Origin of the sequence: Moorena sp. SIO3B2 (assembly GCF_010692525.1) — a bacterium.
Taxonomy (GTDB): domain Bacteria; phylum Cyanobacteriota; class Cyanobacteriia; order Cyanobacteriales; family Coleofasciculaceae; genus Moorena; species Moorena producens.
In genome coordinates, this window is sequence record NZ_JAAHHE010000043.1 from 1 (window position 1) to 42,857 (window position 42,857).

The 42,857-nt window shown below is 42.9% G+C and carries 40 protein-coding genes; 21 read left to right on the forward strand and 19 right to left on the reverse strand.

Annotated elements, in window-relative coordinates; all coding sequences use genetic code 11:
- Window positions 1–167 precede the first annotated feature (167 nt).
- Window positions 168–320: a hypothetical protein gene (locus F6K38_RS13015; protein ID WP_154659954.1), complete on the forward strand. Its 153-nt coding sequence runs from the start codon at window positions 168–170 to the stop codon at window positions 318–320.
- Here F6K38_RS13015 and F6K38_RS13020 read toward each other — a convergent pair.
- The 3 genes from F6K38_RS13020 to F6K38_RS13030 all read right to left on the reverse strand — a co-directional run bounded on the left by F6K38_RS13020 (window position 271) and on the right by F6K38_RS13030 (window position 2,474).
- Window positions 271–1,617 carry a serine/threonine-protein kinase gene (locus F6K38_RS13020; protein ID WP_008190038.1) on the reverse strand — a complete coding sequence of 449 codons (1,347 nt, stop codon included), beginning with the start codon at window positions 1,615–1,617 and terminating at the stop codon, window positions 271–273. The two genes, F6K38_RS13015 and F6K38_RS13020, sit on opposite strands and share 50 nt — an antisense overlap.
- 188 nt (window positions 1,618–1,805) lie before the next feature.
- Window positions 1,806–1,958 carry a hypothetical protein gene (locus F6K38_RS13025; RefSeq protein ID WP_154659955.1) on the reverse strand — a complete coding sequence of 51 codons (153 nt, stop codon included), beginning with the start codon at window positions 1,956–1,958 and terminating at the stop codon, window positions 1,806–1,808.
- Window positions 1,959–2,120: 162 nt separating this feature from the next.
- On the reverse strand, window positions 2,121–2,474 hold the full coding sequence (locus F6K38_RS13030; protein ID WP_008190041.1) for a hypothetical protein: 354 nt from the start codon (window positions 2,472–2,474) through the stop codon (window positions 2,121–2,123).
- A 63-nt stretch (window positions 2,475–2,537) separates the two neighbouring features.
- Between F6K38_RS13030 and F6K38_RS13035 the strand changes: the two genes are divergently transcribed.
- On the forward strand, window positions 2,538–3,110 hold the full coding sequence (locus tag F6K38_RS13035) for a DUF2996 domain-containing protein (protein WP_008190043.1): 573 nt from the start codon (window positions 2,538–2,540) through the stop codon (window positions 3,108–3,110).
- Window positions 3,111–3,923: 813 nt separating this feature from the next.
- Here the strand turns inward: F6K38_RS13035 and F6K38_RS13040 are convergent.
- Window positions 3,924–4,259 (reverse strand): DUF433 domain-containing protein, encoded by a 336-nt coding sequence (locus F6K38_RS13040; RefSeq protein ID WP_008190045.1) that lies wholly within the window; start codon window positions 4,257–4,259, stop codon window positions 3,924–3,926.
- A 282-nt stretch (window positions 4,260–4,541) separates the two neighbouring features.
- Complete coding sequence (locus tag F6K38_RS13045; protein WP_008190047.1) at window positions 4,542–4,724, reverse strand: hypothetical protein; 183 nt, start codon at window positions 4,722–4,724, stop codon at window positions 4,542–4,544.
- Window positions 4,725–5,264: 540 nt separating this feature from the next.
- Here F6K38_RS13045 and F6K38_RS13050 point away from each other — a divergent pair.
- Together F6K38_RS13050 and F6K38_RS13055 are read left to right on the forward strand one after the other, a co-directional pair.
- Window positions 5,265–6,416, forward strand: coding sequence for a pentapeptide repeat-containing protein (locus F6K38_RS13050; protein ID WP_008190049.1), 1,152 nt, complete (start codon window positions 5,265–5,267; stop codon window positions 6,414–6,416).
- Window positions 6,417–6,996: 580 nt separating this feature from the next.
- Window positions 6,997–9,297 (forward strand): pyridoxal phosphate-dependent decarboxylase family protein, encoded by a 2,301-nt coding sequence (locus F6K38_RS13055; protein WP_008190051.1) that lies wholly within the window; start codon window positions 6,997–6,999, stop codon window positions 9,295–9,297.
- A 211-nt stretch (window positions 9,298–9,508) separates the two neighbouring features.
- On the opposite strand, the gene F6K38_RS13060 is transcribed toward F6K38_RS13055, so the two are convergent.
- Window positions 9,509–10,720, reverse strand: a complete 1,212-nt coding sequence (locus F6K38_RS13060; RefSeq protein ID WP_008190052.1) for an EF-hand domain-containing protein — start codon at window positions 10,718–10,720, stop codon at window positions 9,509–9,511.
- Window positions 10,721–11,341: 621 nt separating this feature from the next.
- Here F6K38_RS13060 and F6K38_RS13065 point away from each other — a divergent pair.
- The 4 genes from F6K38_RS13065 to F6K38_RS13080 all read left to right on the forward strand — a co-directional run bounded on the left by F6K38_RS13065 (window position 11,342) and on the right by F6K38_RS13080 (window position 15,756).
- Window positions 11,342–11,500, forward strand: coding sequence for a hypothetical protein (locus tag F6K38_RS13065; RefSeq protein ID WP_154659956.1), 159 nt, complete (start codon window positions 11,342–11,344; stop codon window positions 11,498–11,500).
- A gap of 30 nt (window positions 11,501–11,530) precedes the next feature.
- Window positions 11,531–12,607: a magnesium-protoporphyrin IX monomethyl ester (oxidative) cyclase gene (acsF, locus tag F6K38_RS13070; protein ID WP_008190054.1), complete on the forward strand. Its 1,077-nt coding sequence runs from the start codon at window positions 11,531–11,533 to the stop codon at window positions 12,605–12,607.
- Between the two features lie 257 nt (window positions 12,608–12,864).
- Entirely contained in the window at window positions 12,865–13,674 is an 810-nt protein-coding gene (locus F6K38_RS13075) for a hypothetical protein (protein ID WP_008190056.1), read from the forward strand.
- Between the two features lie 630 nt (window positions 13,675–14,304).
- Window positions 14,305–15,756: a BCD family MFS transporter gene (locus F6K38_RS13080; protein WP_008190057.1), complete on the forward strand. Its 1,452-nt coding sequence runs from the start codon at window positions 14,305–14,307 to the stop codon at window positions 15,754–15,756.
- 432 nt (window positions 15,757–16,188) lie between these two features.
- On the opposite strand, the gene F6K38_RS13085 is transcribed toward F6K38_RS13080, so the two are convergent.
- The 4 genes from F6K38_RS13085 to F6K38_RS13100 all read right to left on the reverse strand — a co-directional run bounded on the left by F6K38_RS13085 (window position 16,189) and on the right by F6K38_RS13100 (window position 21,933).
- Entirely contained in the window at window positions 16,189–16,593 is a 405-nt protein-coding gene (locus F6K38_RS13085; protein WP_008190060.1) for a hypothetical protein, read from the reverse strand.
- Window positions 16,590–17,987, reverse strand: coding sequence for a tetratricopeptide repeat protein (locus F6K38_RS13090; protein ID WP_229414760.1), 1,398 nt, complete (start codon window positions 17,985–17,987; stop codon window positions 16,590–16,592). Before F6K38_RS13090 ends, F6K38_RS13085 begins: the two co-directional genes overlap by 4 nt.
- Window positions 17,988–18,709: 722 nt before the next feature.
- On the reverse strand, window positions 18,710–20,044 hold the full coding sequence (locus tag F6K38_RS13095) for a tetratricopeptide repeat protein (protein ID WP_008190065.1): 1,335 nt from the start codon (window positions 20,042–20,044) through the stop codon (window positions 18,710–18,712).
- A 542-nt stretch (window positions 20,045–20,586) separates the two neighbouring features.
- Window positions 20,587–21,933, reverse strand: a complete 1,347-nt coding sequence (locus tag F6K38_RS13100; protein WP_008190068.1) for a citrate/2-methylcitrate synthase — start codon at window positions 21,931–21,933, stop codon at window positions 20,587–20,589.
- Window positions 21,934–22,229: 296 nt separating this feature from the next.
- Between F6K38_RS13100 and gntT the strand changes: the two genes are divergently transcribed.
- The 5 genes from gntT (at window position 22,230) to F6K38_RS13125 (ending at window position 26,268) form a co-directional block, all read left to right on the forward strand.
- Window positions 22,230–23,555 (forward strand): guanitoxin biosynthesis MATE family efflux transporter GntT, encoded by a 1,326-nt coding sequence (gntT, locus tag F6K38_RS13105; protein WP_287266136.1) that lies wholly within the window; start codon window positions 22,230–22,232, stop codon window positions 23,553–23,555.
- 35 nt (window positions 23,556–23,590) lie between these two features.
- The gene (locus F6K38_RS13110; RefSeq protein WP_165691801.1) at window positions 23,591–23,749 is read left to right on the forward strand and encodes a hypothetical protein; all 159 of its coding nucleotides are present in this window, start codon (window positions 23,591–23,593) and stop codon (window positions 23,747–23,749) included.
- An 85-nt stretch (window positions 23,750–23,834) separates the two neighbouring features.
- Window positions 23,835–24,416: a TetR/AcrR family transcriptional regulator gene (locus F6K38_RS13115; protein ID WP_287250169.1), complete on the forward strand. Its 582-nt coding sequence runs from the start codon at window positions 23,835–23,837 to the stop codon at window positions 24,414–24,416.
- 280 nt (window positions 24,417–24,696) lie between these two features.
- On the forward strand, window positions 24,697–25,479 hold the full coding sequence (locus tag F6K38_RS13120) for an SDR family NAD(P)-dependent oxidoreductase (RefSeq protein ID WP_287250173.1): 783 nt from the start codon (window positions 24,697–24,699) through the stop codon (window positions 25,477–25,479).
- A gap of 534 nt (window positions 25,480–26,013) precedes the next feature.
- Window positions 26,014–26,268, forward strand: a complete 255-nt coding sequence (locus F6K38_RS13125; protein WP_287356701.1) for a hypothetical protein — start codon at window positions 26,014–26,016, stop codon at window positions 26,266–26,268.
- Between the two features lie 197 nt (window positions 26,269–26,465).
- On the opposite strand, the gene F6K38_RS13130 is transcribed toward F6K38_RS13125, so the two are convergent.
- Window positions 26,466–26,633 carry a hypothetical protein gene (locus F6K38_RS13130; protein ID WP_287356703.1) on the reverse strand — a complete coding sequence of 56 codons (168 nt, stop codon included), beginning with the start codon at window positions 26,631–26,633 and terminating at the stop codon, window positions 26,466–26,468.
- Between the two features lie 83 nt (window positions 26,634–26,716).
- On the opposite strand from F6K38_RS13130, the gene F6K38_RS13135 reads away from it, so the two are divergent.
- Entirely contained in the window at window positions 26,717–27,061 is a 345-nt protein-coding gene (locus tag F6K38_RS13135; RefSeq protein WP_287263247.1) for a hypothetical protein, read from the forward strand.
- 235 nt (window positions 27,062–27,296) lie between these two features.
- Here F6K38_RS13135 and F6K38_RS13140 read toward each other — a convergent pair whose 3' ends face one another.
- Both F6K38_RS13140 and F6K38_RS13145 read right to left on the reverse strand, forming a co-directional pair.
- The gene (locus F6K38_RS13140; RefSeq protein ID WP_008190079.1) at window positions 27,297–29,117 is read right to left on the reverse strand and encodes an ABC transporter ATP-binding protein; all 1,821 of its coding nucleotides are present in this window, start codon (window positions 29,115–29,117) and stop codon (window positions 27,297–27,299) included.
- Between the two features lie 125 nt (window positions 29,118–29,242).
- Window positions 29,243–30,463 (reverse strand): aldo/keto reductase, encoded by a 1,221-nt coding sequence (locus F6K38_RS13145; protein WP_287266129.1) that lies wholly within the window; start codon window positions 30,461–30,463, stop codon window positions 29,243–29,245.
- Between the two features lie 326 nt (window positions 30,464–30,789).
- Here F6K38_RS13145 and F6K38_RS13150 point away from each other — a divergent pair, with 326 nt between their 5' ends.
- Window positions 30,790–31,392, forward strand: coding sequence for a hypothetical protein (locus F6K38_RS13150; RefSeq protein ID WP_008190084.1), 603 nt, complete (start codon window positions 30,790–30,792; stop codon window positions 31,390–31,392).
- Between the two features lie 127 nt (window positions 31,393–31,519).
- Here the strand turns inward: F6K38_RS13150 and F6K38_RS13155 are convergent, their stop codons facing one another.
- Both F6K38_RS13155 and F6K38_RS13160 read right to left on the reverse strand, forming a co-directional pair.
- A complete protein-coding gene (locus tag F6K38_RS13155; RefSeq protein ID WP_008190086.1) occupies window positions 31,520–32,020 on the reverse strand; it encodes a hypothetical protein in 501 nt (166 codons plus the stop codon).
- A gap of 447 nt (window positions 32,021–32,467) precedes the next feature.
- A complete protein-coding gene (locus F6K38_RS13160) occupies window positions 32,468–32,860 on the reverse strand; it encodes a DUF1499 domain-containing protein (protein WP_353737187.1) in 393 nt (130 codons plus the stop codon).
- 920 nt (window positions 32,861–33,780) lie between these two features.
- Here F6K38_RS13160 and F6K38_RS13165 point away from each other — a divergent pair.
- Window positions 33,781–34,548, forward strand: a complete 768-nt coding sequence (locus F6K38_RS13165; RefSeq protein ID WP_008190090.1) for a TdeIII family type II restriction endonuclease — start codon at window positions 33,781–33,783, stop codon at window positions 34,546–34,548.
- A 78-nt stretch (window positions 34,549–34,626) separates the two neighbouring features.
- Here the strand turns inward: F6K38_RS13165 and dcm are convergent, their stop codons facing one another.
- Entirely contained in the window at window positions 34,627–35,910 is a 1,284-nt protein-coding gene (gene dcm, locus F6K38_RS13170) for a DNA (cytosine-5-)-methyltransferase (RefSeq protein ID WP_008190092.1), read from the reverse strand.
- A gap of 181 nt (window positions 35,911–36,091) precedes the next feature.
- On the reverse strand, window positions 36,092–36,982 hold the full coding sequence (truB, locus tag F6K38_RS13175) for a tRNA pseudouridine(55) synthase TruB (RefSeq protein ID WP_044495314.1): 891 nt from the start codon (window positions 36,980–36,982) through the stop codon (window positions 36,092–36,094).
- Between the two features lie 146 nt (window positions 36,983–37,128).
- Here truB and F6K38_RS13180 point away from each other — a divergent pair, with 146 nt between their 5' ends.
- Window positions 37,129–37,329 (forward strand): hypothetical protein, encoded by a 201-nt coding sequence (locus F6K38_RS13180; protein ID WP_131826871.1) that lies wholly within the window; start codon window positions 37,129–37,131, stop codon window positions 37,327–37,329.
- Here the strand turns inward: F6K38_RS13180 and F6K38_RS13185 are convergent.
- Window positions 37,301–38,128, reverse strand: coding sequence for a nuclear transport factor 2 family protein (locus F6K38_RS13185; protein WP_287250185.1), 828 nt, complete (start codon window positions 38,126–38,128; stop codon window positions 37,301–37,303). The two genes, F6K38_RS13180 and F6K38_RS13185, sit on opposite strands and share 29 nt — an antisense overlap.
- Before the next feature lie 347 nt (window positions 38,129–38,475).
- Between F6K38_RS13185 and murG the strand changes: the two genes are divergently transcribed.
- The 4 genes from murG to F6K38_RS13205 all read left to right on the forward strand — a co-directional run bounded on the left by murG (window position 38,476) and on the right by F6K38_RS13205 (window position 40,725).
- Window positions 38,476–39,525, forward strand: coding sequence for an undecaprenyldiphospho-muramoylpentapeptide beta-N-acetylglucosaminyltransferase (gene murG / locus F6K38_RS13190; RefSeq protein WP_287250194.1), 1,050 nt, complete (start codon window positions 38,476–38,478; stop codon window positions 39,523–39,525).
- A 256-nt stretch (window positions 39,526–39,781) separates the two neighbouring features.
- Complete coding sequence (locus F6K38_RS13195; RefSeq protein WP_008190102.1) at window positions 39,782–40,192, forward strand: Tom37 metaxin N-terminal-like domain-containing protein; 411 nt, start codon at window positions 39,782–39,784, stop codon at window positions 40,190–40,192.
- 15 nt (window positions 40,193–40,207) lie between these two features.
- Window positions 40,208–40,507, forward strand: a complete 300-nt coding sequence (locus F6K38_RS13200; protein WP_008190105.1) for a glutathione S-transferase C-terminal domain-containing protein — start codon at window positions 40,208–40,210, stop codon at window positions 40,505–40,507.
- Between the two features lie 38 nt (window positions 40,508–40,545).
- On the forward strand, window positions 40,546–40,725 hold the full coding sequence (locus F6K38_RS13205) for a hypothetical protein (protein ID WP_287250187.1): 180 nt from the start codon (window positions 40,546–40,548) through the stop codon (window positions 40,723–40,725).
- Between the two features lie 238 nt (window positions 40,726–40,963).
- Here F6K38_RS13205 and F6K38_RS13210 read toward each other — a convergent pair.
- Window positions 40,964–42,857, reverse strand: a 1,894-nt coding sequence (locus tag F6K38_RS13210) for a HEAT repeat domain-containing protein (RefSeq protein WP_287356705.1), incomplete at its 5' end; no start/stop codon positions are given.

Consider the following 42,857-nt stretch of genomic DNA (forward strand, 5'->3'; position numbering starts at 1 on the left):
CTTTGTACAAAGATGGCCTTCCTTTGATGAAACGACTAATTCAAGCTCGTTGCTCTATTACTGCTCCTCCTACTCTTCCGATACCTCTCTAAACCTGACCAAACGTCTTTCCAAAAGAGCCACACCCATATTATTTAGCGGTTTTTAGCCTAATCAGGTACACAGTCTTGTTTCCCGATTCCCTACTCCCTACTCCCGATTCCCGATTCCCGATTCCCGATTCCCGATTCCCTAACACCCAGACCGAATTACAAACTGCTATAAACACTGCTAAATACTACATATCTCAAGGCGAGAGAAGAGAGATACGCCACCCATGAAAAAGGCAAAGTATGCCCAACCGGAAAAGAATCCGACATAGCTGACTGGTAGATGCCCCTGGGGAGCATTGAGGGTGAAGGGGAGGTCAACGTAATCTAGCCACTTTTCGTTGGTGTGCCATCCAAGTTGATCGCCAAAGCGACAGTAAGTTTCATAGTCATAATCGGCACCAGGAGTTACCTGCACACTCTCGGTGACTATGCTCTGCCAGATTCGCTTCTGTACACTAAAGCCAAAGCGCCCATGGCTGTACTTTACCCAGAGGCTGTTGAGAGTACAGAGGTCTGTACAAGGAAAGGTGTTGATATCTGGGATGTCAAGCCAGCCTTCTTCTTCTCGTCCTGCTGCTTTGAGCATAACGGCGAGAGTTTCTTGATCTGCCTCTTGCCACTTTCTACGGATTAGTAAATCCCGTAATGGGCGGTAATCTACTCCTACATCAGAACTAAGGTCATCAGCTTCACTCAAAGAGATGAAATAATCGTTTTCAGTCACGGGCTGTAACCATTCGTGGACTGACTGAGGACGGTCTTTTGGCTCTAAGGCCATGCCTTGGAGAATTACTTGATTTAAGCGATCGCTAATACTAGGAACCAGTTGGTTTGGTGGCACCAGCTCTTCACCGTCATACTTGCGGTAAATTGACTCGGTAGGACTTAGCCCGGTTACGGCATGGTACATCGAAGCCGCTAGAGAGTAGACATCCACCGTGGCGTGACGACTGCCTTGGTAGTATAGCTCGTAGGGTCGAAATGGTTTATTGTCAATATGGCTCGACACATTACTATCTCGGAGTATATCCCCAGGAATCCCAAAGTCAATCAATACCGGTTTGCCACTGTTACTGACCACGATATTATGAGGGCTGATATCTAAATGCACCAGCCCTACTCCATGGATTAGATTCAACGCTGACCCAATTTGAGTGATGTACTCTACTGCATCAGTTTCAGGTAATGGTCCTGTGCGTTGTACCAACTTCCACAAACTTTCCCCGGAAATAAAATCCATCACTAGGAAGTAGGTATCTCCTTCTTGAAACAAGTCTCTGACCTGGACCAGGGATTCAAGGTCAGCAGACAGTTGAGCCAGCAGTTGTCCTTGCTTGATAAATTGTTCTCCATAGTTGGGGTAGTCTGGAGCCAATCTCAGGCTTTCGTGTGGTGTTTTAATTACAACATCTTGATTGAGTAACTGATGGACTGCTTTGTAGGTAATTCCAAACGCTCCACGTCCAAGAATTTTCTCGATCTTGTATTTACCACCATGTAACAGCTGTTGCTCTGACCAGACCATATAGATTAGTTGTTAGTTTTTTCTTGTTAGTTGTTTATGATTTGTTTTTCGGTTTAGTAGATTTACCCTGGCTCCAACGGGGATTATCAACAATTTTCAAACACCCTAAATTCAAATACTATTGATAATACAATTAATGCTATAGCATTATTGAGTGAGTATTCAGCTATCAGCGTGTCGCGTATCAGCTAATGCGCTACTTGAGTTGCTACTTGAGGTGCTTTTGAATAAAACAAGTAAGCATTGGAATAATGCTGAGTAAAGTCACCTCCCAGCGTCGTTCGCACAGCGTGGCCATTCGCGTAGCGTGGCCGAAAGGCCAAGGCCAAAGCCTGTGCCACAAAACTGACGGCTGACGGCTGACGGCTGACGGCTGATGGCTGAATGCTTACATTATTGACATGCTATTAAATCTGATAATTAATTTTTTTAGGATTAATTTTCAGTACTCATATACTTTAGTATAATTCCCTCAGCTTTGCCATCCTCTGGAGCATCAGGTGTTAGCGGTTAATTCTCTCCCAAGAGAAAAAAGCTAGCGATAGGGAATCGGGAATCGGGAATCGGGAATCGGGAACAGGCAAGAGGCAAGAGGGAAAAAATCCTGTGTACCTCATTAGGTTAGAAAGCGCTATACTAAAGCTACTGACAAATGCGTTCGCGTAGCGTGGCCTACCGCCAATCGCGTTTAGCTCAAGTCCGGAGAATTCTGCCCATTTCCCGCTTTTCCCGCTTTTCCCGCTTTTCCCGACTCCCGACTCCCTCGGTGCGCTTTCCGTAGGCGAATTAAATTCGCCACGGGTCGCACCGCTCCCGACTCCCGATTCCCGATTCCCGACTCCCGATTCCCGAGGCATCTGTCTAGCCCTTCGCCAGTAAGATAGGATTATCCACAGTAAAGATAACGACTTACGTAAGCTATGGCGGAAGAAACCCAACCCTTGCCTAACCCTGAGGAAGCGAATACTCCTTCTGATACATCAGCAGAAAAACCGCAGGCTAAGGCCCCTGCGGCCAAAAAGCCTGCTGAAAAATCAGAAGAGAAACCAGCGGCTAAGGCTCCTGCGGCTAAGGCCCCTGCGGCTACAGAGGCAAAAGCTAAAAAAGCCAAACCACCAGCAATTGAAAAGAAACCCTTTACTGAATTTGTGGAACAACATTATGTGCCAGCCCTTAAGACTGCTTTTGCCAAACAAGGTATTGATGATGTAGATGTGACGTTTGCTAAACAGAAAATCCCCATTCCGAGTTTGAGTCAAATGGATGACTGTTGGCAAGTAATGGGTAGTTGGCAAAATGGGCAACGTAAATTTAACGTTTATTTCCTAGACGAAGATATTAAAAAACAAAAGGCTTTTTCGGCCTCAGCTAATGGTGTTAACCCTAGTACAATCGAGTCTTTTATGATTGATGAACGGAGAGTGACTCTTGATCTAATGGTTCATTACACTATACAACGGCTAAATGCTCAGAAGTGGCTAATGTGGAATTAGTTATTCTTGGATAAAGCTTAGGTAGATTGTAAGCTATCAGCTATCAGCGTGTCGCGTATCAGCTTAAGCGCTAAGCGCACGCTACTTGAGGTGCTTATGCGCGTAGCGTGGCCTTTGGCCAAGGGCTTTTTCCCAGACTTTCAAGTCTCTAAAATAGAGAACTATTAAATTCGGCATTGCTTAACAATGGAATGATTTGAAGAGTTTTGTGGAATGGGCATCTTGCCCGTTACAATTCCCGGGCAGGCAGGATGCCCACCCCACTCATATTCATTCCTTGATTCAGCAACGCCATTTTTTTAGGTTTTTAGAATTGTTTTATAGCACTACCCATTAAGGTTACGACAAGGTTACGACATTGATACAAGCTGAAAAGCTATATACTGAACTTTTGCCTTTTGCCTTTTGCCTTTTGCCTTTCGCGTAGCGCTATATTCCGTAGTTTTACTAGGGCTAAATCTTATAGGGCTGCGCCAAAATAATAGAAAAAAGGGAATGGGTGCTGCATGGCTTTATCATAGCACTAAAAACTACTCCCATAGCTTTATATCATGTCAGGATAATTACCCTTAATAAAAATATCCACCATCTGCCCACACTTCCCTAAGTCTTACTCCTAGTGAAAAATAGGGATTCCCGCAAAAAAATGCGATCGCATCAACCAAAAAAATGCGATTGGCCGTAGGCCACGCTACGCGAGTCACGCGTTCGCAAAGCGTGGCCTACGGCCTCAGCTTCCGCGCTTTTGCGAACGCTTACAGATACTCAATACGCCCAACCATGTCCTCTGGAGTATATACTTCATAAATCCGACTACTCACCCCGAATAGCCCTCAATCGTGATTCTAAAGGAGAAGGGGGACTATTGCGCTTCATTTCTTCCACAAACGCTGCACTTTCTGCGGTATGGCGGTCAATTTCTTCCCGATGATCGTAATAATAGGCCATTGCCGCATAAACCGCTGCCTTAGATAAATTATACTCAGAGGCAATTTCTTCTAAGGATTCTCCCATCTCCAAATACATTTTGGCAATAGTTGCGACAGGCATTATAGTGCCAATAATGCGAGGTTTACCACCACAAAAGTCAGGGTCTATAGCAATATACTCTGTACTGATCTGTTGGATAGACGTTTGTTCAGCATTCATCATCTAAAACCCAAAGATTAAGAACAGGGGTGTATTGATAAGTTTGACATATAATAGGATATCTGAAAAGTTTTTTTATACTTAATTTTGCCCCCCTAGCCCCCCAATTCTGGGGGGAACAAGAATCAATTTTATGGTAAAAGTCCCCCGAGGGGATTGCTCGCTCGGGGGACCAACGGGGGCTTCGATGTAGCAAATAAAACTTCCCAGACAACCTCTAAAAAAGTGTCAGGTTCTGTTCCCTGTTCCCTGTTCCCTGTTCCCTATACTAGCGCTATAACTTTATTTCCCTTTAGACTTAGGTAGTGAAAGTCCCAGATAGCCTCCAAGTCCTATTTTTGCCATATCCATAAACGTGGGGCGGTACTCTTCATCCATGACGGCTAGGGTAAGTGACCCCCCAAGTAATATGGAGATAATAGCAGCTTGAACCATTTCTTTGATTGTCAGAGTTTTATGAGCCATAGGTTTTTGTTGTAACTGGTACGCTTGACTGCTACTTTTAATGGTGACCGACAAAAACTGAAACCTTGACTGGACAATGGATTAGTTGCTAATATGATTTGGCTTTTGTTTGATTGCCTTGTGACTGAGTTGTGATTGCGCTAAAGGTTATGGCGCTGGCGGCAGGGAATAGGAAACTTCAGGTCAGGGAATTATTGAGTTTGGTGATTTAGGGCTGCATCGCTTACTCCATTGAATTATAAAAAAACGGCGTTGCTGATTCTGGATATGATTCCGCCCCCCTAGCCCCCCAATTTTGGGGGGAACAAAACTTTCAAGCGATGCAGCGCGGTCTTGGGGGTTTCCCCCATGAGCGACTGCATCAAGACAAGTCCCCCCGGTGCGCTTTCCAATGGGCGAGTAAATCGCCCTTGGGTCGCACCGCAAAGTTGGGGGATTTAGGGGGCTTTACCAAAACAATACTATCTAAATTAATACTTTAATTCAGCCACGAAAAAAAAATTATAGTTATTACTATATTTATAAATAATTAGCCAGACGATGAAAGATTGTAGCCCAGGTAAAAAAAATAAAAAACTAACTATCACCGCCTCTTCAGAAGGTATAGAAAAAGCGGAAAGCGCTTTAATCAGGCTAGGATTTGAGTCTAAAAGTAAGTTTGCAAAGTCACAACTTATAGGTCGCACTACAGTAACAAAGTTTTTTCAATCCAAGCCAATTCAGCTGGATTCCTTTAAACGGATATGCCAGGCTCTGAAACTAAACTGGAGAGAAATTGCGGAAATAGCAGAGGAAAACCGATCAGAACCGCTAAGCAGAAATGATGGTAGTAGGTCAGAGCTAGTGGAGGGGATGCAGCAAGGGCAAGCACTTAGGCGCAAAGTGACTGTAATCGATAAAAAAAGTCAAACAATTAAAGCTGTTATCGTATTAGAAGGGCATATAGATTCAGTTGAAAATTTAGACTTTATTCAATCTATTTTACGAGCCTATTCAGGAGACAGTATAAACATTATTGATATTGAACCAGGCAGCATCCGATTAATTGTAGAGGGGTCTCCAGAGGATATCGAACGGCTTAGATCTTGCATAGAATCAGGAGAACTCAAAGAATTAAGGGGTTTTCCTGTTCAAGATATTGAAATTTTGAGCACAAGTTCAGAGGATGATCAAAATAACGAGTTTGATCAGAAATGGCGTCTAGTGGAAGAGATTGCTAGCCGTGGAGCTGTGGGTCGAGACTTAAACGGTGTTGACCTGAGTGATGCTGACCTCAGTGATGCCAACCTGATTGGTGCCGACCTCAGTGAAGCTGACCTCAGTAGTGCTGACTTGATTCGTGCTAATCTAAAGGATGCCAACCTGATTTTTGCCGACCTGACTGAAGCGGATCTCAGTGAAGCGGATCTCAGTGAAGCCTACCTGAGTGGTGCCTACCTCAGTAGTGCCAACCTAAGTCATGCCTACCTGAGGGGTGCCTACCTGATTTATGCTGACCTCAGTGATGCCTACCTGATTTATGCTGACCTCAGTGATGCCAAGCTTAGTCGTGCTATCGTGAACAAATCCCGATTTGGAAATAACTTAGGAATTGATGAATCGATGAAACTTGACCTAATTAAACGAGAAGCAATTTTTCATGATTCTTTTCCAGGGGATAGCTCTAAAAGTCTTACCCCTATTAAAAGATAGGGATTACCGAAATTACAGGGTGCTGATAATTTTTTGGAATCCTGTCAGCTTCAATCAAACAAATGGGATCAAAAGAAAGAATGCGATTGGCCGTAGGCCACGCTACGCGAACGCTTACAGATACTCAATTGGAGTAGATAGCGTTTTTAATAGTAATGAACTACACAGGATTTTCTCCCTATTCCCCTAGCAGGGAACGGAGTTTGTAAGGTAGAGATTTTTTCATAATTCATCATCAACAACCCAAAGATTAAGAAAAGGGGTGTATTTCTAGGGTTTATCTTACTTATGAGGTAAACATAATTTTTTCTCTATTCCCTATTCCCTATTCCCTATTCCTTTCCCCCCTTCCGCGCGGGGGGTTAGGGGGGATCCGCTGCTCCCTACTCCCTAAAAACATGTACCTCACCCAATAGACATCTCCAGAAACTCGGTTTTGACCCAGGCAGTGCAAGGGTTTGAGGTTAATTTTTGGAGATGTCTAATTGATAACCGTAAATTTTTATGACTAAAGAATATTCAGTGATTTATTTAACTGTAATATTGACGTGGCATATATCAAAAAAGGCTGATTAACTCAATGGAAAACTATAAAGGGAGCGGATTGAATAAATTACGGAATGTTGTTGGTAAGTTAACGATATTTCGTAAAATCCGTAAGATTCAGGAACGTGTAAAACCTATACGTCAGCGCCTAGAAGAAATGCTCGGTGGTGAGGGTGAAACTAAGCGCAATGTGGAATCTTGGTTTTTAGGACCCAAGGGTGAAAATGCTGCTCTTTTCCAAGAGCTGATTACCCAAGCCCTTTCCGATCACATTGATTGGCGCAACAACTTCCATCCTGAAGATCCTTCCCCAATTCCAGATGAAGTTAAAGACGATCCTGGTTACATAGAAGCAGTAGAGTTACTGCGTACAGAATTGAACGAGCTTCTGAAGGAGCTCCGGAATTCAGGTCCGTTTTTCAGCATGCGCTATCAGGGACACATGCTCTGGGACCAGACTCTAGCCGGAATGGCTGGCTACTTTGCTGGGATGCTCTATAACCAGAACAATACTGCTATTGAAGCGGCCCCCTTCACCACGGTCTTAGAAGTTGAGGCGGCTAAAGACATCTGCGAGATGGTTGGCTATCAATACGATACTGAAGGCATCCCAGAGCCCTGGGGGCACCTGACTTGCGGTGGTTCAACGGCTAATATTGAGGCGCTTTGGGCTGCACGTAACTTAAAGTATTATCCCCTCTCCTTACAAAAGCCCCTCAATGATTCCAATTCGCCTCTTTATGCAGCCCGCGACATGATGGTAAAACTGCCATCAGGAGACGAGGCTAAACTGGCTACCTTAGATCCTTGGTCAACCTTGAACTTGGGGATAGATGAGGTTCTGGCTCTATCAGAGAGATTGCTAAATGAATATCAAATTCAACCAGACACAGTCACAGAAGCCATCTCTCCCTACACTCTCCAAAACCTGGGTTTCGTAGACTTTACCAACATATTTTTGCAAGATACTGATATCCAGACGCCGGTGATCTTTGTACCGGGTTCCAAGCATTACTCTTTGCCCAAGGGAGCAGCCATCCTGGGTGTAGGAGCAAACCAAATGCGGAGCATTCCCCTTGATATCCATGGACGGATGAACTCTACTATTTTGGAAGAACAGATAGATAAGTGTCTAAGCGAAAATCGGCCAGTGATAGCGGTGGTAGCAGTACTTGGTACCACGGAAGAAGGAAACGTCGATCCAATCAAGACAGTTTTGGATCTACGGGACAATAAGTATCACCTCCAAAACATTGAATTCGCTGTACATGCTGATGCGGCATGGGGTGGCTATTTTGCTGCAATGCTGGAAACGAAGGCTGTACCCGTCAGCACAGAGGCTGATGAACCAGTGCCTGTGCTGCCCATGAGCGATTATGTGTATGCACAATACGATAACCTTTACCGAACAGATACAGTTACAGTAGACCCTCATAAGACTGGTTACATGCCTTATCCAGCCGGGGCACTGTGCTATCGGAACATGTTGATGCGGAGTCTAATTGCCTTCGAGGCTCCCTACACCAATACCGGTGAAGGCTCTGAAGGACAAGATGAATATCTTTTAGGAACTTACGGCATTGAAGGGTCGAAACCCGGTGCCGCAGCAGCAGGAGTATACCTAAGCCATAAGGTTATCCCACCAGAACCCTCAGGATACGGCAAAATCCTTGGTCGAACCTTATACAACTGCAAAATGTTCCACTGGAAGCTGCTGGAGCTGAATGAGGATCCAGGCAAAGGCTATGGCGTCTTTCCAGTACCAATAGAAGACCCAGAAGGACCAATTAGCAATTATGCCAGTGAAAAAGAATTCAGAGACAAGCTACGCAGCCTGTTAGCTGGAAAGCGTCCTAAAGAGATCTTGAATGGTGAGGATACCGAAGCCCTAGAATTGCTGAAGGAGACAGGAGCAGACCTGAATATTCTCACTTATGCTTTTAATTTCAAGAACAGTGATGGGAGTTGGAACCAAGACTTAGAAGCAGCGAATGACTTCAATCGCCAGATCTATGATCGGATCAGTTTGAAACTAGTGCTTCCAGAAGAAGAAGGCGAAGATGTTAATGCCCAGTATAATGTGCTAGTTAGCACCACAGACTTTCAAAAAGATTATTACGGAGAAGAGTTTTTCAATAATTACAAACAACGGTTGTTACAACTTCCAGAGCCTGTAAATTCTGAACAAGATAAGGAAATCACGGTGATGCGATCAGTGGTCATGGATCCATGGATTGCTGAAAACTTAGATGGTAGTTGGTTCCTCGATACTATTATTGCGGAGTTAGATAAAGTGGTACTCCAGGTTCTTGCGGAAATGAATAACAATTCGTAAGCATTCAGCTATCAGCCGTCAGCCGTCAGCCGTCAGCCATTCGCGTAGCGTGGCCATAGGCCAAGGCTCACGCTACTTGAGGTGCTTATTTTATTCAAAAGCACCGATTCGCTACGCGCACGCTGCGCGAACAGTAGCCCATAAGCTGATAGCTGATAGCTGATAGCTGATAGCTGATAGCTGAATGCTTACAGCAATTCTTCTGTTTAAACTAGTCGGCTTTTTTAGCTCGGAAAGTAGCTGTGACTGTATAGTCAGAGGTGCGGTAACCGGTGAAGCCGACATGTTCACATTCGACAAATCCAACTGATGCCATTAGTTCTAAGACTTTGGAAATAGGTATAGCGCCTGCTACACAATCGCACCAACTCCCTTCTTGTATTTCTGACTCAGAATTGCCTTGGCGAACTACATCCACCAAATAAAACCTACCCCCTGGTTTCAAGCAATTATAGGCTTGGACAAAAGCACATTTCTTACGAGGTGATAAGTTAAATGTCCCATTGGCAATGACCACATCCGCTACACTTTCGGGAATGTCTTCGTGTTTGCCCATATCAAAGGGTGCTTTAATCACTTCAATAGTCGTGAAGTTACATAATTCGGCATTTTCACGGGCTTTTTTCACCATTGCAGCGGTCATATCTACACCAATGACTTTCCCGGTTTCACCTACCAAACTAGCAGCAACACAAAGGTCAGCACCGGCACCACATCCTAAATCGACAACGGTTTCACCTTGGTTAATCGAGCCAAGGGAAAAAGAATTACCGCACATACAGGAAGACTCCCAAACTTGCTCAGGAAGTTGGGATACGTCATATCCCATTTTGGCGGCATTTTCTTTACCATAGGGTAGGGGATTAATGGTGCCGAACCCTGCTTGAGGATTTTCAGCCAGTTGGGTATACTGCTTTAGAATTTCCTTAAAGGAACGGGTGACACCAACTGTTAACTTGATTTGACTCCAAAGTTCATCACTTTCCAGGAATTCATTGTAGTCAATCACACCATTGTTGTCACTGTCTGCTTTGGCAATGAGTGTCGTCAGTTCATCTTCCCCAAGATTAACCTTCAACGAGTCCAACAATTGACGTAATTCATCGAGTGAGATAGAACCATTGCCATCTAAATCAATCAGGGAAAAGATTTCCCGTAGATCATCTTGGGAAGTGAGGTCTACCTTGTTGACTACCCATTCCGCAAATTCAGGAAATTCGATAGTTCCACTTAAGTCGGCATCGGTCTTGATCAAGACCGCTTCTAGTTCTTCATCGGTTAGAGTCATTCCCAGAGACCCCATAGCATTGGCTAACTCTTCTCTAGTTAGAGACCCATTACTATCAGCGTCAAACAAATCAAATACTTCTTTGAATTCATCACGTTGAGCCGGTGTCAATTGACTTGATTCAATCGCTGACATAAGTTGATTTACCCTTTTTGTTAACTACAAATAACTACAAGTTTTTTGAATTATAATTGAATTATAAAAGTTGTGTATCCAAATTTATCCAGATAAATAATCGAACATTAAAACGGCGGTATAGCGACAATATCTATATTAGTAAGCAATGGAATAAAAATCAATGCTCAATCATTAATAAAATCTAAAATAGATTATCTTAATTGTCAATTATATGGAAGCAATATTTATTAAATGTAACGTCAACATTCAGCATCGGCAAACTTTGGAGCTAAAAAAAAGGGGGAGTCGGAACGGTTCCCCCTTGACAATCCCCATTTTTAGGTCAAAACTATAAAGATGATAACGAAAAAGGTAATAACTTGATTGAATAACTTTATTAAATAACTTTATTAATTAATTATTTTCTTTAAGTTATGTAACAGCTTTTAGACTTCAGGTTTGCTTAAGCTTTCAGGTTTGCTTAAGGGTTCAGGTTTAAGCTACGGCAGGGGCAAAATGTGATAAAACTTTAAATTACGTTGTAACTCTTAACAAAAAAAAGCGCTTGAGATCACCAATACCCTGGTAAACTCAGAAAGCAATATATATATAGCAATAGATAGCAATCGTCATTGATTGGTGAAACTGACCCTGGGACAAGGTGTTGCCTTGTGTTCCCTGTTTGGGGAATCTTTCTCGGTTTCACGAGCTGATCCCGATTGCTATATGATCAGTCTTGGGTTTGGGCGTGGGTTGAGTAACCCGGATATGGCCACACCAGGGCACCGAGAATGGTAAGCAACTATAACAAGCAAGCAAGAGCTTAAGATGGTAGATTCCCTTAAAAAACCTGATTTTGATGAAATCCGACCCGGTATAAAAGTTCCGGCCAAGGACACGATCCTAACTCCCCGGTTCTACACTACTGACTTTGAAGCAATGGCGAAGATGGACCTCTCGCCTAATCAGGATGAACTCGAAGCCATCCTGGAAGAGTTTCGAGCTGACTACAATCGTCACCATTTTGTCCGGGATGAGGAGTTTAATCAATCCTGGGACCATATTGATGGGGAAAAACGCCGGTTATTTGTTGAGTTTCTGGAACGTTCCTGTACAGCGGAATTCTCTGGTTTCTTGCTGTATAAGGAATTGGGACGGCGCTTAAAGAATAAAAATCCTGTGCTGGCAGAGTGCTTTACCCTGATGTCTCGTGATGAAGCACGTCATTCGGGATTCCTGAACAAGGCCATGTCAGATTTCAATCTACAGCTGGATTTGGGATTCCTGACTAAGAGCAAGAAGTACACCTTCTTTCAGCCGAAGTTTATTTTCTACGCTACTTATCTGTCTGAGAAGATTGGCTATTGGCGGTATATTACTATCTATCGCCATTTAGAAGCGCATCCTGAAGACCGGGTCTATCCAATTTTCCGCTTCTTTGAAAACTGGTGTCAGGATGAAAACCGTCACGGGGATTTCTTTGATGCGCTGATGAGAGCCCAGCCGGATACGCTGAATGACTGGAAGGCTAAGCTTTGGTCCCGATTCTTCTTGCTGTCGGTGTTTGCCACTATGTATCTGAATGATGTTCAGCGGTATGGATTCTATGCCTCAATTGGTTTAGATGCTCGTGAGTATGATAAGTATGTGATTGAGAAGACTAATGACACCTCAGGACGGGTCTTCCCAGTTATTTTGGATGTAGACCATCCGGAATTTTATGAGCGTCTAGAGATTTGTGTCCGGAATAATGATAAGCTGAGAGCGATCGCTAACTCAAATACGCCCAAGTTCTTGCAAATATTCCAGAAGTTGCCCCTATACATGTCTAATGCCTGGCAGCTCCTGAAATTGTACCTGATTAAGCCCATTGATATGACGGCTAAACAAGGTTCTATGATCTAAAGTTTGCTCCGCTAACTGTTAGCTTCGTTTTTGTGGTGATTCTACATTAGGTAGGATCACTTTTTTTTTGATTCCCTGCTCCCTACTCCCTACTCCCTACTCCCTACTCCCTACTCCCTACTCCCTACTCCCTACTCCCTACTCCCTACTCCCTACTCCCTACTCCCTATTCCCTTAGATCCGGAAATGATATAAGAATGACAGAAGTTTTATCGGTATAGGTGCGTCAGTTCTGTTAGTGTATTTTTTATTGTTGAGTGTTGAAAAATTTGGGACTTAAGTATCTAAAAACGGGATTACTGGGACTAACGTTTAGCTTCACAGTTGCTTACCGAGCTGGGAGTCAAACCGTGCCAGTACCGGACTCGACTACAGGCAACCAAGAGGAAACCCAGGGGAATCCCCCTGAGCCTAATCCAGATAAGTTACCAGAGTCTCCCCAGTCTGATCCTCCTGGTAATTCAGCAGCCCAGGAGTTGGATTTAAGTCCAGAGGTAATCGAAGGCAGTCCGGTGCTACAGCGTTGGCTAGAGGAGGTGCCCGATGTTTGGCAGAATATTCGCCATCAACCCAGTTTTCGTACTCGGTTGCGGTTGGGTTACTCCCAGTTTCCCTCTAATGGACAAGCAGCAGGGGTGAATGTGGGAGTAGAAGATGTGTTTATTGGTAATTCTGGCTTAACGGTTAGTGGGGATTATCAGGCTTCCTTTAATGGTGAGCGAGAAACCTTTGGGGTAGATTTGCGGTATTATGTGCGGCCCTTAGGGAGTTATTTCAATATTGCCCCGATGGTAGGTTATCGCAATTTGGAGACTGATGGTTACTCTACCGATGGGGTAAATGTGGGAGCACGGTTGCTGTTGGTTTTGTCTCGCACTGGTGCCGCTGATATTTCCTTCACTCAGAGTTTTGTGTCTATTGGCAGTAGTGATGAGGTGGGGATAAGCAAGCTTTCCTTCGGTTATGCGATTACTCCCAATTTGCGGCTTGCTACGGATATTGAGAAACAGAATTCTATCGAAAATAAGGATAGTCGGGTGGGGATTGGGTTGGAATGGATGCCTTGAGATTTTGATAGGGTGGGTAGTGTGGCTTACAGGGGTAGGTTTTTTACATCTGGTTCGGGAGTCGGGAGTCGGGAGTCGGGAGTCGGGAATCGGGAGTCGGGAATCGGGAGCGATCGCGTAGCGTGACCTAGGGTCAATCGCACCAGCGCGGAAGCTTCGCTTCATCCCGTAGCGTGGCCATTCCCGTAGCGTGGCCTTTTGGCCAAGGCCAATCCCATTGATAGCGCTAGGTACAGAGAATAAAAAAATTCCCTGGATCAGGGAATTGAAAAGCAGATCAGCTAAAGGTTTGAGCAATGATTAGTGCCTTGAGTTGGTAAACACAATTACATCAATTGCTATCCCTATTCTATTAAGCTAACCAAGAGCGCGCTCGCGTAGCGTGGCCTACGGCCAATCGCATTTATCGATCCCATTAAGCTAACCCATTTAGGGATTTGATCTAAGCCATTTAGCTATAGCATTTACCTATAACATATCCAAATTGATCATGAAACCCAATGCTGATTTGTCATAACACCAAACAATCCTCGGATCTCTTTCCTACTATTCCCGATTCCCGATTCCCGATTCCCGATTCCCGATTCCCGATTCCCGATTCCCTCTCTCCCCTAAACTAAAACTCTACCGATGAAAACCAGTAATTTAGTCAAGTCTGAGCCTCCCTCCTCAGCAAAGCACCAAACACTTCCCAAGATTAATCTATTTACCATGTTCCGGCTTGGTCTATTCTATATGGGATTAGGGGTCTTGGCAGTGCTCACCCTAGGAGTGCTCAACCGAGTGATGATCGACGAGCTAGGTATTCCAGCCTCAATTACCGCGAACCTCCTAGCCATTTCGCTGTTTGTTGCCCCAGCCCGGGTATGGTTTGGTCAGCTCTCGGATACTAAACCCGTCTTTGGATATCACCGTACTGGTTACCTCTGGATGGGAAGCGGGTTATTTATGATTATCCTATCCTTAGCGGTACAAATCACCTGGCAATTGGGCAATCTCGTCCAAGGGGCTGGAGGTTGGACATGGTCAATTCCAGCCTATAGTTGGGTCGCTCTTGGGGCTCTAGTTTTTGGTCTATACGGTCTAGCCCTAAGTATGAGTTCCACTACCTTTTTTACCTTATTAGTGGATATTTCTGATCAAGACAACCGTGGCAAATTAATCGGTATTACCTGGTCAATGATGACTGTGGGTATTGCGATTGGGGGCATCAGCAGCAAAATTTTGCTGAAGCGATTAGATAATATTGATACATCCCTGGAAGTATTGCGGTCATCGATTACTGGACTGTTTTTCTTCGTACCCTTAATCGTCTTCGGGCTAGCGGTATTAGCCACCTTTGGAATCGAGAAAAAATACTCGCGCTATTCTTCCCGTTCTATCCTAGCGAATCGCGAAGACCAGATTACCTTGGGCCAATCCCTAAAACTATTAACGGCTAGTCCCCAAACTGGCCTGTTTTTCACCTTTTTGGTGATCATGACCATCAGCCTATTTCTCCAGGAAGCGGTGCTAGAACCCTATGGGGGAGAAGTCTTTAATATGTCAATTCCTGAAACTTCTCTACTGAATAGCTTTTGGGGGATTGGGATGTTGATGAGCTTGAGCGCCACTGGCTTTTTCCTAATTCCCAATTTGGGTAAGCGCAAAACCACTCAATTAGGCTGTCTAGCGGTATCTATGTGCTTTATCTTGATTATTATGTCAGGATTTACCGGAAATGCTCAGCTATTCAAGGTAACCTTACTCTTATTTGGTTTATCTACTGGTATCGCCACCACAGGAGCTCTCAGTTTGATGTTAGACCTAACCGCAGCAGAAGCGGCTGGCACCTTTGTGGGGGCATGGGGATTAGCGCAAGCCATGTCACGAGGCATAGCAGTAGCCAGCGGTGGTGTGATCCTTGATGTAGGTAGAGCAATTTTTACTACCCCAGTCTTGGCTTATGGTGTCGTGTTTGCTCTCCAATCGGCAGGGATGATAGTAGCAATTTGGTTCCTAGGTAAAGTGAATTTTCAGGAATTCCAAGATAATGCTAAAGATGCGATCGCTGCTGTGATGGAAGGGGATTTGGATGGTTGAAGGCAGAATTTAGAATTTAGAATTTAGAATGAAGAATGAAGAATGAAGAATGAAGAATGAAGAATGAAAAATCTAGAATTCTAACTTCTAACTTCTAACTTCTAACTTCTAACTTCTAACTTCTAACTTCTAAAATGCGATCGCTTTCTTGGTGCGCGTTCCCTATTGAGGTAAAAAGTCAGCTCAGATGAATTGTAGGGTGGGCAAAAACATTTTGGTTCACATCAGTCTTCTAGATAAGATAACTTTGCCCACCCTACTTTAATTGGTATTTTTTTTATAAGCAAGTCCCTAAAAAGTCAGCTCAGATTAATTGTAGGGTGGGCAGTGGGTACTTTGGCGATGGCAAGCACATGACTCGGTTTGATGCACTGCCCACCCTACATCTACTGTATGCACTATATGGTACAGTTCCGCTTAGGAAAGCTCGGGTTACCTGTGACCAGCACCCCTCCTCCTGCCAGGACCAAATGGATCAAGAGCATCATCAGGAGGGTAGAAGCCAGGCTTCTCCGGAGGGTTGCTAAATCGGCTGATTGGTTTCCCACAACCATTATTCACGCCCACCCAAATACCTTCAGGTATAGTCCATTTGTTGTTGTTGTGGCACTCAATGACTACATAAGCTCCCTTAGCTATTCTTAGGAAGTCACCAGGATAAAGTTCTTCACCTATCGATACAGGAATGGAAACGTTTTCAGGTAAGCGGAAGATCTTACCCACTCCCTGAGCTGTGTCCACAGTTCCTACAGGTAATTGATCGGCAATAACTTTATTGGTAAAACCTTGTGCAACGGTAATACCAACGATTGTCAAAGCAGCTACTATGTGTTTCATTGTTTATTGGGCAACTGTTTAGTTAAGCCAGTTTCTAAGCGCTGTCTAGCTTGGTCAATCCATTTGTCTTGATCTATATTATAACTGGAGGAATATCCCAGGCAAGATGCCCAATTATTCATGATTATTGCAGTATTATTGTCACCTGCTTCTTCTAGTACCTGGGCTAGCAAACAGTAAGCTGGTGCCTTTTCCTTATCTAAAGTAATAGCATCCTGGAGATGACGTTTTGCCTCAGCATAGCGATTTTGTTTTAGCCGAGCCCACCCCAGGTTTTTAAGCAAATAGTATTTCACTTGCTCATTGTCAGTATTCTCAGTTAGGTATAGACCTCTTAGTAACAAGGAACTAGCCTGATAATATTTTTTGTCGAGAATATACATTCTTCCTAAGTTATTATAAGCAACTTCAAAGTCATCTTGTACAGCAATTTTGTATTCAGATAAAGCCTTTTTATTTTCTTGTAGTTCCTCATAAACTAATCCTAATTTATAATGAGGTTCAACGTAGTCAGGATTTAGTACTAGTGCTCGTTTGTAGCTTGATATAGCAGCAGCAAATCGCGGAGGACTATTTTCATCAAAAATATATCCATCACCAATATTTTTGTAAACCACTGCAATGTGAGGTAACGACAAACGAACGGTAACAGAAACTAGTAAAAGACTGAAGGCAATACCACAACTTACTTCTTCCCACAAATATTTAGGAATATTCAAACGGGTAAGAGCACGTTTGATTGAATCCTGTCCAGCTTTTGTGAGAGCGCTTCTACCGGCCAATAGTGTTAAGACGCTTTGAGTAGCAGTAACAAAAGCCCCTACGGTATCTGGTCCACCAGTCAGAAAGCGTGAGGAAATGTCTACGGTTAAACTCAACGACGATGTTAGAAATACAACTGTCAGTATTTTCCCTAGCCAGTCAAGATAATCCCATCGATGCTTTGGAGGTTTGAAGAACCACCACCAAGCGTCTACTTTAGGGTTCAAAATAGAATGCCATTCAGTTAGATCTACTACTGTGGTAATCTTATTAGTCTCTTGCTTTAATCGGTTATCTAGATCGTTAACCTTAATCAAGCTTCCTGTAGGAATCTGTGATTGATTGCTTAATTCTGCTTGAACCGTATCACGAGCAGTCAAAACTTCTAGAACTATTTCTTTTGATGGCGAGCGGAAGGATCCCACTTTGGAAGAAACATACCGCATTAAGCTGTATGATCGTGATTCTACCGCCCACTTAAAAAGATATATTTGCCAAAATGGGATGCTCCCTGACGAGCTAGTGTCTTCAAGTTTAGTCAGTGCATCAGTATAACGTTGAATAGCAGACTCTAACTCTGACATAGCAGAATTATTATTAGGAGTTTCTCCTGGCATAAGCTGACTTGACATTTGATTTCCCTCTAATTTCAGCCTCCCGTTCCACCAACCTCCTCTCAAATTCAGCCATTGTCTGAATGATGGGAATGTTTTCAGCACAGCCAGGTATAAGCGCGATCGCATCAACAATCACATCAGTCTTTGACCTGCCAGTTTGCTCAACCTAGCAGCTATTGAGTTATGGGAGAAGGGTTGAAGGAATCCTAATGGCGATTTGAGGTTTAGTAATAGCATAAATCTAAAGTAGCGCTATTATACCAATTGTATGACTAAGTGTTGCTATTGCTGTATTAATTCTTAACATTACGGTAAATCACCTCTGGAGGTGTTTCTGCTCACCGACATCAACTAGTCCGTTGGTGGGCAGTGCTTAGTCAGGCGATTGACCGTAGGTCACGCTACGTGATCGCAAACAAATGAATCGGTGTGATGCACTGCCCACTGACATGAACTAGTTAGTTATCAGTGGTGAGTTACCGATTACTGTCAATCGTAAGGTGGGCAGTGTGTACCAACCCGATGGCAAGCAAATGACTCTGTGTGATACACTGCCCACCCTACATCTAAATGATAGATTTACTGTGGCCAAGGGAGCAGGGAGCAGGGACTGAGGCCGTAGGCCACGCGGGGCGCGTGAGGCCGTTGGCCACGCTGCGCGAACGGAGCAGTGGAAAGAGGCAGTATTCAGAAAATTTTGTTAGTTGAATAGCCTCATTTCCCTTTTACAGTAAGCTTTATGAGTTTTTTAACTGGAAATTTAGCATAGCAGGTACTGAAGAACCATTTAACGGAGTTTTTAAGTGCTGTCTAGCTTGATAAAACCATTTGTTTTCATCTATATTATTAGTATTGGCATACTCATAGCAATATCCCCAATTATTAATTATTTCCGTGTTTTTTGTTTCCGTATTTTTTTCATCTGCTTCGTTTTTTTCAGCTTCTAATACCTGGGCTAGCAAACAGTAAGCTGGTGCCTTGTTATTATATAACTTCTTAGCATTCTCGAGATTATATTTTGCCTCATCATAGTACTTTTGTTCTAGCATAGCCCACCCCAGGTTTGTCAGCAAATTGTATTTCACTTCTTTATCATTGTCTTTATCATTTTCAGTCTCCTCATTAATTAGGTCTAGACCTCTTCGTAACCAAAAACTAGCCTGAGCATATTTTTGATCGATAATATACATTCTTCCTAACTTATTATAAGCAGGAATGAAGTTATCTTTCACAGCAATTTTGTATTGAGATAAAGCCTTTTGATTTTCTTGTAGTTCCTCATAAATTGTTCCTAAGTGATAATGAGATTCAGCGTAGTCAGGATTCAGGGCGACTGCTCGTTTGTAGTCTGATATGGCGGCAGCAAATTTCGGATGATTATGTTGAATGTCTTGATCACCAAGATGGTTGTAAAAATCGGCAATCTTAGGTAACAAAAAATAAACTATAACACAAATGAGGAAAAGACTGAAGGCAATACCACAAATTACTTCTTGCCAAAAATAGTTAGGAATATTCAAACGGGTAAGAGCATTTTTGATTAACTCCTGTCCAGTTTTTGTGAAAGCGGTTCTACCAACCAGTAGTGTTAGGACGCCCTCACTAGCAGTAACAAAAACCTCTAAGGTATCTGGTGCTCCACCACTCAGAAAGTGTTCCGAAATATCTACCGTTAAACTAAAAGACAATATGAGAAATACAATTGTCAGTATTTTCCATAGCCAATCCAGATAATCCCATCGATGCTTTGGAGGTTCAAGAAACCACCACCAAGCCTCTACGTTAGGGTTGAAAATAGCATGCCATTCAGTTAGATCTACTGTGGTAATCTTATTAGTATCTTGCTTTAATCGGTGATCTAGATCGTTAACCTTAATCAAGCTTCCTGTAGGAATCTGTGATTGATTGCTTAATTCTGCTTGAACGGTATCACGAGCAGTCAAAACCTCTAGAACTGTTTCTTTTGATGGCGAGCTAGCGTCTTCAAGTGTAGTAAGTGCATGAGTATAACGTTGAATAGCAGACTCTAACTTTGATATAGCAGAGTTAGTCTTAGGAGTTTCTTCTGGCATAAGCTGACTTGACGTCTGATTTCCCTCTAATTTCAGCCTCCCGTTCCACCAACCTCCTCTCAAATTCAGCCATTGTCTGAATGATGGGAATGTTTTCAGCACAGTCAAGGTAATTAGCGATCGCATCAACAATCACATCAGTCTTTGACCTGCCAGTTTGCTCAACCTAGCAGCTATTGAGTTATGGGAGAAGGGTTGGAGGAATCTTAATGGCAATTTGAGGTTTAGTAATAGCATAAATCTAAAGTAGAGATATTATACTACTTGTATCACTAAGTGTTGCTATTGCTGTATTAATTCTTAACATTACGGTAAATCACGTCTGGAGGTGTTTCTGCTCACCGACATCAACTAGTCCGTTGGTGGGCAGTGCTTAGTAAGGCGATTGACCGTAGGTCACGCTACGCGATGCTCCGTAGGAGCCGCTAAAAGCGATCGCAAACAAATGAATCGGTGTCATGCACTGCCCAGCCTACATTTACTCCCGGGTTTATTTTAAGGATTAGGCTGACGGCTGACAGCTGTTCGCGTAGCGTGAGCTTTTAGCTCACGGCTGAATGCTTAAGAGCAGGGAATAAGGGAATCACTCCTGAAGTGCTTGGCTCAACATCATTAAAGAATAAATTTGTTTTTCCTACATAAGCTTGATTAGGGAAAACAATAGTAGATTTTTCGGTAGCTAGGCAAATATTAGCAATGTAGCCAGCAATGCGACTGCAATAGAACATAACTGTCATCAGTTGATCAGGAATTCCTAGGTTTTTCCATAAAACACCAGAATAAAAATCTACGTTTGGTTTAATCTTATCGAAGTAAGGAATAGTATCTATTTGCTTATGCATTTCCCTCGCAATATGCATGAAAGTATCTCCCTTTCCTTCTTCAACCATTTGGTTGCAGATTTTGCTGAGAATTCTGGCTCTAGGGTCTATCCCTTTGAATTCAATATGTCCTAACCCAGGGATTTTCTGTTTTTGAGCCAGGGATTGCTGGATATAATTTCTGATCTTGTCTTCTAGGTCTCCATCAGCAGCAGCAATTTCCTGAAACATCTGCAACACCCTGAAATTAGCGCCCCCATGTTTGTCTCCAGACAAGGCGTTTAAGGCGGAGATTAAACTTCTCCACATTCCCGTACCATTGCTAATATTTTGTTTAGCAGCAAATGTTGAAGGACTCAAGCCAGCGTCTGCATGCAACACCATCAGTGTATCCATCAAAGAGCGTTGCTCATCGGTTACTTTACCGAAACCGCAGATCATCCCCAGGAGATTATTGATATAATCATAATTTTGTCCATAACAGCCAACGTCTTGGGGCAATACCAAAGGCTGCTGTTTGACATGTTGTAGGATCATCCCTACCAGAATAGGAGTTATGGCAAGAGCCTTCAATATTGCTTCCAACTGTTCGCCTTGATTCCGTAAAGGCAAAGAACATTCTCCGGAAAGATAGGATAATCCAGAACTTAGAATAGCGACGGGATTAGCATGGGGAGAAAAGGAAGAGATTACACTCTTGAGTCCCTTAATAATTTTCTGATCCAGAAGAGAGTTTTTGGCCAGTTGCTCCTTAAACCATTGTTTTTCCTCTTGGCTGGGGAGATGTGATTCATATAACAAAATAATGGTATCTAAGTAATCGCAATTATCGACTACTAATTGGATCGGAATCCCCCGGTAGTATAATTCTAGAGCTCCGGCATCTAAATAACTTAGACTGGCTAATTCAGTAGTTGTGTGCCTGAGTTCGGAATCGTAAATTTGATAGCCTGTAGTTTTTGCTACTGTTTTCCCACAGATTAGTGTTTGTCCTGTCTTGGTCAAGTATATGGGAATAGGGTGAGATGAACCATCGGGTAAGATGATAGTGAGATGAGAATGTTCCATTTTTACAATCACCTAATAATCCTATCGATCAGCTAACTTCAGAGCTATCAAAAAACATCTCAAAATGGATCCAAAAGCCCACAAATTAGTATGGGTTTATACTAACTTATAGATTCTTGGTATCAAGAGATACAAAGTTTTGCTATAACTAGCAACTTTTGTGATTAGCATCCACTCCAAATATAGCATATTGTAAACAAAAATAAACACGATCAGCCAAAAATTGTTTATGGTGAGAATAAAAGAAAATTTTACAGTCAACAATTTTGGCTAGATTTTGGTAATTAAGACCCCTTATGTCCAAAGACAATACGGAAACGTTTCATCTTCGCTTTCTGCGATTAGCTACTGTCAATATCCTCTCCAACATCGCGATTCCCTTAGCAGGGTTAGTAGATACCGCATTTTTGGGACACTTAGCAGATATTAACTATTTAGCTGGGGTTGCTCTAGCTACAGTTATCTTCAACTTGGTGTATCGCAACTGTAACTTTCTGCGGATGGGAACTACCGGCCCAACGGCTCAAGCGGAAGGACGCTTTGACCAAGATGGAATTACGTTAGTACTTCTACGTAATGGTTTAATTGCTTTAACCCTCGGAATACTCATTATCTTGTTGCAATATCCCCTTAGAGAAATTGGCTTTAGCCTACTCAGCGCTGCACCTGAGGTTAAAGCTGCTGGACAAGATTACTTTAATGCTCGGATTTGGGGAGCGCCTGCAACCCTACTCAACTTGGTCTTAATCGGGTGGTTTCTAGGCCGGGAAAAGAGCACCAAAGTATTGGTTTTGTCAGCTATTGGCAATGGAGCGAATATTATACTGGATTACCTGCTGATTATCCGTTGGGGCTGGGCAAGTGCAGGGGCTGGATTTGCTACGGCGGCTGGCCAGTATCTGATGTTACTTATGGGCATGATTTTCATAGCTACAGAAAATGGCTATCCTCAAATGCTAGCGCTAGTAGACAGGATTTTCGACCTAGAGGCCATAAAATCGACTTTTAAGTTGAATGGAAATATCTGGATACGCTCTATTGCTTCAACCATCACCATTGCTGCCTTTACTGATTTGAGTGCTTATTTGGGCACGATGGTGCTAGCTATCAATACTTTACTGTTGCAGGTGATGATCGTGACCTTCTACTTTATTGAAGGATTATCCTTTGCGACGGAAAGTATAGCAGGGAACTTTCGCGGTCAAGGCTTGACCAACAAATTTCCTTCTCTGTTGCGCCTATCTGGAGCAAGCAGCCTCGGCATAGGACTAACCATAGCTTCCTTATTTGTCCTCCTGCCAGATCCTCTGTTTGGGTTGATGACCAATCATGGAGAGGTAATTGACGAACTTCACCATTATCTTCTGTGGCTACTTCCCTTTCTAGGACTGAGTTCTATGGCTTTTATGTTAGATGGGTATTTTTTGGGCTTAACTGAAGGAGCTCTGCTTCGCAAAGGTGTTGTAACCGGTAGTCTTGTTGGTTTTCTCCCTGTAGCTGTAGCATCTTGGTGGTTCCACAGTAGTCAAATCTTATGGCTGGCTATGTGTTGTTATATGGGAGTAAGAGCCTTAGCCCTGGCAGTTCAAGTCCCAAAAACTATGAGGTCTGAGAATATTTAATCCCAGGAGTGTTGAATAGGGAAGAGTGTGGGGAGATGGGGAGATGGGGAGATGGGGAGATGGGAAGATGGGGAGATAGGAAAGATTTTGATAGTGTTTATCATAGTTATGAGGTACAGGAAGTACAGTCAAGTGTCTTACCCCGATTCCCGATTCCCGACTCCCGACTCCCGACTCCCGATTCTAAATTCTAAATTCTAAATTCTAACTTCCCTACTCCCTACTCCCTTTCCAAAAAAGTACTTGACAAATCTACCTAGTAGTAGGTAGTATAAAGTCATGAAACAGAAAACTGCTCAACAAATCCTAGACGTAGCTCAATCAATGGTGCGCAACCGAGGCTACAGCGCCTTTAGTTACGCCGACATTTCCAAAGAAATAGGTATCCGTAAGGCTAGTATCCATTACCATTTTCCTTCTAAAGATGATTTGGTAAAGGAATTAGTAAAACGATACCAAAAAAACTTCGCACGGAAATGTGTTGAGATTGAGCAACAACAAACAACACCTCAAGCACAATTGAGAGAGTTTGTGAATCTCTACCGAGATGGTTTGCAAGACAATAAAATTTGTTTGTGTGGAATGTTGACAGCAGATTTGAGTGTTTTAAATTCCGAAATCCAAGCAGAGATCAGAAGTTTCTTTTCTGTCACTGAATCTTGGTTAGCTAAACTATTGCACCGTGGCTGTGAAACCCAGGCTTGGCAGTGTAGCCAATCGGTGGAAGTAGAAGCAAAAATGCTACTTTCCATGTTACAAGGAGCGCAATTATTAGCCCGGGTAGCGGAAGATAGTAGTGCTGCTTTTGATCAGATTACTGGTGCATGTCTGGAAGAGAAGCTATCAGCGGTCAGCAATTAGCTTAAGCGCTACTTGAGGTGCTATCAGCTATCAGCGGTCAGCTATCAGCTATCAGCTAATGGGCTATGGGTCACAGCGTCGAAGCCTATTCCACGGTACTTACTGTTGAATAAAATAAGCTGACGGCTGAAGGCTGAAGGCTGAAGGCTGAAGGCTGACCGCTGAAGGCTGACCGCTGACCGCTGACCGCTGACAGCTAATCAAGGAATAATTTTTTTTATTCCAATATCTACCTTCTAGTAGGTAACTAAAATAAAATCAATCAATTAAGGAGATAATCATGACACAAGCATTTGCGGGACAAAAAATCATTGTTGTTGGTGGCACCAGTGGTATGGGTAAAGCGGTTGCTCAATTAATTCTTCAGCAGGGTGGTGCTGCGGTTTTAATTGGCTCACGTCAGCCTAAACTGGAAGAAGCAGTAACGGAACTTAGTCACTATGGAACGGTAGTTGGTGAGTTAGCTAATATCTCTGATCCAGAGATGAGAAATGCTTTAATTGATCGTTTAAATGTCAATCATAGTGATGCCACATTACTAGTCAATGCAGCAGGAGTGTTTCTCCCTAAACCGTTCATTGAGTATGAAGAAAAGGATTATGACCTCTATTTGGATATTAATAAAGGAACCTTTTTCATCACTCAGGGGATTGTCAAAAATATGATTAAGAATGGCAAGGCTGGTGCGATCGTTAATATTGGCTCGATGTGGGCGAAACAAGCGATAGAAGCTACTCCGTCTTCTGCCTATTCTATGGCTAAAGCTGGTTTACATTCCCTAACCCAACATTTAGCAATGGAACTAGCCAACTATAATATTCGAGTTAATGCGGTATCTCCGGCAGTAGTAGAAACTCCCATTTACCAAGGTTTCATCCCCAAAGAACAAGTCCATTCTGCCCTAGAAGGATTCAATAGTTTCCATCCCATTGGCAGAGTAGGAAAACCTACAGATATTGCTGAAGCTGTTGTTTATCTACTCTCTGAGAAAGCCAGTTGGGTGACTGGCGCGGTCTGGGATGTCGATGGTGGTGTGATGGCTGGACGCAATCAGTATAACTAGATTTGAGAATCCTCCAGGCTTCAGGCAATAGTTATAGCGCTACGCGCAAGGCAAAAGGCAAGAGGCAAGAGGCAAAAGTTGACTAAAAAAGCTTTTATCAATGTCCTCACCTTCATGGGTAGTGCTATAGCGATCGCATAACCTGATGCGATCGCTTTTTTTTGAGTAAACGTTAACCTTGCTTTTAGGGAGCAGGGAGCAGGGAGCAGGGAGCAGGGAGCAGGGAGCAGGGAGTAGGGAAGAAGTAAAAAATCATTTGTACATCATTAGCATGGTAAACGCTTATTTTACAAATTAAATGGATTAATAATTGCTATTTTTTTATTTAAAAATAGACTACATAAATCCAAATTTTTAATTTAAAATATCCCATTATCTAAAACTAATTTTTCCCTCTTAGCACACTCCTAATTATCCGGACAATACCCACACTTTCCTCCCTATTTACATTAATTTTTTTTTGATAAAACCTCTTGACAAAAATACTTACAATAATTATGATTATACTATACAAACCCATTGAAGTTGTTAATCATGTTTACAGACTTTGTTCCGAATCCTGACAATAATCCAGAGTATCTAATTCCGGGGAATACTTCTCAGTTTTTTTTCGGGAAGAAAGAACCGGTTGAGCACAGGTTAAAGGGCTCCCGTAAGGCAGTAATGAATACTATCTATTCCCTGTATACCCAGGGCTACGCACAACTTTATGAGTGGACTCCTCTTGAGCCGAGTGGCATTCCTGGAGAAGTGATTAGTACTTTAACCAGGTACCTAATTCTGGATTAAGATTTTAAGCAGCTGGGGGGTTTTCCCCCTAGCTATAAGACCAGGTCTAATCAAGTAGGATAAGGATTGGACTGGTCATGGAACAAAGTCACATAACATAAGTAGTGAAATCGACTTACTGTGGATTTCCGCCAGCCGTGGAAATAATTTCTACGGCTATTTTTTTTATGGTTAGCAGAAGGTTAGCAGGTTGAAGGTTAGCAGGTTAAGAAGGTTAGCAGGTTTAAGGTTAGAAGGTTTAAGGTTAAAAGGTTTAAGGTTAAAAGGTTGAAGGTTAGCAGGTTTAAGGTTAGGATGTTGTTCGCGAAGCGTGGCCTTTTGGCCAAGGTTAGCAGGTTGTTCGCGAAGCGTGGCCTTTTGGCCAAGGTTTACTGTTGAAGGTGATCAGAATCTACATTCCGCACTTCAAAATCTAGTATCAAAGAAATCTAAAAAAGACTCCCAACTAATGACTAACCACAATCCTAAATTACTGGAAAGCAAAATAGCAGAAGTCAAGCGGCTCCTTAAAGAGAGGATTCAACTACACGTAAACGATCCCAGAGTCACCGATTACGGGGAAAAATTAACCGAGGTAATTGGTTCGGATCTTATAACGGCTAAGGCTATACTCAATGCCTGTGACCAAGAGGAGCTGTTCTGGGTCAGTGAAGTCTTCGAGGATATCTCTGCCAAGCTTCAATCCCGCTCCTTTGTACTATTCTTGATGGAACTGGATGAGAAATACCCAGACATACATATGGAAGGAGAAATCAAGTACGCCAAATTAGTCATTGGTTGGAAAGACTCTTAACATGCATAAAGTGCGCCTTAGCCTGTAGGTTTGGTTGAGGTACCAAACCCAACATTTGCACTAGCTTTGTTGGGTTTAATTAATTACAAAGCGTCAGTAGTCAGGGGCGAAATTTGAAGAAGGTGGGTTACGGTGCGGATAAAAACTGATTGGTAATTCCTCAAAATCATGGCCGCACCTAACCCACCCTACGAACTTAATAAAAATCTCCCCATCTCCCCATCTCCCCACACTCCTATTTCTTCACTCCAGACTGCACCCGCCACAGCATGGCATAAATTCCCTGTTGCTCTAACAACTTTTCATGTCGTCCTTGCTCTACTAATTTGCCTTGGTCGATTACATAAATACAATCAGCATTGCGGACTGTGGACAACCGATGAGCGATCGCAATGGTTGTGCGATTTTGGGTAATCTTTTCTAGGGAGCGCTGAATGGCGGCTTCGGTTTCATTATCAACGGCGGAGGTGGCTTCATCTAGAATCAAGATTGGGGGGTCTTTCAATAGTGCTCGTGCGATCGCAATTCGTTGCTGTTGTCCTCCAGATAGTTTCTGACCCCGCTCTCCCACAATGGTGTCATAGCCTTGGGGCAGCTCCATGATAAATTCATGGGCTTCTGCGGTCTTAGCGGCAGCAACTATTTCCTCGGTGGTGGCATCAAAGGTGCCATAGGTGATATTCTCTTCTACTGTGCCGTGGAATAAAAATACATCCTGGCTAACTAGACCAATGGCATGGCGTAAGTCTTTGAGCTTGAGCTGTCTGATGTCAATTCCATCAAGGGTTATCGAACCTGCTTGGATTTCGTATAGTCTTAATAACAGTTTCACTAAGGTACTTTTACCAGACCCTGTGGAACCTACTATCGCGATAGTCTCAGTGGCTGGAATGTGGAGGGAGAGATTTTCTACCACAGGGGGGCGATCACGGTAGGCAAATGTAACATTATTTAATACCAATTCCCCCTTAACCTCGGACCTAGGCAATGGTGTATCGCCAGAGTGCATGGCAATTGGGGTATCCAGCAGATTCATTACCCTAGTGGTGGATGCCATGGCTCGTTGATACTGATCGAGGGTGTTACCCAGTCGAGTTAATGGCCACAGCAAGCGCTGAGTCATGAACACTAAGACACTGTAGGTGCCTACAGCTAGTTCCCCGGCTGCTGCGGACTTACCACCGTAGAGCAGAATTCCGGTAAACCCAAATAGGATTAACATCCGAATCAAAGGGACAAAGGCAGCAGAAAATGCGATCGCTTTCTGGTTAGTGTACTGATACCCTAGACTTTGTCTCTCAATCCGCTTAGTTTCATACTCTTCCGCTGTAAAGCTTTTAATGGTAGTAATCCCAGTTAGATTATTCGCTAACTGTCCATTGAGTAACCCTACCTTTTCCCGCACTGCTGCATAACGAGGAGCAAGCAGACGTTGAAAGGTAATCGAACCCCAGAGGATAAAGGGGATAGGGATCACAGTTATCCATGCCACATTGGGAGCCAGGATAAAGAAGCCCGCACTGACAATAATAATGGTTGTGGATATCTGGAGAATTTCGTTGGCACCAATATCCAGAAAGCGTTCTAGTTGGTTGATATCATCACTCAGGATAGACATCAATCCCCCTGTACTACTATCTTCAAAATACGCTAGTTCCAAGGATTGCAGATGAGAGTAAGCATCTAGGCGCAATTCGTGTTGAATGGTTTGAGCCAGATTCCGCCACAATCGTTCGTAAGCATATTGAAAGGCAGATTCCAATCCCCAAACAATAAAGCTCAGGAATGCCAGCAATACCAGTTGGCTAAAGATATCCGTTACTCCTAGATGGGCAATCAAGGAATCTTGTTGTTTGACCACCACATCCACTGCCATCCCGATCAAGACCGGAGGGGCTAGGTCAAAGATTTTGTTGAGGATTGAGCATGCGATCGCTTTCCAGATTAGGGAACGATGGGGCTGAGCGTAACCAATCAGCCGCTGGAGGGGAGAGTTAGAATGCTTACGCTGATTTGGTTTTGACGTTAACCTTGAATTGAAAACGGTAATTAACACGACTTGGCAAGAATTAGAGTATTTTAGCAAAAGTGAGATACACCCTGCTAGAATACCCTAGTCAATTATCCAGGAGAGAAGTGTTTACTATATAACTCAGGTTTTGGGATACCACTTCATTCCCTCTAGCTCCATACTTGCTTTGTGCGGGACTTGCCGCCCCCCAAGTCGCGAGACAACTTTTGAACCGGTTCACCTGCCAAGCGTTGATGGGCATCGTCTAAAAGAGCAGGAATTTTATCCGCGTGAGGGCTATGGCGCAAACAGTCGCTTAAATCAATTTCCTTGATATTTTCAGCCCTAGTACCGGGATGCCAGAAATCGGCATAGCCAAGGAGGTTGTACCGCATTTTTGCATATTCAACCAGGTCATAGGCGATCGCCAGATTTCTTAACCACAGAATCATCGGTATATTAATCCCTTTGGGAGTTTTATGATGAGGAGGCAAACCAATATGCCAGGTACGCCACCACTCTTCTCCCAAACGAGCGATCGCCGCCTTCTCCAAACGCTCCACAATGGGTGGTAAAATTTCCTCTGCCCGATCTAACAAATCCAATACCTGAACATGTGCGTCAAAATCCGACGGTCGTGCAGCCCCCAAACTCAGCGTCTTGACCTGATGATGGCTCAGACAAAACAGATCGTTAAACATCATAGGATGAAGGGGATGGCACAATTCCACCAAACGCTTGGGTGGAGTATGCAACATTCCCCCTTTATCCGAGGGGCTAATAATAAATACCCCCATGTCATGACGATCGGCAGCTTCGATGGCTGGCCAGTTGAATTGATTGATGTAGTACCAGTGCAGGTTAACGTAGTCAAAGCGATCAGTTTCAATGGCTTGAACAATTAGCTCGGTTGGCCCATGAGTTGCAAAGCCGATAAATCGAGCCTTCCCTTGTTTTTGTAACTCCCGCGCCCGATCTAGGCACCCTCCGGGACACAAGCTATCTTTGAAGGCTTGGGGATCATTGATTCCATGTAGGGTCAGCAGGTCAAGATAGTCTACCTGCAAAAGAGATAAAGATTTTTCAACTTGACGCTGAAATTCTTGGGAATCTGAAATGGGGGTAATTTTCGTTTGAATTAGCACTTGGTCTCTAGGTAACTTAGAAAGCGCCCATCCCAACTGCATTTCAGAGGTTCCATAGGTACGACTTGTTTCAAAATGATTAATTCCCACTTCGAGGGAACGACGAATAATAGCTTCTAAATTTATCTGATTTTTTTCGGGAATTTCTGAGGGAGAAAGCTCATCCCAGGTGCAGTGAAACCGCATGCCGCCGCAGGAAAAAACGGGCATTTGCAACTCAGTTCGCCCAAATCTTCGATATTTCATCACTCGCTACTCAATTTCAATTCTTATAATTAAAAGATTTGGCATCCTTACCAGTATAGTTCATAACGATATCAGCCTAAGCGCAAGAAAAAATGGCTCATAATATGCATTGGACTAGATATCGGTTGATCGTGGATCGAAACCCCTATAATCTCGTAGGACTTTAGAAGCAACAGAGTTAATTTGTTAATAGTTTCTCGGTTTTTGTATCAATAAGCCTAGGCTTATTGATGCTTGGGCTTACCCGTGAGGGATATACTTTATTTTTTAATCAACAGACTCTAACTATAATATCCCTAGACTATAATTCATCAACAAACTAACCATTGAATACTCCTAGCCACGCCATTATTAACCTTGCTGTTTTGAATCACCAGGCTCAAATTCAGGCAGCTTTACCCATTACAATTGGTGCTATCTTACCCGATGCACCAATTTTTATCCTTTATATCTGGGCAAAATTAATTCGTCGTCAACCAGAGTCCCAGATTTGGTCACAAACCTACGAATTACCCTTTTGGCAAAACCTTGTTGCTACCTTTCATTCCCTGCCCCTAGCCCTGTGTGGAGTGATGATCAGCCATTACTGGGGATGGCAACTTTGGGAAATTCTTTGTTGGAGTATGATACTGCACTCCTTATTAGATTTACCAGTTCACAACGATGATGCTCACCGGCACTTTTTTCCTGTTAGTAACTATCGTTTTATTAGTCCTTTCTCTTACTGGGACCCCAAGCATCATGGTTATACCGTATCCACAGTGGAAAAATTGTTGGTGTTAGTAGCAACAATTTTTACTTTCTCTATAATTCACTCTTGGATAGGTAAAAGCTTACTAATTGTTGTGAATGTGTTGTACCTGATAGCATTTTTATATTTAGTTAAGTCCAAAGTCGTAGAATTGCTATATCCATCAATTAGTAGTTAATCTACCCAAAAAATATATCCCACATTCCTCACGAAGTGAAGAATGTGGGTTCAGATTCAAACGGTAAGCAATAGCCTACCCTAGGTAATCAAAATTCCACTAATGCCTAGTGCCTAGGGCCTAGTGCTTAGTAGCCGATGTACAACTTGCCAGTATTATTGTCGATTACAAGAGTTTTCAAATCTGCACTAGCAGGAGCAGTAGAAGCATCAGGAAGCTCAGTGATATGAATGGTAATTGGATTATTTGAAGTAGAGTGGATTTTCAGAGGGCGATTCTTAGTATCGATATTATTGATATTGTCGTATGCTCCTACAATCATGTACCTTGTAGGATCTCCATTTACACCAAAGTCAACACGTGGTCCTGTACCTGTAGCTCCAGAGTGAGAGAATCCTGCATAAGCATTGGCTGGGGATGCAGCACCAACTAAGGTAAAACATACCAACAATAACGAAACGAAAAGAGATGCAACCTTTTTCATGATGATTTTCTCGGTTTTTTTGATGGCGTACCTAACGGTAATTCTTACCAGTTCGGCTTCGCCGAAAACTATATATTGGGATATATCCAGAAATAGTTTTGGGAGTATTTCGATGCCACCACTGGTTAGATAATTAACCGCCAAAACCAGACTATACCATCAAAGCCTAGAGAGTATGTCAAGTTAATAATAAATTAACTATTGGTTAATTAAACTTTAAAATTTAGTTATTTTAAATAGATGTAGGGTGGGCAGTGCTTTAGACAGATAAAATAAGCAAGTAAATCCCGTTGCTAGGCACTGCCCACCAACGGGATTGTAATAAGTAATAATTAAAGTAAATCATTAACCATTACCAAAAAAATTAGGAATGATTAATCTTAGTATTAGACCTTTTGCCCAAGTAGTTTAAAGTTAAGCATTCAGCTATCAGGTATCAGCCATCAGCCATCAGCTATCAGCTATCAACCATCAGCCATCAGCTATCAGCTATCAGCTATTGGCCTATGGCCAATGGCTTTTCCCCACACTTTCAATTTTATTATAAGCTGTCAGCTGACAACTGACAGCTGACAGCTGAATACTTACAAGTTAGCTCAATTCCGCTCGAATTGTTTCCACCCGTTTCCGATTAACTCCCAAATCGGATTTTCCTAAACGGGAGGCGGAGCGAACATGGATTACCTTAGCACTGTCATCCAACAAAAATTCTACATCATCCACAAACCCCATTAAAGGAGTAGTGAATTGTGCGTAAAGATAGTTGTCTGTTTCTTCAATAATTTGTGTTCGTTCTAGGTTTTGGATCACAGTTTTTAGCTTAGCTATTGCTTCGGTAGGGGTTGAGTTGTAAGCTAAAGGTTCAATACCATGCTCGGCATCTTGGCTATAGCTGCTGACACAGTTAGGGCTATTTGGGCAAGGTGCTAATTGCCCTGAGGACTGAATCCCAATATTGGTGGGTTGTTTTCCTGGAAATTTCATCAACGATTCTCCTGAAAGGGCAAAGGTAGATCCTATGGCAACAATAGCGACTAATACTAACGATATTAATACTACTAGTATTAGTCTCAAGGGTGATAGTTTTTGGCTTTGTACAGTCATAAAGCGTTTGTATCTGGGTTATCAACACAATTGCTGAAAAAGGCAATATAAGCATTCAGCAGTCAGCCGTCAGCCGTGAGCTAAAAGCTCACGCTACGCGAACAGCTTTGTGGCACAGGCTTCTAGTTTGTGGCACAGGCTTCAACGCTGTGACATAACTCAGATTAAACTTTTGCTGACCTGTTTTATTCAAAAGCTGATAGCTGATAGCTGATAGCTGAATGCTTACTAGGCAATATCGGAAAGAGGTCTGGAGTTTGATTGGACAATAAAACAAGACCTCCTAGGTTTACATCTCAAATACAAACACTATAGTGTATTAGTGTGTCTGTATTATTAATATCATATTTGGTTTTGGTTGACTAATTATCCTATTGACTGACAAAACTCCGTAAGCATTCAGCCGTCAGCTATCAGCCTTGGCCTTTGGCTGATAGCTGATAGCACATCAAGTAGCGTGCGCGTAGCGCATAAGCTGATAGCTGACAAAACTCCTAAAACCATTGATGTGACGTAGGAAGCGGTGGAGGGGTAGTGAAGCCCAACAAAACCCTTGCCAGGGTTGGATTTCACTTAAAAGTAACAATTCGATTAATAGCATAACTAATACATCAATTTACTAGTACACTCAGATCAAATGCATAGGGCAAACACCCTCACCACTGCTGTCACCTGGTCTTGCTGGAGAGGCTCTGGATTGTTAATCATTAGCAGACGCTCTAGGGTGCATTGGTGCTCGATTCCTAGTCAGAAGAGATTGTAAGCTGGTTAAAGCGTTGTGTGATAAATAGGGGTCAACTGTGAAGGAAGCCACTAAGCTACAAATCAAAAACCTACTAACGAAAAAAATCAATGAAAAGCTCGACAGATACGCTTCTGAATCAGAATATAAACCATTTGTTGAAGCAATATTTACTAAAGAAAAAATAGTACTCGCATCTAGAATGCATTCACTATATACCTCTTTCGGGATGTCTATCTACGAACAAATTGCCCTAATTTTAGCTGAAAGTGCTGGGTACCAGGTAGAAACACAATATGATTTGTTGGGAGGTATAGACAGAGACACTGAAACCATCATCGATCAAATTTGCTCAGAAATAGAAAAGGAAGAAAGACTGCCTGATAAGACGAATGAAATAAATTTAATTAGGAATAGTATTAAGCCAGTAGAGCCTCAAGCAGACCAAGATAAAAGGGTAGATGTTTTTATTACCAAGCAGAATGGCGAGGAACTATATATAGATATAACTACTGTCAAACCAAACCGAAAAGAGTTTCGGTCACTCAAAAGAAAAATGCTTCGTTGGTGTGCATTACGGTTTAGCCAAAATCTCGATGCTAATGTAAGGACTTGTATTGGCATACCTTACAACCCATATTACCCTAATGATTATCAACGTTGGACTGCTAAAGTTTGTGATGTCAAAAATGAATTATTAATTCAAAATGATTTGTGGAAGGAATTCGCTGGTGAAGATGTCTTTTTAGAACTTCTTGAAATATTTCAAGAAGTTGGTAAAGAGTTAAGGGATAAAATATCAATTTTTTTGGAAGGACGTTTTTGAGTTACAGTCCAATTATCGCTCCTTTTATATCAGCAATAAAACCAAGGTTAGTCAGACTAAGTGGTTCAGCATTTTTAACTATATTGGTAACGATAACTGAATAGCTTTGTCTTGTTCTCTGTGTTCGATTACCATCGTTTCTGAATCGAATTTCCCTTGCAACATCGCAATCAGACATTCTCCAATGCGGTAAGCCAAATTAACAGGGACCGCATTACCGATTTGTCTGTACCTCGATGATAGAGAACCGGTAAATTCCCAATCATCGGGGAAGCTCTGAATACGTGCATATTCCCTAACTGTCAACGGTCGTGTTTCTTCAGGATGACACCGCTCGGTCTGTTTTTGAGCTGGGTTACAGGTTAGAGTAAGGGAAGGTTCTTGCCAAGAAAGCCGCCTAGCCATACCGGTTTTGCCGCCACCGAGATAGAAACTCTTTTTCATATACTCTTTTTGAAGCTCTATTGGTAAGTTCCGCCAATAACCTCCTGGTGGTATTAACTCCATAATTTCTCTCTTGCGGGGAGGGTATTTTGCTCCTATTGATTTAGGGCAATCTTTGAGCACCTCCCTCAGGGAAATAGTGTAGTCCTTTTCCTTAGGAAATATTGCGTTTAGGTCTAAGTCTTTTCTGACCGCAATGATAATTACCCTCTCTCGCTTTTGGGCGACATCTAGAAACTGCGCTCTGAGCAACTTATAGGTAGGGTTGTAGCCTAAATCCTCTAAGGTTCGCAGCATGGTGGATAAGGTTCTGCCTTGGTCATGTTGGATCAGACCTCTAACGTTTTCAAGCACTGCTATTTTTGGCTGTACTTCCTTGACGCATCGTGCAAACTCAAAAAAGAGCGTCCCTCTAGTATCGTCAAAACCTTTACCTAGACCGGCATAGCTGAAAGCTTGGCAGGGCACCCCACCAGCCACAATATCTACATTGTCTTTGTAATTGGTAAAATCAACGTTGGCTATATCCTCAGGTATGATTTCCCAGGAAGGTCTATTCAGCTTCAGAGTGTTTACGCAGTCTTTATCAATCTCCACCAGCAGCTTGGTGGTTAAGCCAGCATTCTCAAAACCCAGTGCCATGCCTCCACACCCAGCAAATAACTCGATTACTCTGAAGCTAGTGGGTTTGCTCTTTAGAACACGAAACTCAACCCCAGTAGCTAGCCCTTGATACTTTCTTTGAATTCGTTTTAACTCTTCAATATCAAAAAAGCGGTAGTTTCGTTCAGACCGCTTTGCCCTCAGCAGCTTTTTCTTTTCCCACCTACGTATGGTATCGGAGGAGACACCCAAGATTTCAGCAGCTTCCTGAACCGTAACTAGGTCTTGAACAGTGCCAGATTTAGTGTTTGCCATACCCAATACGCTCTAATATAACCGTTGCATAATGCAATGGTTACAAAAAACGGGATACAGATCAACTAAATTCCTGAATTACTTTATCCGCCCCCCGCTCCTTTGGTTACGACCTAAACCTAGAACAGCTAATGATATAGCTAGTTACTATGTAAGTCCTGTTCGATTCAATCAACTACCATCAAACAAAAACCATTTGAGGAGCCAGCAATACCCCAGAGGTTGAGGATATCACCTTACCAATACCCAAAAAACTGCCATCTTCGTGATACACTTGCAAAGGAATTGTGGGAGTTTCAAGAGTATCATCCCCAGAGATACGCTGTCCCAAACACCAGCGACGGGCTTGATCAGCGGACAAGGTTACAGAGGGTAAGTGCCCCAAACCTACACTAGGGGACACTGGCTGGAATAGGCTTTGTTCCAGCTGTTCGGTCAATTCTTCTAATGTCAGACTATCGGCTAAATCAAAGCCACTGCTGCGAGTACGAGTCAGAGCGGCTAGCACACCACCGGTTTCAAGGGCATCTCCTAAATCCCGGGCTATGGAGCGAATATAGGTGCCAGGACCACATGCGATCGCTAAATCAATTTCCGGAAATTCCCCCCCACGCCAATCTAAAACCTCGATCTTCTCAACCTCTACAGTTCGTTCTGGTACCTCTACCACTTCACCAGCTCTGGCTAAATCATACAGCCGTTTACCCTTGATCTGAATAGCGCTATACATTGGTGGCACTTGCTGAATCTTGCCCTCAAACTGTTTCAACAAACCCTTGACCAACTCCAGAGTCAACTGGGCTGCAGACTGAGTAGCAATCACCTCTCCTTCCAAATCATCAGTAGTTGTCCTCACTCCCAGTCTCACCGTAGCCTTGTAGGCTTTATCCTGCTGCATATACTGCAAAAGTCGGGTTGCCTTTCCCAGAGCTATCGGTAAAACCCCGGTAGCAGCTGGGTCAAGGGTCCCGCCATGGCCTACTCGCTTCAGCCGTAGCAGACGCCGCACTTTAGCAACGCAATCGTGGGATGTCCAACCTGCTGGTTTGTTTAAGTTTAGAAATCCTTGCACAATACTCAGATTTTGCACCAAGTTTAAAATTTATCTGTAAAGGTAGGGAATCGGGAATCGGGAATCGGGAATCGGGAATCGGGAATCGGGAATCGGGAATAGTAATAAGATTTGATTCTATCTTGATGCACTAGCTCATGGGAAGCATGGCTGTTTTATTTTCCTACTCCCTACTCCCTACTCCCTACTCCCTACTCCCTACTCCCTACTCCCTACTCCCTACTCCCGATTCCCTACTCCCTCGGTGCGCTTTCCGTAGGCGAATTAAATTCGCCACGGGTCGCACCGCTCCCGACTCCCTACTCCCTTCAAACCTAATTACTCAACCACATGTAACCGTCGAGTAATCATAATCATGCCATCCCCCCGAATTAATATAGCTGAAATCCAGCGGTCTTCTGGTAACAGTGGGGCTCGGCCAATCTTAAAAATTCCACCGGCAGCCAAAGATTCCAGGTCAACCTCCGTGGGATTAGTATAGCGCTGTGACCTGACTGATTCTTCTATAGCCACTCCCAGCAGCAAATCATCTCCGAGGGGTTCCTGGACAATGGCATCAAAATTAAATCGCTGACCAATACGCACTTGTTCTGGTAACTTCACCGTTACCTTGGGAGGATTAGCTCCTGATGTGATTTGGGAACGCTCTGCCAAAATGGTGGAATAGACAATTTTTTGGTTTTCAAAGCGCTGACGCGATCGCAAAGTCGATTCAAATTTGGTCTTACTAGCATCCTGTTGGTTACTAGTAATATAAGTCACAGTTTCTGCCACGATCGCGTTGCCCTCTTGCTGCCAATCCGTCAGTTCCGTGCGGTAATTCAACACAGGGTAGCGCTGCCACAATTGAAGCAACGCTTCTCCCATCACATCCCGACTTAAGCCATCGGAATTCGTAAAATTAGCGCTATAGAATTCCAGCAACCCTTCAACATCCTTGCCATTAGCGAAGCGATCAATTTGGCTGAGGGTATCTTTAAGCTGAGGCGGTGCGGTTTCCGGGCTATCTGCTTGGGCTTTCAGAGGAGAGCCGAGGGTCAACCCTGCCGTTAATAGTACAAATACTGACCAGTCCAAAGAAATAGACTTGACTTTAGTAGTAAAAGATTGGGATAGTCGTTGCAGTAAGGTGGCTGGATTGGTCATTGGTAATCGTTAACTGGTAACTGGTAACTGGTAACTGGTAACTGGTAATTCTGGTAACTAGTAATTAGTAATTGATCATTGGTGATTGGAGAAAGGGTAATCCCTTGGATTCACCAATGATACCAAATCTAGTTTGATAACCTATGTCTAGCTTGTAGGGTGGGCAAAAACAGTTTGATTTTTTTTAGTACTCTAGAGTATATGACTTTGCCCACCCTACTTTAATTGGTATTTTTTTTCTTCCCGATTCCCGACTCCCGATTCCCGATTCCCGATTCCCATTAACCCAAGACAAAAGCCCCTCACCCAATTGATCAAGGAGACCTATAGCCGTGTCTAAGTCACCCATGCGATTGCTGATTGCCGCCAGTGGTACGGGGGGACATATATTTCCCGCCCTCGCAGTAGCCCAACACTTACCCAATTACACTATCGAGTGGCTTGGTGTTCCTGACCGCATCGAAAATGAGTTGCTACCACCAGACTATCCCCTGCACACCATTGCCGTAGAAGGCTTTCAACAACGCTTCGGTCTTGGTACTCTGCGCATCGTTACCCGCCTGGTCAGTTCAATTTGGCAAGTGCGGCAACTGCTGAGAGAAGGTAAATTTGATGGTGTCTTCACCACTGGGGGTTACATCGCTGGACCTGCAATTATGGCAGCACGGTTGCAGGGTCTACCTACCATTATACATGAATCTAACGCTATTCCCGGAAAAGTAACCCGGTGGCTGAGTCCCTTTTGCAATACCGTAGCCCTAGGGTTTGAAGCCGCTTCCAAGTACTTACCCCGGATTAAAACCGTAACCGTTGGTACACCAGTGCGGGATAGTTTTCAACTGACTCAGGCACTAGAACTCCCGATTCCACCAGAGGTACCCTTGATTGTGGTGGTTGGGGGTTCCCAAGGAGCAGTGGCAGTGAATAAATTAGTGCGCCAATGTGCTCCCCTCTGGTTTGAAGCCGGTGCTTGGATTGTTCATTTAACTGGAGAAAAAGACCCAGAGGCTAACACCCTTAGCCATCCTCAGTACCTGTCTATGCCCTTTTATGACCACATGGCACCATTACTGCAACGGGCAAACTTAGCCATTAGCCGTGCTGGTGCCGGAACCTTAACCGAGCTAGCGATAACTGAAACACCAGCCATTCTGATTCCCTACCCTTATGCAGCGGAAGACCATCAAGCTTTCAATGCAGCTAGCTTTAAGGATTCTGGTGCTGCTTTAGTATTTCGTCAAGACCAGTTGACTCACGAAACGTTAGAACAGGAGGTGCTGGCTTTACTCAAGTCTCCAACTAGGTTAGAAGAGATGAAACAAAAAACAGCTAGTCTTGCGATTAGAGATAGTGGAAAGCGTTTAGCCTCTCTAGTTCGTGAGTTAGTTGAAAAATAAAATATGAAAGGAGAACTATGATCTCATGTCAATCAAGCTTTCCCTTGACTTTAAATATTAATAGTTTCAGAGGTTTGATTAAATACCTAAAAATTGCTCAAACCGAATAAGAACAATAAAATAATTGCAAAAAAGTCAAAAAAATAATGTAGACTAGCTTCGAGTTGTTGATTCGATAATGACTAGATTGATTTATTATTATTTTGCCCTTATAATAGTTATTGCTTAAGCGTAATATCGAACCAAATTTACTGTGATGATAACTTTGTATAAGGCACCACCTTTATGGGGATTACCGAGCATTAGTCCACCCTGTATTAAATTGGAAACTTGGCTGCGTATAGCTAATATTGCTTACGATATCGAGATTACTAAGGACTTTACTAAAGCTCCCAAAGGCAAAATTCCGTTTATAGAATATAAAGGAGAACTCATCGGTGACTCCACCATAATTATCGAGATGCTTAAGGAAAAAGAGGGCATAGATCCTGATCGGGATTTGACCTCAACAGAAAAAGCAATCTCCTTAGCTTTTCGGCGGATGCTGAAAGAAAATACTTATTGGGGAGAGATGTATATTCGTTATAACATTGAAGATAACTGGCAATTATTCAAACAAACATTAACGACTCTCTACTTTGCTGGGAGCTCGACACCAGAATCGTAACAGTTTTTACAACAGGTGCGAAATTCCCTTTCTAATCAGATTTATCAACAGGGACTGGGTCGTCACTCCGAGAAGGAAATTTCTCAAATTATTAATGCTGAGTTTCAAGCCCTGTCTGATTATTTAGCAGATAAACCATTTTTTATGGGGGAGAGACCGACCACTTTAGATGCAACGGCTTATGGTTATATTGCAAACATGATTTTACCTCCTTTCAAGAGTCTGATTATTGATCGGGTATCTCAATTTAACAATATCTGTCAATATTGTGAACGGATGAAACAGGCGTTTTTTCCAGATTATTTGCCTTCTTAATCCAGAAAAATTTCTAGGAGATGTGGTAATTGCCTTAAATGTCAAGTAATCACAATAGCGATCGCATTTTCAATTTACGGGTCGCACCTGTGGAATGGGCATCAGCCGTGGAACTGGCATCTTGCCAGTTTCATGCTTATTGCCGGGCGGGCAGGATGCCCACTCTACTCCTATTCAGCGCGAAGACTGACGCAAGGCCATTTTTCTGGCGTTGCTGAATCAAGGAATGAATACGCGATCATCTGGTTTTGGTCAAGCCCCCGTGGGTCCCCCAAGCGAGCAATCCCTCGCTTGGGGGACGCAAGAAAGTCTTATTCCCCCCAAAATTGGGGGGCTAGGGGGGCAAAACCATACCCAGAATCAGCAACGCCAGAAAAACGGCTGCTTTGGCAATATCTACTAGTGAACCAAAAGGTCCTGGGATGAGGCGATTATTGACCTACTCCCGCACCTTACCTATTTGAAAAAGGCTATAATCTGGTCATATAGCCCCTTAAAAGCGTAACGAATTTCGTCATTACCAAGGATAATCCCTAATAAAAACCCCACAAGTACCCACAAGAAAACGTTTCCATTACCACTAATCAAAACCCCCGATAAAACCCCTCCACTAAACCCTATAAATACCGCTTTTATCGGGATATAATTTAACTTTTTTGGCGGAAGTTCATCTGAATGTGGGGAAGACTTTATGTCTGAAGGCTGTTGTGGTACATCTTTACTAGTTTCTAAGATAGGCTTTGCTTGGTCTTCTAAATTTTTCTCCAAATTATCTGAGGTTGATGTTGGCTGTTTATTTTCTTCTCGTGTCAATCTATTATCGATTTTTTTGATAACTTCCAGTAATTGTTTTTGGATATTATGCTCGTCTTTAATATAAGCTTCTACTCTTTGCTCTGAGAATAATAACTTCTGTGTCAAGGTTATCCCTTGATCGGGTATGTAGTTTTTTGATTCCTGGTATTTGTCCCGAGCCTCATTATATTTTCCCTGTTCAAAGAGTAAATCACCCCGTTTGAGTAGCACAATCGCTCTCAACTCTTTATCTTCTGATCTCTGATTAGTATCTTCTGATCTCTGATTAGTTGGTTTTTCTAATTCCTCTAGTAGCAGAGACTGATCGTCTGTCCCAGCGGTCATATTTTCTGAAGGAGGTAGACCCCATTTGAAAAGCCTTAACAAATAGTTGCTTTCTATTGTAGAGGTAAACTGAACTGGAATGTCCAAAAGACTACGTGCCCAGTCGAGGTTATAAAGCCATCCTTTCACCAGATAGGGGATAAGATACTTCCAACCTTCTTTTTCACTTTCCCAGAACCCATAATAAATCCAATCACTAATTATCTCTCGATTTTTATGATTATTGATCCACTGTTCGGCACTAGTGGTTAAACTATCGGTTAAGCGGATATCCCTTGCTTGGTTAACGTCATATTCGTTAAAGCGCTTTTCCAGATAACTTCGGGCTTTACTACTGATTTCCTTGACCAGTGAATCATCGCGCTGTTGTTCTAGCAAAAATTTCTTGAAGAAGACTTGATGCTGACCATCTAACCTTAATTCAGGAGAAACAAAGGAATAGCGTTTGTATAGCTCTTGTCCTCGACTCTGTAAGTCTGGAGTATTCAGCATGCTCTGCAAAAATTCAGAATCAAAGCGGCGCATCATGGCGAGGAGATAAACTGCTCGCAAATCTTCTTCGGTATCTTGAAAATTACTAAAGTGAGTCAGAAAGCGTTCGCAAGCTGTTGCCACAATTTCAGCGTGAGAATCTCCCTGTTCAGAAACAATATCATTAACGGGAATTCCTTCACGCCACATCGTTGCGGCTAGATTAACCACTAAGGGAATGCCACGGCTGATTCTATCAATTTGCTTGACATCCTCATCTGCAATATTTAGCTCAATACTTCGCTTTCGGAAAAATTCCTGGAAATATTTCTCGGTCTGATCTGAAGAAAATTTACTTAGGGAATAGCTAATCACATTGTCATCGCCAAAGGTCTGTCGATAACCTCGAAAATATACTCCAGAAGTAAATTGACCTAAAGAATTAGCTGCTTCGTAGCGAACATCTTTATCTTCTTCGTTATTATTTAATACTCCTGTTAGTAAGTCAACAGCGCGTTGGTTATCTAGCTTACCAAGAGCTTTCACTACTTCAATTTTGCTGATTGAGCTACTGGACTTGTCATCCTGAAGCTCTCCCTTTTGTAAAAAATTATTAGCATAACGAAAAGCAAAGTAATCCCGGAGTAGTAGATGTCGAAAACAATAAACCTGTTTTTCAGAAGTCTCAAATAATAATTGGATAGTTCTAGCTAAGCGAGTAAAAGCATGTCTCTGTTCC

Coding starts and splice junctions, on each gene's coding strand:
- F6K38_RS13020 (WP_008190038.1), bottom strand. CDS start 1,617: ATGGTCTGGTCAGAGCAACAGCTGTTACATGGTGGTAAATACAAGATC.
- F6K38_RS13030 (WP_008190041.1), bottom strand. CDS start 2,474: ATGCCTCGGGAATCGGGAGTCGGGAATCGGGAATCGGGAGTCGGGAGC.
- F6K38_RS13035 (WP_008190043.1), top strand. CDS start 2,538: ATGGCGGAAGAAACCCAACCCTTGCCTAACCCTGAGGAAGCGAATACT.
- F6K38_RS13040 (WP_008190045.1), bottom strand. CDS start 4,259: ATGAATGCTGAACAAACGTCTATCCAACAGATCAGTACAGAGTATATT.
- F6K38_RS13045 (WP_008190047.1), bottom strand. CDS start 4,724: ATGGCTCATAAAACTCTGACAATCAAAGAAATGGTTCAAGCTGCTATT.
- F6K38_RS13050 (WP_008190049.1), top strand. CDS start 5,265: ATGAAAGATTGTAGCCCAGGTAAAAAAAATAAAAAACTAACTATCACC.
- F6K38_RS13055 (WP_008190051.1), top strand. CDS start 6,997: ATGGAAAACTATAAAGGGAGCGGATTGAATAAATTACGGAATGTTGTT.
- F6K38_RS13060 (WP_008190052.1), bottom strand. CDS start 10,720: ATGTCAGCGATTGAATCAAGTCAATTGACACCGGCTCAACGTGATGAA.
- acsF (WP_008190054.1), top strand. CDS start 11,531: ATGGTAGATTCCCTTAAAAAACCTGATTTTGATGAAATCCGACCCGGT.
- F6K38_RS13080 (WP_008190057.1), top strand. CDS start 14,305: ATGAAAACCAGTAATTTAGTCAAGTCTGAGCCTCCCTCCTCAGCAAAG.
- F6K38_RS13085 (WP_008190060.1), bottom strand. CDS start 16,593: ATGAAACACATAGTAGCTGCTTTGACAATCGTTGGTATTACCGTTGCA.
- F6K38_RS13090 (WP_229414760.1), bottom strand. CDS start 17,987: ATGTCAAGTCAGCTTATGCCAGGAGAAACTCCTAATAATAATTCTGCT.
- F6K38_RS13095 (WP_008190065.1), bottom strand. CDS start 20,044: ATGCCAGAAGAAACTCCTAAGACTAACTCTGCTATATCAAAGTTAGAG.
- F6K38_RS13100 (WP_008190068.1), bottom strand. CDS start 21,933: ATGGAACATTCTCATCTCACTATCATCTTACCCGATGGTTCATCTCAC.
- gntT (WP_287266136.1), top strand. CDS start 22,230: ATGTCCAAAGACAATACGGAAACGTTTCATCTTCGCTTTCTGCGATTA.
- F6K38_RS13110 (WP_165691801.1), top strand. CDS start 23,591: ATGGGGAGATGGGGAGATGGGGAGATGGGAAGATGGGGAGATAGGAAA.
- F6K38_RS13115 (WP_287250169.1), top strand. CDS start 23,835: ATGAAACAGAAAACTGCTCAACAAATCCTAGACGTAGCTCAATCAATG.
- F6K38_RS13120 (WP_287250173.1), top strand. CDS start 24,697: ATGACACAAGCATTTGCGGGACAAAAAATCATTGTTGTTGGTGGCACC.
- F6K38_RS13125 (WP_287356701.1), top strand. CDS start 26,014: ATGTTTACAGACTTTGTTCCGAATCCTGACAATAATCCAGAGTATCTA.
- F6K38_RS13135 (WP_287263247.1), top strand. CDS start 26,717: ATGACTAACCACAATCCTAAATTACTGGAAAGCAAAATAGCAGAAGTC.
- F6K38_RS13145 (WP_287266129.1), bottom strand. CDS start 30,463: ATGAAATATCGAAGATTTGGGCGAACTGAGTTGCAAATGCCCGTTTTT.
- F6K38_RS13160 (WP_353737187.1), bottom strand. CDS start 32,860: ATGAAATTTCCAGGAAAACAACCCACCAATATTGGGATTCAGTCCTCA.
- dcm (WP_008190092.1), bottom strand. CDS start 35,910: ATGGCAAACACTAAATCTGGCACTGTTCAAGACCTAGTTACGGTTCAG.
- F6K38_RS13180 (WP_131826871.1), top strand. CDS start 37,129: ATGGCTGTTTTATTTTCCTACTCCCTACTCCCTACTCCCTACTCCCTA.
- F6K38_RS13185 (WP_287250185.1), bottom strand. CDS start 38,128: ATGACCAATCCAGCCACCTTACTGCAACGACTATCCCAATCTTTTACT.
- murG (WP_287250194.1), top strand. CDS start 38,476: ATGCGATTGCTGATTGCCGCCAGTGGTACGGGGGGACATATATTTCCC.
- F6K38_RS13195 (WP_008190102.1), top strand. CDS start 39,782: ATGATAACTTTGTATAAGGCACCACCTTTATGGGGATTACCGAGCATT.
- F6K38_RS13205 (WP_287250187.1), top strand. CDS start 40,546: ATGTCAAGTAATCACAATAGCGATCGCATTTTCAATTTACGGGTCGCA.